The 56739-nt window shown below is 63.2% G+C and carries 54 protein-coding genes (2 of these 54 cut by a window edge); 34 read left to right on the top strand and 20 right to left on the bottom strand.

The annotated features are described in order from the left end of the window. From DMO26_RS17175 to DMO26_RS17155, 5 genes are all read left to right on the top strand, one after another. A protein-coding gene (locus DMO26_RS17175; protein ID WP_117193433.1) for a BKACE family enzyme crosses the window boundary here: on the top strand, positions 1–683 show its 3' portion. The gene continues 220 nt to the left of window position 1, outside the view; 683 of the gene's 903 nt are visible here — the last part of the coding sequence; its start codon lies beyond the left edge, outside the window; it ends in the stop codon at positions 681–683. A gap of 5 nt (positions 684–688) precedes the next feature. Then, positions 689–2179 (top strand): carnitine 3-dehydrogenase, encoded by a 1491-nt coding sequence (locus DMO26_RS17170; RefSeq protein ID WP_117193432.1) that lies wholly within the window; start codon positions 689–691, stop codon positions 2177–2179. Positions 2180–2206: 27 nt separating this feature from the next. Next, positions 2207–3367 (top strand): acyl-CoA dehydrogenase family protein, encoded by a 1161-nt coding sequence (locus tag DMO26_RS17165; protein WP_117193360.1) that lies wholly within the window; start codon positions 2207–2209, stop codon positions 3365–3367. A 211-nt stretch (positions 3368–3578) separates the two neighbouring features. After that, a complete protein-coding gene (locus DMO26_RS17160) occupies positions 3579–5645 on the top strand; it encodes an acetate--CoA ligase family protein (RefSeq protein ID WP_117193359.1) in 2067 nt (688 codons plus the stop codon). Next, positions 5642–6427: a carnitinyl-CoA dehydratase gene (locus tag DMO26_RS17155; protein WP_117193358.1), complete on the top strand. Its 786-nt coding sequence runs from the start codon at positions 5642–5644 to the stop codon at positions 6425–6427. Before DMO26_RS17160 ends, DMO26_RS17155 begins: the two co-directional genes overlap by 4 nt. Before the next feature lie 3 nt (positions 6428–6430). Here DMO26_RS17155 and DMO26_RS17150 read toward each other — a convergent pair whose 3' ends face one another. Beyond that, a complete protein-coding gene (locus DMO26_RS17150; protein WP_117193357.1) occupies positions 6431–6667 on the bottom strand; it encodes a hypothetical protein in 237 nt (78 codons plus the stop codon). A 179-nt stretch (positions 6668–6846) separates the two neighbouring features. On the opposite strand from DMO26_RS17150, the gene DMO26_RS17145 reads away from it, so the two are divergent. Then, positions 6847–7251, top strand: coding sequence for a GNAT family N-acetyltransferase (locus tag DMO26_RS17145; RefSeq protein WP_117193431.1), 405 nt, complete (start codon positions 6847–6849; stop codon positions 7249–7251). Here DMO26_RS17145 and DMO26_RS17140 read toward each other — a convergent pair. From DMO26_RS17140 to DMO26_RS17125, 4 genes are all read right to left on the bottom strand, one after another. Next, on the bottom strand, positions 7248–7649 hold the full coding sequence (locus DMO26_RS17140; protein WP_117193356.1) for a GFA family protein: 402 nt from the start codon (positions 7647–7649) through the stop codon (positions 7248–7250). The genes DMO26_RS17145 and DMO26_RS17140 overlap by 4 nt on opposite strands. Before the next feature lie 7 nt (positions 7650–7656). Then, positions 7657–8886, bottom strand: coding sequence for an aromatic ring-hydroxylating oxygenase subunit alpha (locus DMO26_RS17135; protein WP_117193355.1), 1230 nt, complete (start codon positions 8884–8886; stop codon positions 7657–7659). A 217-nt stretch (positions 8887–9103) separates the two neighbouring features. After that, positions 9104–11569, bottom strand: coding sequence for a GcvT family protein (locus tag DMO26_RS17130; protein WP_117193354.1), 2466 nt, complete (start codon positions 11567–11569; stop codon positions 9104–9106). Continuing rightward, entirely contained in the window at positions 11566–14016 is a 2451-nt protein-coding gene (locus DMO26_RS17125) for a GcvT family protein (protein WP_117193353.1), read from the bottom strand. Before DMO26_RS17125 ends, DMO26_RS17130 begins: the two co-directional genes overlap by 4 nt. A 248-nt stretch (positions 14017–14264) precedes the next feature. On the opposite strand from DMO26_RS17125, the gene DMO26_RS17120 reads away from it, so the two are divergent. The 7 genes from DMO26_RS17120 to DMO26_RS17090 all read left to right on the top strand — a co-directional run bounded on the left by DMO26_RS17120 (position 14265) and on the right by DMO26_RS17090 (position 19409). Continuing rightward, positions 14265–15125 carry a LysR family transcriptional regulator gene (locus tag DMO26_RS17120; protein ID WP_117193352.1) on the top strand — a complete coding sequence of 287 codons (861 nt, stop codon included), beginning with the start codon at positions 14265–14267 and terminating at the stop codon, positions 15123–15125. Positions 15126–15313: 188 nt separating this feature from the next. Beyond that, a complete protein-coding gene (locus DMO26_RS17115; RefSeq protein ID WP_226951333.1) occupies positions 15314–15544 on the top strand; it encodes a hypothetical protein in 231 nt (76 codons plus the stop codon). A 105-nt stretch (positions 15545–15649) separates the two neighbouring features. Next, positions 15650–16432, top strand: coding sequence for a DUF1194 domain-containing protein (locus DMO26_RS17110; protein ID WP_117193351.1), 783 nt, complete (start codon positions 15650–15652; stop codon positions 16430–16432). Between the two features lie 180 nt (positions 16433–16612). Beyond that, on the top strand, positions 16613–17560 hold the full coding sequence (locus tag DMO26_RS17105; protein ID WP_117193350.1) for a sensor histidine kinase: 948 nt from the start codon (positions 16613–16615) through the stop codon (positions 17558–17560). 42 nt (positions 17561–17602) lie between these two features. Further along, complete coding sequence (locus tag DMO26_RS17100) at positions 17603–17983, top strand: response regulator (protein ID WP_117193349.1); 381 nt, start codon at positions 17603–17605, stop codon at positions 17981–17983. A gap of 90 nt (positions 17984–18073) precedes the next feature. Continuing rightward, positions 18074–18988, top strand: coding sequence for a TIGR02587 family membrane protein (locus tag DMO26_RS17095; RefSeq protein ID WP_404947059.1), 915 nt, complete (start codon positions 18074–18076; stop codon positions 18986–18988). A gap of 10 nt (positions 18989–18998) precedes the next feature. Then, positions 18999–19409 carry a TIGR02588 family protein gene (locus DMO26_RS17090; RefSeq protein ID WP_117193348.1) on the top strand — a complete coding sequence of 137 codons (411 nt, stop codon included), beginning with the start codon at positions 18999–19001 and terminating at the stop codon, positions 19407–19409. Positions 19410–19418: 9 nt separating this feature from the next. Here the strand turns inward: DMO26_RS17090 and DMO26_RS17085 are convergent, their stop codons facing one another. The 3 genes from DMO26_RS17085 to pobA all read right to left on the bottom strand — a co-directional run bounded on the left by DMO26_RS17085 (position 19419) and on the right by pobA (position 22091). Continuing rightward, a complete protein-coding gene (locus DMO26_RS17085; RefSeq protein WP_117193347.1) occupies positions 19419–19985 on the bottom strand; it encodes a putative glycolipid-binding domain-containing protein in 567 nt (188 codons plus the stop codon). A 2-nt stretch (positions 19986–19987) separates the two neighbouring features. Beyond that, positions 19988–20731 carry a phosphatase PAP2 family protein gene (locus DMO26_RS17080; RefSeq protein WP_117193346.1) on the bottom strand — a complete coding sequence of 248 codons (744 nt, stop codon included), beginning with the start codon at positions 20729–20731 and terminating at the stop codon, positions 19988–19990. A 190-nt stretch (positions 20732–20921) separates the two neighbouring features. Continuing rightward, positions 20922–22091, bottom strand: coding sequence for a 4-hydroxybenzoate 3-monooxygenase (pobA, locus tag DMO26_RS17075; RefSeq protein ID WP_117193345.1), 1170 nt, complete (start codon positions 22089–22091; stop codon positions 20922–20924). Between the two features lie 112 nt (positions 22092–22203). Here pobA and DMO26_RS17070 point away from each other — a divergent pair, with 112 nt between their 5' ends. The 4 genes from DMO26_RS17070 to DMO26_RS17055 all read left to right on the top strand — a co-directional run bounded on the left by DMO26_RS17070 (position 22204) and on the right by DMO26_RS17055 (position 25353). Beyond that, positions 22204–23097, top strand: coding sequence for a helix-turn-helix domain-containing protein (locus tag DMO26_RS17070; protein ID WP_117193344.1), 894 nt, complete (start codon positions 22204–22206; stop codon positions 23095–23097). A gap of 146 nt (positions 23098–23243) precedes the next feature. After that, on the top strand, positions 23244–23777 hold the full coding sequence (locus tag DMO26_RS17065; protein WP_117193343.1) for a DUF992 domain-containing protein: 534 nt from the start codon (positions 23244–23246) through the stop codon (positions 23775–23777). A gap of 121 nt (positions 23778–23898) precedes the next feature. Next, positions 23899–24123 (top strand): hypothetical protein, encoded by a 225-nt coding sequence (locus DMO26_RS17060; protein ID WP_117193342.1) that lies wholly within the window; start codon positions 23899–23901, stop codon positions 24121–24123. 324 nt (positions 24124–24447) lie between these two features. Then, on the top strand, positions 24448–25353 hold the full coding sequence (locus DMO26_RS17055) for a S1C family serine protease (protein ID WP_117193341.1): 906 nt from the start codon (positions 24448–24450) through the stop codon (positions 25351–25353). Between the two features lie 62 nt (positions 25354–25415). Here DMO26_RS17055 and DMO26_RS17050 read toward each other — a convergent pair whose 3' ends face one another. Then, entirely contained in the window at positions 25416–26672 is a 1257-nt protein-coding gene (locus DMO26_RS17050) for a glycerate kinase type-2 family protein (protein ID WP_117193340.1), read from the bottom strand. 154 nt (positions 26673–26826) lie between these two features. Between DMO26_RS17050 and DMO26_RS17045 the strand changes: the two genes are divergently transcribed. Together DMO26_RS17045 and DMO26_RS17040 are read left to right on the top strand one after the other, a co-directional pair. After that, positions 26827–27159 (top strand): hypothetical protein, encoded by a 333-nt coding sequence (locus DMO26_RS17045; RefSeq protein ID WP_117193339.1) that lies wholly within the window; start codon positions 26827–26829, stop codon positions 27157–27159. Positions 27160–27244: 85 nt separating this feature from the next. Next, positions 27245–27652 (top strand): hypothetical protein, encoded by a 408-nt coding sequence (locus DMO26_RS17040; protein WP_226951323.1) that lies wholly within the window; start codon positions 27245–27247, stop codon positions 27650–27652. 42 nt (positions 27653–27694) lie between these two features. Here DMO26_RS17040 and pcaQ read toward each other — a convergent pair whose 3' ends face one another. After that, a complete protein-coding gene (gene pcaQ, locus DMO26_RS17035) occupies positions 27695–28621 on the bottom strand; it encodes a pca operon transcription factor PcaQ (RefSeq protein ID WP_117193427.1) in 927 nt (308 codons plus the stop codon). 94 nt (positions 28622–28715) lie between these two features. Between pcaQ and pcaD the strand changes: the two genes are divergently transcribed. The 7 genes from pcaD (at position 28716) to DMO26_RS17000 (ending at position 35314) form a co-directional block, all read left to right on the top strand. Beyond that, positions 28716–29507 carry a 3-oxoadipate enol-lactonase gene (gene pcaD / locus DMO26_RS17030; protein ID WP_117193338.1) on the top strand — a complete coding sequence of 264 codons (792 nt, stop codon included), beginning with the start codon at positions 28716–28718 and terminating at the stop codon, positions 29505–29507. A gap of 10 nt (positions 29508–29517) precedes the next feature. Beyond that, positions 29518–29958, top strand: coding sequence for a 4-carboxymuconolactone decarboxylase (gene pcaC / locus DMO26_RS17025; RefSeq protein ID WP_226951322.1), 441 nt, complete (start codon positions 29518–29520; stop codon positions 29956–29958). After that, complete coding sequence (gene pcaH / locus DMO26_RS17020; RefSeq protein WP_117193337.1) at positions 29955–30695, top strand: protocatechuate 3,4-dioxygenase subunit beta; 741 nt, start codon at positions 29955–29957, stop codon at positions 30693–30695. Before pcaC ends, pcaH begins: the two co-directional genes overlap by 4 nt. 3 nt (positions 30696–30698) lie before the next feature. Then, complete coding sequence (pcaG, locus tag DMO26_RS17015) at positions 30699–31316, top strand: protocatechuate 3,4-dioxygenase subunit alpha (RefSeq protein WP_117193336.1); 618 nt, start codon at positions 30699–30701, stop codon at positions 31314–31316. Between the two features lie 89 nt (positions 31317–31405). Beyond that, positions 31406–32476: a 3-carboxy-cis,cis-muconate cycloisomerase gene (locus DMO26_RS17010; protein ID WP_117193335.1), complete on the top strand. Its 1071-nt coding sequence runs from the start codon at positions 31406–31408 to the stop codon at positions 32474–32476. 209 nt (positions 32477–32685) lie between these two features. Next, the gene (locus DMO26_RS17005; protein ID WP_117193334.1) at positions 32686–33318 is read left to right on the top strand and encodes a LysE family translocator; all 633 of its coding nucleotides are present in this window, start codon (positions 32686–32688) and stop codon (positions 33316–33318) included. A 187-nt stretch (positions 33319–33505) separates the two neighbouring features. Beyond that, positions 33506–35314, top strand: coding sequence for a methyl-accepting chemotaxis protein (locus DMO26_RS17000; protein ID WP_117193333.1), 1809 nt, complete (start codon positions 33506–33508; stop codon positions 35312–35314). 6 nt (positions 35315–35320) lie between these two features. Here DMO26_RS17000 and DMO26_RS16995 read toward each other — a convergent pair whose 3' ends face one another. Together DMO26_RS16995 and DMO26_RS16990 are read right to left on the bottom strand one after the other, a co-directional pair. Next, positions 35321–36139, bottom strand: a complete 819-nt coding sequence (locus tag DMO26_RS16995) for an alpha/beta fold hydrolase (protein WP_117193332.1) — start codon at positions 36137–36139, stop codon at positions 35321–35323. Between the two features lie 96 nt (positions 36140–36235). After that, the gene (locus tag DMO26_RS16990; RefSeq protein ID WP_117193331.1) at positions 36236–37171 is read right to left on the bottom strand and encodes a LysR family transcriptional regulator; all 936 of its coding nucleotides are present in this window, start codon (positions 37169–37171) and stop codon (positions 36236–36238) included. Between the two features lie 259 nt (positions 37172–37430). Here DMO26_RS16990 and DMO26_RS16985 point away from each other — a divergent pair, with 259 nt between their 5' ends. Then, complete coding sequence (locus DMO26_RS16985) at positions 37431–39515, top strand: tripartite tricarboxylate transporter permease (protein WP_117193330.1); 2085 nt, start codon at positions 37431–37433, stop codon at positions 39513–39515. 205 nt (positions 39516–39720) lie between these two features. Here the strand turns inward: DMO26_RS16985 and DMO26_RS16980 are convergent, their stop codons facing one another. Continuing rightward, a complete protein-coding gene (locus DMO26_RS16980; RefSeq protein ID WP_117193329.1) occupies positions 39721–40482 on the bottom strand; it encodes an SDR family NAD(P)-dependent oxidoreductase in 762 nt (253 codons plus the stop codon). A 157-nt stretch (positions 40483–40639) separates the two neighbouring features. Between DMO26_RS16980 and DMO26_RS16975 the strand changes: the two genes are divergently transcribed. Continuing rightward, the gene (locus DMO26_RS16975; protein WP_117193328.1) at positions 40640–41251 is read left to right on the top strand and encodes a TetR/AcrR family transcriptional regulator; all 612 of its coding nucleotides are present in this window, start codon (positions 40640–40642) and stop codon (positions 41249–41251) included. Between the two features lie 54 nt (positions 41252–41305). Here DMO26_RS16975 and DMO26_RS16970 read toward each other — a convergent pair whose 3' ends face one another. Beyond that, entirely contained in the window at positions 41306–43075 is a 1770-nt protein-coding gene (locus tag DMO26_RS16970; RefSeq protein ID WP_117193327.1) for a thiamine pyrophosphate-binding protein, read from the bottom strand. A gap of 93 nt (positions 43076–43168) precedes the next feature. Continuing rightward, positions 43169–44212, bottom strand: a complete 1044-nt coding sequence (locus DMO26_RS16965; RefSeq protein ID WP_226951321.1) for a Bug family tripartite tricarboxylate transporter substrate binding protein — start codon at positions 44210–44212, stop codon at positions 43169–43171. Between the two features lie 229 nt (positions 44213–44441). On the opposite strand from DMO26_RS16965, the gene DMO26_RS16960 reads away from it, so the two are divergent. Beyond that, positions 44442–44942 (top strand): TIGR02444 family protein, encoded by a 501-nt coding sequence (locus DMO26_RS16960; protein ID WP_117193326.1) that lies wholly within the window; start codon positions 44442–44444, stop codon positions 44940–44942. An 8-nt stretch (positions 44943–44950) separates the two neighbouring features. Here DMO26_RS16960 and DMO26_RS16955 read toward each other — a convergent pair whose 3' ends face one another. The 4 genes from DMO26_RS16955 to DMO26_RS16940 all read right to left on the bottom strand — a co-directional run bounded on the left by DMO26_RS16955 (position 44951) and on the right by DMO26_RS16940 (position 50436). Further along, positions 44951–45535, bottom strand: a complete 585-nt coding sequence (locus DMO26_RS16955; protein ID WP_117193325.1) for a UbiX family flavin prenyltransferase — start codon at positions 45533–45535, stop codon at positions 44951–44953. Positions 45536–45555: 20 nt separating this feature from the next. Then, a complete protein-coding gene (locus DMO26_RS16950; RefSeq protein ID WP_117193324.1) occupies positions 45556–46254 on the bottom strand; it encodes a GntR family transcriptional regulator in 699 nt (232 codons plus the stop codon). Between the two features lie 116 nt (positions 46255–46370). Continuing rightward, positions 46371–48683: a xanthine dehydrogenase family protein molybdopterin-binding subunit gene (locus DMO26_RS16945; RefSeq protein WP_226951320.1), complete on the bottom strand. Its 2313-nt coding sequence runs from the start codon at positions 48681–48683 to the stop codon at positions 46371–46373. A gap of 103 nt (positions 48684–48786) precedes the next feature. Beyond that, positions 48787–50436, bottom strand: coding sequence for a UbiD family decarboxylase (locus DMO26_RS16940; protein WP_117193323.1), 1650 nt, complete (start codon positions 50434–50436; stop codon positions 48787–48789). A gap of 253 nt (positions 50437–50689) precedes the next feature. Between DMO26_RS16940 and DMO26_RS16935 the strand changes: the two genes are divergently transcribed. The 4 genes from DMO26_RS16935 (at position 50690) to DMO26_RS16920 (ending at position 55547) form a co-directional block, all read left to right on the top strand. After that, a complete protein-coding gene (locus tag DMO26_RS16935) occupies positions 50690–53122 on the top strand; it encodes a xanthine dehydrogenase family protein molybdopterin-binding subunit (RefSeq protein ID WP_117193322.1) in 2433 nt (810 codons plus the stop codon). Positions 53123–53132: 10 nt separating this feature from the next. Then, positions 53133–54083 (top strand): ABC transporter substrate-binding protein, encoded by a 951-nt coding sequence (locus DMO26_RS16930; protein ID WP_226951319.1) that lies wholly within the window; start codon positions 53133–53135, stop codon positions 54081–54083. 138 nt (positions 54084–54221) lie between these two features. Continuing rightward, a complete protein-coding gene (locus tag DMO26_RS16925; protein ID WP_117193321.1) occupies positions 54222–54713 on the top strand; it encodes a (2Fe-2S)-binding protein in 492 nt (163 codons plus the stop codon). Positions 54714–54731: 18 nt separating this feature from the next. Continuing rightward, positions 54732–55547 (top strand): FAD binding domain-containing protein, encoded by an 816-nt coding sequence (locus tag DMO26_RS16920; protein WP_117193320.1) that lies wholly within the window; start codon positions 54732–54734, stop codon positions 55545–55547. 128 nt (positions 55548–55675) lie between these two features. Here DMO26_RS16920 and DMO26_RS16915 read toward each other — a convergent pair whose 3' ends face one another. Continuing rightward, positions 55676–55891, bottom strand: coding sequence for a hypothetical protein (locus DMO26_RS16915; protein ID WP_162894939.1), 216 nt, complete (start codon positions 55889–55891; stop codon positions 55676–55678). A gap of 122 nt (positions 55892–56013) precedes the next feature. Between DMO26_RS16915 and modA the strand changes: the two genes are divergently transcribed. Next, a protein-coding gene (gene modA / locus DMO26_RS16910) for a molybdate ABC transporter substrate-binding protein (RefSeq protein WP_404947058.1) crosses the window boundary here: on the top strand, positions 56014–56739 show its 5' portion. 69 nt of this gene lie beyond the right edge of the window; only the first 726 of its 795 coding nucleotides appear in the window; it begins with the start codon at positions 56014–56016; the stop codon falls past the right edge of the window.

Raw genomic sequence — 56739 nt, 5'->3', positions numbered from 1 at the left:
ACCGCATCCGTTCGGCGGATATCGACGTGGTGCTGAACCTCACCGCCGGCATGGGCGGCGACCTCGTGTTCGGCAATGTCGAGGCGCCTTTCCCGGTCAATCCGAATGGTACTGACATGGCCGGCGCCACCGAGCGTGTCGCGCATGTCGCCGAATGCCTGCCGGAGATATGCACGCTCGATTGCGGCACGATGAACTTCTCCCTCGGCGACTACGTGATGACCAACACGCCCTCCATGCTGCGCGAGATGGCGCGGCAGATGACCGCGCTTGGCGTACGCCCCGAGATCGAGGCTTTCGATACCGGCCACCTCTGGTTCGCCAAGCAACTCGTGGAAGAGGGGCTGATCGAGGATCCCGTCTTGATCCAGCTCTGCATGGGCATTCCCTGGGGCGCGCCCGACGACCTCAACACCTTCATGGCCATGGTCAATAACGTGCCGAAACATTGGACGTTCTCCGCCTTCTCGATCGGCCGCAACGCGCTCGCCTATCCGGCCGCAGCGGTGCTTGCCGGCGGCAATGTCCGCATCGGGCTGGAGGACAATCTCTATGCCGGCAAGGGGCAGTTGGCGACCAACGCCCAGCTCGTGGAGAAGGCGGTCGGCGTGATCGAGGGCATGGGCGCCAAGATCGTCGGCCCGGCTGCTGTGCGTGAAAAACTCAAGCTGACGAAGCGGTGATCGCCATGAGCAAAATAGAAAAAGCAGCCTGCATCGGCGGCGGCGTCATCGGCGGCGCCTGGGCGGCGCGCTTCCTGCTCGCCGGCATCGACGTCAACATGTTCGATCCGCATCCCGAGGCGGAGCGGATCGTCGGCGAAGTGCTGGCGAATGCGGAGCGCGCCTATGGCATACTCACCATGGCGCCGCTGCCGCCCAGGGGGAAGCTCACCTTCTGCAGGACCGTCGAAGAGGCGGTCCAAGGCGCCGACTGGATCCAGGAAAGCGTGCCGGAGCGGCTGGAACTGAAGCGCAATGTCATCACCCAGATAGACGCCGCTGCCGATCCGAAAGCACTGATCGGCTCCTCCACTTCCGGCCTGATGCCGACCGACCTCCAGCGCGACATGAAATATCCGGAGCGCATGTTCGTCGCCCATCCCTACAACCCCGTCTATCTCCTGCCGCTCGCCGAACTGGTCGGCGGCCAAAAGACGTCCGCCGGAACGCTGAAGACCGCACAGGAAAAACTCGCGCCGATCGGCATGAAGGGCGTCATCATCAAGAAGGAGATCGAAGCTTTCGTCGGCGACCGCCTGTTGGAAGCCGTCTGGCGCGAGGGCCTGTGGCTGATCCATGACGATATCTGCGACACGGAAACGCTGGATGACGTGATCCGCTATTCCTTCGGCATGCGCTGGGCGCAGATGGGCATGTTCGAGACCTATCGCATTGCCGGCGGCGAGGCGGGCATGCGCCACTTCCTGGCACAGTTCGGCCCATGCCTCTCGTGGCCCTGGACGAAGTTGACGGACGTGGTCGATCTCGACGACGCGCTCGTCGAGAAGATCGCCGGCCAGTCCGACGCGCAATCCGGCGCCCACGGCATCCGCGAGCTGGAACGCATCCGCGACGAAAACCTCGTCGGCATCATGCAGGCCCTGAAGGCGGGCGATGCGGGCAAGGGCTGGGGCGCGGGCAAGATCCTGGCCGAATTCGAAAGGCATCTCTGGAAGAACGCGCCGAAACAAGCCGCCAAGCCGGGCAGGGAGCCGCTCGGCCTCCTGCAGGTCAAGGTCCACCCGTCCTGGATCGATTACAACGGCCACATGACCGAGTACCGTTATGCGCAATGCTTCGCGGATGCCAGCGACGCACTCCTGCGCCTGATCGGCGTCGATATGGATTATGTCGCGGCCGGCAACAGCTATTACACGGTCGAGACCCATACGCGGCTGCTCGACGAAGCCAGGCTCGGCGATCTCCTCACGGTCACCGCACAGATATTGCCTTCGTCCGATGGCAAGAAGCTGCAGAGCTTCATGTCGCTGACGCGAGCTGCTGACGGGGTATTGCTCGCGACCTGCGAGCATCTGATGCTGCATGTGGCCTCGGCCGAGAGCACAGCGGTGGCGCCGGGGGTGGAGGTGATGGGCAGGCTGCAGCCGCTGATCGACGCGCATGCGGACTTGCCGACACCGGAAGGGGCAGGGCGGTCAGTGGGACAGAAGCGCTGATCTGAAGCCGGGGACGGGAGGGAAGTCATGAATTTCGGATTGACCGACGAGCAGGAGATGATCGTCAAAACCGTCCGCGATTTCGTCGAGACGGAAATCTATCCGTACGAAAACGAGGTGGAACGCACCGGCATCGTGCCGCCCGAACTCGGCCAGGAAATCGCTCGCAAATGCCGGGAGATCGGTTTCTTCGGCTGCAATTTTCCGGAGGGAGTCGGCGGCGCCGGCCTCGACCACACGTCCTTCACGCTGGTGGAGCGCGAACTTGGCCGAGGCTCCATGGCGCTCACCGTCTTCTTCGGCCGCCCCTCCGGCATCCTGATGGCCTGCGATGACGAGCAGCGCGAAAAGTACCTTTTTCCGGCAGTAAAGGGCGAAAAGTTCGATGCGCTCGCCATGACCGAACCGGATGCGGGCTCCGACGTGCGCGGCATGAAGTGTTTTGCCCGCAAGCAAGGCGACGACTGGGTCGTCAACGGCACCAAGCATTTCATCTCCCACGCCAATATCGCCGATTTCGTCATCGTCTTCATCGCCACGGGCGAAGAAGAAACGCCGCGCGGACCGAAAAAACTGATCACCTGCTTCCTCGTCGACCGTGGCACGCCCGGTTTCGAAATCCGCGAGGGTTACAATTCCGTCTCGCATCGCGGCTACAAGAACTGCATCCTGACCTTTGACGAATGCCGCCTCCCGTCGACACAGATCCTCGGCGACGTGCACAAGGGGTTCGACATCGCCAACGACTGGCTGTACGCGACGCGGCTCACCGTCGCCGCCACCTCGGTCGGCCGGGCGCGGCGGGCTTTCGACTATGCGCTGAACTACGCCGCCGAGCGAAAACAGTTCGGCAAGCCGATCGGCGCCAACCAGGGCGTTTCCTTCAAGCTTGCCGACATGATCACCGAGATCGACGCCGCCGACCTGCTGACGCTGTCGGCCGCCTGGCGGCTCGACCAAGGCCTGCCTTCGAACCGCGAGATCGCTTCGGCCAAGGTTTTCGCGACCGAAATGCTGGCGCGAGTCACGGATGAGGCGATCCAGATTTTCGGCGGCATGGGGCTGATGGACGACCTGCCGCTGGCGCGGTTCTGGCGCGACGCCCGGGTGGAGCGCATCTGGGACGGCACGTCGGAAATCCAGCGGCACATCATCAGCCGCGAGCTTCTGCGGCCGCTAGGGGCGTGAGGATGCACAAACGCCTGTCATCGGCCGGAATTACCCCCCTCTGCCCTGCCGGGCATCTCCCCCACAAGGGGGGAGATCGGCAAGAAGCGCTTGCTACGTCCCTCGTTAGCCGGTTTCTCAACCTGATACGTAAGACGAGAGCGGGACGACGCTCCATCCAATCTCCCCCCTTGTGGGGGAGATGCCCGGCAGGGCAGAGGGGGGTATCGGCATGACGAATACTCCTCGTTCCCTCGACCGCCTCACCCGCCCGAAAACCATCGCCGTGTTCGGCGGCAAGGAGGCTCGTCGCGTCATCGAGCAATGCGACAAGATGGGTTTTGCAGGCGAAATCTGGCCCGTCCACCCGAAGAACGACGAAATTCTCGGCCGGAAATGCTACCGCTCCGTGGCCGACCTGCCCGCCGCACCGGATGCCTCCTTCGTCGGCGTCAACCGGCAGCTGACGATCGAGATCATCCGCGAGCTTGCCGCCCGCGGGGCAGGCGGGGCGGTATGCTACGCCTCCGGTTTCCGTGAAGCGGCAAGCGAGCTTGCGGATGGCGACGCGCTGCAGGCGGCGTTGGTCGAGGCCGCCGGCGACATGCCGATCCTCGGACCGAATTGCTACGGCTTCATCAACATGCTGGATGGCGCGCTGATGTGGCCAGACCAGCACGGCATGCTGCGGGTGGACCGGGGCGTGGCGGTGCTGACACAATCCTCCAACATAGCCTGCAATATTTCCATGCAGAGCCGCGGCCTGCCGCTCGCTTATCTGATGACTGCCGGCAACCAGGCCCAGACGGGGCTTGCAGAACTCGCGTGCACCGTCATCCAGGATTCCCGCGTCACGGCGATCGGCCTGCATGTGGAAGGCTTCGACAGTCTCGAAACGCTGGAGCGGCTGGCCGGTCTTTCCCGCCGCCTGAAAAAGCCGGTCGCCATGCTGAAGGTCGGCAAATCGGAAGCAGCACAGCTCGCGACCATCTCGCATACCGCCTCGCTGGCCGGCAACGATCGCGTCTCCTCCGCGCTGCTGGAGCGTCTCGGCATCGGCCGCGTCGAGACCCTGCCGGAACTCCTGGAAACCCTGAAACTGCTGCATCTTTACGGCCCGCTGCAAAACGCCGACATCTCCTCCATGAGCTGCTCCGGCGGCGAAGCTTCGCTGATGGCCGATGCCGGCGTGAAGCGGAGGATTTCGTATCCGCCGCTCAGGGAAGAGCAGTTGAAGCCGCTGCGCGAAACGCTCGGCCCGATGGTGACGCTCGCCAATCCGCTCGACTACCACACCTTCGTCTGGGGCAACGGCGACAAACAGACGGCCGCCTTCACCGCCATGATGCAGGGCGGTTACGCGCTGAACCTCGTCGTGCTCGATTTCCCCCGCCTCGACCGCTGCGACGCGACCGACTGGTTGACAACTGTCAACTCGGTCGTCGCGGCCCGCAAGGCGACCGGCGCCAATGCAGGCATCGTTTCCAGCATGGCGGAAAACCTGCCGGAACAGGTGGCCGAGCAGTTGATGCGCGATGGCGTCGTGCCTTTTTACGGCATCGAGGAAGCGCTCGCCGCCACCGAGACCGCGGCCTTCATCGGCGCGGCCTGGAAAGCTCCTGCGCCCGAGCCGCTTCTCAGGACGGCGCCCGGTTCAGCGGAGGCCGTGACGCTCAACGAGGACGAGGCAAAGCGCGAGCTTTCCGCCTTCGGCTTGGCCGTGCCGCCGGGTCTGGTGGAGATCGACCCCGAGGATACCGGACCGGCGGCGGAAAAACTCGGCTTTCCGGTGGCGCTGAAGGGCCGCGGCATCGCCCACAAGACGGAAGCGGGCGCCGTGAAACTCAATCTGCGGACTGCCGGGGAAGTCGTTGCCGCCGCGCAGGCAATGGCCGGCACCGCAAACGGTTATCTGGTCGAGAAGATGGCCGGCCGGCCGGTGGCGGAGATCATCATCGGCGCGATGCGCGATCCCGTCGCGGGCCTGGTGATGACTGTCGGCGCCGGCGGCATCCTGGTCGAGCTTCTGGACGATTCCGCGCTGATCACCCTGCCGGCCTCGCCGGAGACGATCTCGGCCGCGATATCTGGTCTGAAGGTGAAGAAGCTGCTCGACGGCTATCGCGGCGCACCGAGGGGCGATATCGCAGCGCTGGAACAGGCTGTCGCGGCGGTCGCCGCCTATCTCGTTGCAAACGCGGATGAAATCGAGGAGCTGGATATCAACCCGGTCCTGGTGCTGCCGGAAGGCGAGGGTGCCGTGGCGGTCGATGCCCTGGTGAAAAGGAGGATATCGTGACCGATCAACCCATCAAGACCCGCCGTGAGGGCGGCATTCTCGAAGTCACCATCGACAGGCCTAAGGCCAACGCGATCGATCTCGTCACCTCGCGCATCATGGGCGAAATCTTTCGCGATTTTCGCGACGACGAGGTGCTGCGCGTCGCCATCATCACCGGTGCCGGCGAAAAATTCTTCTGCCCGGGCTGGGATCTGAAAGCAGCGGCGGCCGGCGACGCCGTGGACGGCGATTACGGCGTCGGCGGGTTCGGCGGCATGCAGGAATTGCGTGACCTGAACAAGCCGATCATTTCGGCCGTCAACGGCATCTGCTGCGGCGGCGGGCTGGAGATCGCGCTTTCAACCGACCTCATCCTGGCGGCCGAACATGCAACCTTCGCCCTGCCGGAAATCCGCTCAGGAACGGTGGCGGATGCCGCCTCGATCAAGCTGCCGAAACGCATTCCCTATCACATCGCCATGGATATGCTGCTCACCGGTCGCTGGCTCGACGTGCAGGAGGCGCATCGCTGGGGTTTCGTCAACGAAATCCTGCCGGCGGACAGGCTGATGGCACGCGCCTGGGAGCTGGCGCGGCTGCTCGAAAGCGGCCCGCCGCTCGTCTATGCGGCGATCAAGGAAGTGGTGCGGGAGGCGGAAGGTGAAAAGTTCCAGACGACCATGAACCGCATCACCCGCCGGCAACTCAAGACGATCGACGTGCTTTATTCCAGCGAAGACCAGCTCGAAGGCGCACGTGCCTTCGCGGAAAAGCGGGATCCGGTCTGGAAGGGGAAATAGCTGTCACGCCGCGATATCGGCGATCTCGCCTGATTGCCACAGAACCTTGGGATCGGACATGTCGCCGCTTTCCATGTCCACCTGAACGGAATAGGCGGCCACTCCGGCGAACCGCTCGGCCATTGCTCTTGCAATCTTTTCGGCTGATGCGGCGTTGGATGCGGCCCGCATCTCTCCCGGGGCAATCGTGCCCCGCACCTTCTTGAATGGCAGGACGATGAATTTTTCGGATTTGGACATGGAATCCCCCTTAATGTTCCCATTTTGTTCATACGGCAGGGGAAGTCAACGGTGACGCGCAATTCCTCGCACAATTTCCTTCAACTGGATATCGAGCGGCTTCAGCCGGGAGACGACAATTGGACATCCGCTTTTTCACAGCCGCCGATGCCACGGAACTCGCTTCACTCTTTGAGGAGATGCAGGCCTACTACGGCGTCTTCTGCCCATCGCACGATGCGATCGTGGCCGGTCTCCTCGGCCGCCCGCCGGAAACACAAATCCTCGTCGTCGCGACCGATCGCATCGTCGCCTTTGCGGCCTTTGCCGCCATCTATCCGGGCCCAGGCCTGAAACCTGGCTTCTTCCTGAAAGAACTGTATGTCTCGAATTCCGAGCGCGGCCGGGATATCGGCACGATGCTGATGTGCCGGCTTGCTGCGCTGGCGGTCGAGCGCGGCTTCGGCCGGATCGACTGGACGGCGGCGCGCGCCAACGAACGGCTGCTGCGTTTCTATGACGGTCTCGGGGGCGACCGGAAGGAAGACCGCATCTTCTACCGGCTCGAAGGCGAAAGGCTGAAGGCGCTGGCGACCAGGGCCTAAGCGCTCTTGTGCCCCTCGTATTGCGGCAGATCGTCGGTGATCTCGTACCACGGCGCCTTCGAGCCGACGAAGATGTGGTGGGTCGGCCGGATGGCCGGTGCATCCACCAGCGTGCCCATCGCCACATGCACCCAGGCGGCCTCGCGTACCAGCGAATAAAGAAGCGAACCGCAGGCACGGCAATGGGCATCGTGATTGTCCGGGCCGCCATAGATCAGCAGGTTATCGGCGCCTTTGGTCAGCGCAAGTTTTTCGCGCGGGATGCCGGCAAAGGGCTTGAAGGCCGAGCCGGTGGTGCGGCGGCAATTCGAACAATGGCAGATGGCGGCGTAGACGAAGGCATCCTCGACGGCATATTCCACCGCGCCGCAAAAGCACTTACCCGACAATCTCTTCATCTGCCCCTCATGCCCGGCTGATCTCGTCCAGATACCAGCCGATATAGCGCAATTCGTTCTGTTCCATAGGGGCGATCGGACCGGGCACGAAGAAACGCGAGACCACGCCGCGGGCAGTATGTTCGATGATCGCCTTGTCCTCGTCGGTCGTTACCTTCCAGAGCCAGGTGAGCTTTTCGAGATCGTAGTCGCGGCCTTCCTCCGCCCCGGCATCGACCAGCCAGATCAGCTCCATCTCGCAGGTGTCGACCGTCTTCGGGATGAAGCGGTAGATCATGCCGTGGTCGGCATAACAGACGAGGAAGCTCGTGCCGCCGAGGTGGATGGAGGTGACGCCGCCGTCGAAATCGGAGAAGCGGCCCATCAGCGGGGCGAGCGGCTGGCCGTCCTTGCTGCCGGTCTTCACCCCGTCATAAAGTGCGTAACGAAAGGCATGGATCGCCTCGCGGCCTTCCCGCGAGGTCTGCCAGTGATTGCCGGAGCCGACCTCGATGCCTAAAGCGCAGGTGCGCTCCTCCATCCTGGCGTTCAGTTCCTCGATCATGTGCAGCGGCTGTTCCAGCGCATGGGTCTCGGAATATTCCGGATGTGCCGGGCCGCAGTGATAACACTCGACATAGTTTTCGATCGCGAGCTTCCAGTTGGCGTCGAGCGGGTAATTCTGACGGTGCGCGACCTTGGCGGAGGCCCAGCCATATTGTCCGCAGGTGGCGTGCAATAGGTTCTCCACTTCGGAGAAGTCGAGCGGATTGTCCGCAAAGGAAATGAAGACGAGGCCTTCGACGACGCGGACGTGGAGCTTCTTCAGCCCGTGGTCTTCACGCTTGAAATCCTTCGGCATCAGCCGTGCCGCCTTCAGCCGGCCGTCGTTGGCAAACGTCCAGGCGTGGTAAGGACAGACGAAAGCCCTGGCATTGCCCTTCTCCTGCGTGCAGACCTCGGCGCCGCGATGGCGGCAGACGTTCAGCATCGCGTGGATCGAGCCGTCGCCGGCGCGGGTAAGGATCACCTGTTCGGCGCCGAGCTTGAAGAGTTCGAAATCGTTGAGATTGGAGATGACGCTTTCATGCGCCAGGCAGTGCCAGTGGCGGAAGAAGACGCGGGCCATATCCCGTTCGAAAATGTCGGGGTCGTGGTAGAACGGGCGAGCGAGGCCATGGCCGGGGCGGTGTTCGGCGATGAGTTGGTCGATGCGATCGCCGGTGGCAGGGTTGGTTTTCGGATCGGATGCCAGCATGATTTGGTCTCCTTTTGGTCGGGGTTTCGGCCGTCTATTCAAGATGCCCCTCATCCGCCCTGCCGGGCACCTTCTCCCCGCACGCGGGGCGAAGGAGACGCGCGGCGCTCTTTTCGCCTCAACTTGGACGTTGAGCATGGCAGGTTCCCTCTCCCCGCATGCGGGGAGAGGGTTAGGGTGAGGGGCAGTCTCGCTCGGCAAAGCCGATGAAGGCAGTTTACATCCGCACCCGCTCGGCCTTCGGGTCGTACATGGGGGAAAGCGATGCCTCCGCCTTCACCCGTCGGCCGGCGATTTCAATCTCATAGGTCGATGCCAGCACATCCGCCGCGCTCTCGCCCTGGCACGGCACATAGCCCAGCCCGATCGCGCCGCCGAGGAAATGGCCGTAATTGCCGGACGTGATCGTTCCGACGATCTTTCCGTCGCGGACCACGGCCTCGTTGTGGAAGATGAGCGGTTCGGGATCAGTCAACCTGAACTGCACCAGCCGGCGGTCGAGGCCGGTCTCCTGTTTCCGCAGCACCGCATCGCGGCCGAGGAAATCACCCTTATCGATCTTGACGGCGAAACCGAGGCCGGCTTCGAGCACGTGGTCCTCATCGGTGATGTCGTGGCCGAAATGGCGAAAGGCTTTTTCGATGCGGCAAGAATCCAGCGTATGGATGCCGCAGAGTTTGATGCCAATATCCGCGCCCGCCTGTTCCAGCACCTCGAAGACATGCGCCGTCTGCTCGATCGACACATAAAGCTCCCAGCCGAGTTCGCCGACATAGGTGACGCGATGGGCGCGGGCCAGCCCCATGCCGATCTCGATCTCGCGGGCCGTGCCGAAGGGATGCGCCGTATTGGAAAAGTCGTTTGGGCTGATCTTCTGGAGCAATTCGCGCGATTTCGGACCCATCAGGCAGAGCACGCTTTCGGCGGCGGTGACATCGGTGATGACGACGAACTCGTCGCGGAGGTTCTTTCGCAGCCAGGCCAGGTCGCGTTGCAGCGTGGCGCCGGGCACGACGAGCAGGAAGGCGGTTTCGGAAAGCCGTGTGACCGTGAGGTCGCTTTCGATGCCGCCCTTTTGGTTCAGCATCTGGGTATAGACGATGCGGCCGGCCGGCACGTCGATCTGGTTGGCGCAGAGGCGGTTGAGGAAAGCCGCCGCATCGCGACCCTCGACGCGGATTTTCCCGAACGAGGTCATGTCGAACAGGCCGGCGCCGGTGCGCACCGCCATGTGTTCGTCGCGCTGGTTTTCGAACCAGTTCTGCCGCTGCCAGCTGTAGCGGTATTCGCGTTCCTGATCCGATCTCGCAAACCAGTTGGCGCGTTCCCAGCCGGCCACTTCGCCGAACACGGCGCCGCGTGCCTTCAGATGCTCGTGGATCGGCGAGCGGCGCACCCCGCGCGCCGTCGCCATCTGGCGATAGGGAAAATGGTCGGCGTAAAGCAGGCCGAGCGTCTCGGTGACGCGCTCCTTGAGATAAAGCCGGTTCTTCTGGAAGGGCTGGGCGCGGCGGATATCCACTTCCCAGAGGTCGAAGGGCGGCTCGCCGTCGTTCATCCACTGCGCCAGCGCCATGCCGGCGCCGCCGGAGGAGACGATGCCGATCGAATTGTAACCGGCCGCCACCCAGTAGCCCTTCAGCTCCGGCGCCTCGCCGAGATAATAGCGATCATCCGGAGTGAAGCTCTCCGGGCCGTTGAAGAACGTGTGGATGCCGGCGGTCTCCAGCATCGGCATGCGGTTGATCGCCATTTCCAGGATCGGCTGAAAGTGGTCGAAATCCTCCGGCAACTGGTCGAAGCAGAAATCCTCGCGGATTTTCTCACCGGCCGGCGGCCAGGGCTTTGCCACCGGCTCGAAGGCGCCGACCAGCATCTTGCCGGCATCCTCCTTGTAATAGGCGCATTCGTCCGGCACGCGCAGCACCGGGAGCTGGGTCAGGCCGGAGATCGGTTCGGTGACGATATAAAAGTGCTCGCAGGCATGCAGCGGCACGGTGACACCGGATTGGGCGGCGAGATCGCGCCCCCACATGCCGGCGCAGTTGACGACGTTTTCGGTCTCGATGACATATCGCTCGCCGTTCTGCTCACAGGCGACGCCCGTGACGCGGCCATCCTTGGTGACGACTTCAGTGACCTTGACGCCCTCGATGATCGTCGCGCCGTTCTGACGGGCGCCCTTGGCGAGCGCCATGGCGATATTGGCCGGGTCGCACTGGCCGTCGAGCGGCAGGTGGACGGCGGCCTTGATGTCGCCGATGTTGAGATGCGGGTAGAGCGCCTTCGCCTCCTCCGGCGAAATCTCCCGCACGTCGATGTTGAAGGCACGGGCGAGCGAGGCCTGGCGGTAGATTTCCTCTTTCCGCTCTTCCGTCAGCGCCACGGTCATCGAGCCGTTCTGCTTCATGCCGGTGGCGATGCCGGTCTCGGTTTCGAGCTGCACGTAGAGATCGCGGGAATATTTGGCGAGCCGGGTCATGTTCTGGCTGCCGCGCAACTGGCCGATCAGGCCGGCCGCATGCCAGGTCGTGCCGGAGGTGAGCTGCTTGCGTTCCAGCAGCACCACGTCCGTCCAGCCGAGCTTGGCGAGGTGGTAGGCGACGGAACAGCCGGAAACGCCGCCGCCGATGATGACCGCGCTTGCTTTAGCGGGAATGGCTTTCAAAAGGACCGCCTTCATGCGCGGATCCTCTCGTTCGCCGGGTCCCAGAGGGCCTGTTCGGCCTGTACGACCGCCTTGAAACGGTCGCCGAAAATCTCGATCTCGAGTTCGGTGCCGGGCTCGGCGAGATCGGCGCGCAGCATGCCGAGCGCCAGCGATTTGCCCACGCGATAACCCCAGTTGCCGGACGTCGTCTCGCCGACCACTTGGCCGCCATGCCATAGGGTGGACATGTAGGGCGCATCGCAGTCGGCGGCCTCCACGGTCAGCGTGACGAAGCGCTTTTTGACGCCCTGCTGTTTTTCCGCCGCGAGCGCCGCCTTGCCCTTGAAGTCCGGCTTCGACCAGTCGACGAAACGTTCGAGCCCGCCCTGCAATACGGTGTAGTCGGTCGAAAGGTCACCCTTCCAGGCACGGTAACCTTTTTCGATCCTGAGGCAGTCGAGAGCCTCCATGCCGAAAGGCTTCAAGCCGTGTTTCTGCCCCGCCGCCCAGACGGCGTCGAAAACCGGCGCGGTATTCTCCACCTTCGTGTGGATTTCCCAGCCGAGTTCGCCCGCGAAGGAAACGCGCAGCAGGTGGCAGGAGTGGCCGGCGATCCTGGTCGGCTGGTGGGTGAGCCAGCCCGCCGAAAGGTCGGCGTCGCAGAGTTCGGCAAGAATATCGCGGCTCTTCGGGCCGGAGAGGATCTGGCAGGAAAACTGCTCCGTGACGTCCTCGATGGCGAAGCCCGCATCGGCCGGCAGGTGCTTTTTCAGCCAGTCGAGATCGTGCCATTGGGCGGCAGCGGCGGTGATGAGGAAGAAGGAATCCGCCTCGATTGCCACGACCGACATTTCCGTGACGATACGGCCCATGTCGTCGGCGAAATAGGCAAGCCCGATTCGGCCAGGTTTCGGCACCTTGCCGGTGATCAGTGAGCAGAGCCATTCCGAGGCGCCCGGTCCCTTGACCCGATAACGGGAAAACCCCGGCAGGTCGAGAATGCCGGCGGCATCGCGGACGGCGAGACACTCTTCCTCGATGCGCGGGCTCCAAGGTCCCTTGCGGTTCCAGGTCTGGGTCGCTTCCTCGGACGTGTCGTCGCCGGGTTTCGCGTACCACATGGCACGTTCCCAGCCGTTATACGGCTTGAACTGGGCGCCGAGTGCGGCGATCCGGTCATGGATCGGCGAGAGCTTCTTCCCACGTCCGGCCGGCCAGTAATGCTTGGGGAAGTGCATCGCATATTCATGGCCATAGATTTCCATGCCCTTGGCGACGCAGTAATCCGGATCGGAGGCGAAGGCCGTATAGCGGCGCGGGTCGCAGCTCCACATGTCCCATTCCGTCTCGCCTTCCGTCACCCATTCGGCCAGGACCTTGCCGGCGCCGCCGGCCTGGCAGATGCCGAAGGTGAAGACGCAGGCCTCGAAGGCGTTCGGCACGCCGGGCATCGGACCGATCAGCGGATTGCCGTCCGGCGCATAGGGGATCGGCCCGTTGATGATGCGCGACAGACCGGCTGTGCCGAGGATCGGCACGCGGGAAACGGCGTCGTTCAGATACCATTCCAGCCGGTCGAGATCGTCGGGGAAAAGCTGGAAGGAAAAATCTTCCGGCATCGGATCGTCCGCCGACGTCCAGTGGGCGCGGCAGTTGCGCTCATAGGGACCAAGATTCATGCCGTATTTCTCCTGCCGGAGATAATAGGACGAGTCGACGTCGCGCAGCAGCGGCAGCTTGTGACCGGCCTCCTTCGACCAGGCGGCAAGCTCCGGGATTTCGTCGAACAGGATATATTGGTGGCTCATCACCATCATCGGCACGTCGCGGCCGAAGAGTTTTCCCACTTCGCGCGCATAATAACCGGCGGCGTTGACCACGTATTCGCAAGCGATCTCGCCCTTCGGCGTGGTCAATATCCACTCGCCCTTCTCCCGGCGCGCAGCCGTGACGGGACAGAAGCGCATGACCTTGGCGCCCATGTCGCGGGCGCCTTTCGCCAGCGCCTGGGTCAGCTGCGCCGGGTCGATGTCGCCGTCATAGGGGTCGTAGAGCGCCCCGGTCAGTTCATGGGTTTCGAGAAAGGGATATTTTGCCCGTATCTCGCTGGGGGAAAGGATGTCGAGATCCATGCCCTGGTAACGGCCCATGCCGACGACGCGCTTAAATTCCCTCAGCCGCTCGTTGCTGTGTCCAAGCCGGATCGAGCCGGTGACGTGGTAGTTCATCGGGTAGTCGACGCGCCGCCCGAGCTCGCGATAGAGCGAGGCGGAATACCGCTGCATGTTCATGATCGACCAGGAAGAGGAAAAGGTCGGCACATTGCCCGCGGCATGCCAGGTGGAACCGGCGGTCAGCTCGTTCTTCTCCAAGAGAACACAGTCCGTCCAACCGGCCCTGGCGAGATGGTAGAGCGACGATGCGCCTACCGCTCCCCCGCCGATGATCACCACGCGCGCCCGTTCCGGCAATTCCGACATCGTCTCTCCCCTGATTTTGAAGAGAGTTTTCCAGCGGAATTGATCGGCATCAAGCGGATGGAAAGGGGTTTATTGATCGAAGATTTCGATTAGATTGGAGAGGACTTGTCCCTCGCCCCAACCCTCTCCGTGCTTGCGGGTGCCCCGCGCGGCGTCGCTCGGAGGATGGACGGCGCGGCATATGCCTTTCTCCCCGTCCGGGCGGGAAGCTGCCGGCGGGCGGATGAGGGCATGCACTAAGGAGCCTAATGCAGATCGACCTCATCGAAACATTCCTCGACTTGATGGAGACGCGCAGTTTCAACCGCACCGCCGAACGGCTGAACGTCACGCAGTCGACCGTGTCGCACCGGGTGAAGGCGCTGGAGACGGAATTCAACCGCAAGCTTTTCGTACGCGGCAAGGGCGGCACCGTGCCGACTGCGGCCGGGCTTCGCCTGCTCGACCATGCCAAGGCGCTGCAGAGCCAGTGGCACGAGGCGGCAAGGGCGGTGGAAGCGGCTGGCGCCTATGAGCGGGCGATGCGGATCGGCATGCAGCACGATGTCGCCGAAATGATCGCCGGGCGTTTCCTGAAAGCCGTACGAACCGAACTGCCCGCCACCTCGATCTACCTCGAGGCCGATTACTCGGCACAGATGAACCGCGATCTCGGCGCGGGCGATCTGGACCTTGCGGTCCTCTATACGCCCCACCACCTGGCCGACCTGTATTACGAGCGCGTGGGAGAGGTTTCCTACGTGCTGGTCACCACCAATGCTACGTCCGTCTCAGAGGTCCGGCCGGAAAACTACATCCATGCCAATTATTCGCCGGCCTTCGACAGGGCCCACCGGCTGGCGCTGCCGCAATTTTCGTCCGCGCCGGTGGCGACCGGCCGCAACCTGATCCTGGCCGACCTGTTGAAGATGCTTGGCGGGGCCGCCTATGTCACCCGCGCGACGGCCGCCGAGCTCGCCGTCAGCGGCATCGCGAAACCCGTGCACGACGCGCCGGACATCGCCCAGTCGGTCTATGCGGCGACCAACGTCCGTTCCCGCCACGCCCACCAGCACCGGCGGCTGATCGCCATCCTCTCCCAGCTGGTTTCGGAGGCCGGAGAAAGCTGACATCTATTCGGCTTGGCTCCAGTAATAATCACCCGCGAGAATTGATAGGACTTGAATTTACAGCGAAATTCGCACTTTCTACTTCAGAAATACAGAAGAAAAGGATTCACGAAATTCTGATGCCGGGTTAATTTCTGAGATGCGAGATGATTCGCATCCAACTCAAGCTAATGACTAGCGAGGCTGCTTTGAGCGAACAAAGTTACGCCGGTGAAGACCATTATTCGGTCGAGCACTGGGCCATGAACCGCGCCCACCAGATCGTCGTCCATCAGGGCATGAGCCTGGTGGAAGCGGCTCAGTGCCTCGATCACAAGCGCACCAACGCCAATACCTATGCGCTGCGCAAGGCAATCGTGGATTGCCTCGTGGAGGCGTTCAGCCATGGGTCGAAGGTGCCGATGGTGGCTGCGGAATAAAATCCCATCACCGAAAGTTGAAAGCAGGAGCACCGAGGAGAGTCGCCCTCCATCCAAGCTGTGTTACAGTTTTATTACTTCGATAACGCAGTGATTGGATTGCCGATGCTTGCAACACTCGCGATGCTCATGAGCCTCTCCGCCGCCCCCATGCCCATGGTGGCGCAGAAAGGGGGAGGCGAGGTCGATGTGGAGCTTGTTCTTGCCGTCGATACGTCCCGCTCCATGGATTACGAAGAGGTCCGCATCCAGCGCGAGGGTTATGTCGAGGCGCTGAAGCACAGGGAATTCATCGATGCGGTGAAGTCTGGGCTGACGGGCAGGATCGCCATCAGCTATTTCGAATGGGCGGGCGACGTGGTGCCGGATTCGATCATCGACTGGACGGTGGTCGAAACGGAACAGGATGCGCGGGCCTTCGCGGCCAAGCTGGAGGCGCGGCCGGTCAATACCCAGCGCCGCACCTCGATTTCGGCGGCGATCACCCAGGGTGCGACAATGATCGTCGCCAATTCCTTTCACGGTACGCGGCAGGTGATCGACGTTTCCGGCGACGGGCCGAACAATTCCGGCAATCCGGTGGCGCCGGCCCGTGACAAGGCGGTGGAGGCGGGCATCATCATCAATGGCCTGGCGATCATGCTGCGCCCTTCCGGCGCGCCGGGCGGGCTCGACAAATATTATGCCGACTGCGTAACCGGCGGTCCCGGCTCGTTCGTGCTTCCGGTCCACAAGATCGAGGACTTCTCCGTTGCCGTGCGGCGCAAGCTGGTCATGGAGATCAGCGGCCTCATGCCGCCGCCCACGGTACGGAGGATCGCCGCCAATCATCCGTCCAGCGACTGCCTCGTCGGCGAGAAGCAGTGGCAGGATCTTTTCGATCGCTGATCCTTCCCATCCCCTCGTCCGCATGCCTGCGAAGTCGTGGCGGTTTGCCGGCAACCTTCTGCCCATCGCGATCCGGCGGCCCGGGCCTACCGCTTTCGTCGAACGCGAGGCCAGCGGCAGTGGCGTCCATCTTGACCGTTTCCGGGTGAAGTCTACATAGTCCTCAAAAGGGAACGAACCTTGCCGAAGGATCTTTTCGAGGAGCTCGCGGACAATGCCCCGGTGATGATCTGGCGCGCCGGCCTCGACAAGGCGTGCGATTTTTTCAACAGGCCATGGCTCGAATTCACCGGCCGCACCGAGGAGGAGGAATTGGGCAGCGGCTGGGCCGAAGGCGTGCATCCGGACGACTACGACCGCTGTCTGCAGATCTACATATCATCGTTCGACGCCCGCTTGGAATTCTCCATGGAATATCGCCTGCGCCGGCATGACGGCGTCTATCGATGGATCCTCGACAACGGCAAGCCCTTTTATCGAAACGGCGCATTCGCAGGCTATTTCGGATCCTGCATCGATATCCACGACCGCAAGACGCTGGAGGAAACCCAGACGCTGCTGGTGGCCGAACTCAATCACCGCGTGAAGAACATGCTTGCGACGATCCAGGCGCTGGCACGGCAGAGCCTTTCCGGCGGCGGATCGGCAAAGGAGGCGGAACGTCGGCTTTCAGCCCGGCTGATGGCGCTTTCGAAAGTTCATGAATTGCTGGCAGGCGAAGGCTGGCAGGGCGCCGGATTTTCCGAACTCGTGCGGGAAGTCACCAGCTTTTCGGTGCCTCGCTCCGAGCGCATCGAGATCGGCGGACCGGACATAAGGTTGAAGCCGGCCCGCGCCCAGACGCTGGCGCTGGTGCTCAAGGAACTTTCCTTGAATGCGCTCGAATTCGGCGCCTGGTCGAATGCGGCCGGCAAAGTCTCGATCCATTGGCAGATCGCCGAGAAGGAGGGCCAGCGGTTTCTCGATCTGGAATGGCGCGAGAGCGGCGGCCCGCCGGTGGAGGAGCCGGCACGGCGCGGCTTCGGCAGCCGCCTCATCTTGAACCTGCTGCCGCACGAGGCGGCAGGCAGTTCGGAACTTCGCTTCGCCCCCGGAGGCGTAACGGCATGGATATCCTTGCCGGTTTGAACAGGGACCGGTTGGGCATGGATTACATTGGGAGGTTCGATCATGGGTCTTAACGTTCTTGTCGTCGAGGACGAAATGCTGGTGGCCCTGCTGACAGAGGATATCCTCCGCGAACTCGGCCACGGCGTGGCGGGAATTGCGCCACGCGTATCCTCCGCCATGTCGATCATCGACACGGGCGGCATCGACATCGCCCTGCTCGATATCAATCTCGGCGCGGAGAAGTCGTTTCCGGTGGCCGACACGCTGGAGGAGAAGGGTATCCCCTTCATCTTCATCACCGGATACGGGCCGGCGGGGCTTGAAGGGCGTTATCCCGGCCGCACGGTGCTCAACAAACCTTTCACGCCCGACGAACTGCATGCGGCGCTTCAGGGAAACTGCTTTCCGAGCGGCTGCGACGCGCCTGTCCTACACATGTGAGCCGGCACATGTGAGCCGGGGCGGGAACATTTCCGGGACTTCCGAGTTTCTGTCCGCTTCGTCGCAAAATTTGTGCAAGGGAGGGCGGTATTGAAGGGCGTGACGGCGGCACAACCGGACAGGAACATCCGCGACCCCCGTCCCTTTCTCATCGGCCTCGGCCGCGGCGCTGCGGGCGCGATGCTTTTCGGCATTCCGATGTTGATGACCATGGAGCTCTGGCAACTCGGCTTCTATGTCGATCGCGGCCGCCTTTTCCTGCTTCTCGTGGTCAATATTCCGCTTCTCGTCGTGCTCGCCCACCGCATCGGTTTCGAGCACACCTCGACCTGGGCCGAGGCCTGCCGGGATGCCGTAATCGCCTATGGCCTCGGTATCCTGATGAGCGCAGCGGTCCTCCTCATGCTGGGGGATCTCAAGACGCATATGCCGCTCTCGGAAATTCTCGGCAAGATCGCCATGCAGGCGGTGCCGGCGAGCATAGGTGCATTGCTCGGCCGCTCCCAGCTCACCGGCCAGGCGGACGGCGGGAAGGACGACGACCTTGGCGGGAGCCTGCACGGCGGGGATAGCGGCGGCAAAGAAGGCGACGCCGTGCCGAACACGCTTTCCACCAGCTACAGCCGCGAACTCTTCCTGATGGGGGTCGGCGCGCTCTTCCTCAGTCTCAACGTCGCGCCCACCGAGGAGATCATCCTCATCTCCTTCAAGATGACGCCATGGCATGCGCTGGCCTGCATCGCGATGTCGATCGCCATCATGCACGGCTTCGTTTATGCGGTCGCCTTCAAGGGCACCCATGAGATACCGGAGGGTACGCCGTGGTGGCACGCCTTCTTCCGCTTTACGCTGCCGGGCTACATGGTGGCTATGGCGATCAGCCTCTATGTATTGTGGACCTTCGGGCGGCTCGACGACATCGCGCCGACGCAGGTGATCATGTCGGCCATCGTGCTTTCCTTCCCGGGCGCAATCGGCGCCGCCGCCGCCCGCCTTATCCTGTAGTGAGCAAGCCATGACCAACATCATCAGCCGGCCGCATACCGAGACGGAGGAACCCCACTGGATCGAATGGGTGACGGGCGTCGTGTCGTCCGTCCTCGTCATCGCTATCGTTGCCTGGGTCGCCTACGAGGCGATAACGGAGGAGAAGACGCCGCCGGATCTCGGCATCTCCATGACGAAACGCAGCCCGGTGGAGGGCGGCTACCGCATCGAGTTCGATATCGCCAACAAGGCGACGACGACCGCCGCCGCGGTGACCGTGCGCGGCGAGATCCTCGAAGGCGGCGCCGTGGTGGAAGACGCCGACGTGACCTTCGACTATGTGCCGGCGCAATCGAAATCCTCCGGAGCGATCCTCTTTTCGCAGGATCCCGGCAATCGGCAGGTGAGGATCCGCGCAGTGGGCTACACGGACCCGTAAGGGAAAAGTTCACGCCGGCGGCGAGACCCGTTCGAACAGGTGCTCATAGGAGAGCACCAATCCCTCCTCATCGACCGCCAGGTCGGCTTCGAAACCGGCCGAAAGGCCGAGATCGACATACCGCACCCTGCCGGGTCCCTGCCGGTCGTAACGCTGGCTCGACCGCGCCACGGTGAGCGCCGGGCCGTCGATGAATGCGGTCGTGAGAGCGAGGCTTTCGCCCGGATTTTCCGGTGTCCTGCGGATCGGGAAGGTGTTGCAGAAGGGCGTGACCGAGAGGTCCGGCTCCTCGGCGCCGTCGAGATCCGGGCGGGGCAGGTCGTTGACCCGCCAGCCGCTGCCGACGCGCTCCAGATGCAGCATGCCGTGCCCTCCGGCATTCCAGCGCTCGACGGTGACCGACTGGGCCCGCCAGTCGGGCGTGAGCCGCCAGCGATGATCCAGCCGGAAGCCGCCTTCCTCTAAGCAGAGCACGGTCGAGTTCGCCTTGACGCCATCCGGTTCGACCGACAGTTCCAGCCGTTCGAAACCTTCGACATCGGTACGGCGCCAGAAAAGGATGGATGATGCGGTCATGGTCAGTCCTCCTCCCGAAACCCGGATCGGACCGGCGGGCTATCCGGAATGACCGGGATGTAGCGCCGCGCGATCATCCAGCAAGCCAGCGCCCAGGTGGCGCCGGCACACCAGCCGCCCAGCACGTCGGTCGGGTAGTGGACGCCCAGATAGATCCGGCTGAGACCGACGATGAAGGTCAGGAAGATCGCCGCGCCGATCAGGAATATCCGCGTCGACCGGTAGGGCTGGGCACCCGACAGGAGCGCGCCGAGGGTCAGGTAGGTCACCGCCGAGAGCATCGCGTGGCCACTCGGAAAGCTCAGGTCATGCACCTCCACGAGATGCGGCACGATATCCGGCCGTGGCCGTGCCACGCCGAGCTTCAGCAGCGAACTCACGAGCCAGCCGCCGGCGATCGACAGGAACATGAAGGCGGCAATCGCGCGCTGGCGCGACAGGAGCAGAAAGGTCGTCCCCATCACCGTCATCAGCCCGAGCACCGTAATGCCGCCGAGCGCAGTGATATCTCCGACCGCATGCTCCAGCCAGTAGGGGCCGAGCGGCGTCTTGAGGTCCGCCGTATCGCGCAGCGCCAAGAGAATCCTCTCGTCGAAGGCATGCGTATCGCCTTCGATCACCTCGCCGGTCAGCTGGAAGAAAAGGAAAAGCCCGCCTGCAAGCGCGGCGAACATCATCAAGCCGATCGGCTCGAACGTCATGACCCTCTGGACGACACGTTGCGCGACGCGGATATGGAAAGCCATCCGGGCTCCTGGCTCCTGGCAAACTTCTGCTGGAGGCTAATTTAAGACCGATCCGACGGTGCTCAAGGGGCGGTCGATGGAAGGCGGCCGGAGGATTCTGCCCCGATCGCCCACAAAGACCGTCCGACTGCGACCACGGCATGAAGGATCGCCCCGAACGGCAGCCCGCCCATCCGGGCGAAACCCTGCCTCAATAAGGCAGCCCCACATAATTTTCGGCAAGCGCGGTCGACGCGGCCTTCGAACCGACCAGATAGTCGAGTTCGGCCTCCTGTATCTTCTGGCCGAATTCACCGGTATCGGGAAACCGGTGCATCATCGTCGTCATCGACCAGGAGAAGCGCACCGCACGCCAGACGCGTTTCAGTGCCCGCGCGGAATAGGCGTCCACGCCGGCGGCGGACCCTCCGCCGTAGAATTGCTGCAGGCCGTCGAAGAGGTAGTGCACGTCGCTCGCCGCGAGATTGAGGCCCTTGGCGCCGGTCGGCGGCACGATATGCGCCGCATCGCCGACAAGGAACAGCTTGCCGAAACGCATCGGTTCGGCGACGAAGGAGCGGAGTGGCGCGATCGACTTTTCGAAAGACGGACCGGTGACCATGCGTTCGGCATGTTCGGCCGGCAGGCGACGGCGCAGCTCGTCGTAGAAACGGTCGTCCGACCAGTCCTCTATCTTCTCATCAAGGGCGCATTGGATGTAATAGCGGCTGCGGGTTTGCGACCGCATGGAGCATAGCGCGAACCCCCGAGGGTGGTTGGCATAGATCAGTTCATGACTGACCGGCGGCACGTCGGCGAGGATACCGAGCCAGCCGAAGGGATAGACGCGTTCGAAAGTCTTCAGCGCGCGCTCCGGCGCCGATTTGCGGCTGACGCCGTGATAGCCGTCGCAACCGGCGATAAAATCACAGTCGATCCGATGGGTTATGCCATCCTTTTCATAGGTGACATAAGGGGAGGCGCCGTCGAAATCATGCGGGACGACATGGGCCGCCTCGTAGATCGTCAGGCCGCCGCTCGCCTCGCGCTTGTCCATCAGGTCGTGTGTCAGCTCCGTCTGGCCGTAGACGGTGACGCGCTTGCCCGTCAGTCCGAAGAGATCGATACGATGGTCGCGGCCGTCGAAAGCGAGCGAGAACCCGTCATGCGGAAGGCCTTCCCTGTGCATGCGCTCGCCCGCGCCGGCGCGGTCCAGCATGCCGACCATGCCCTCTTCCAGAACGCCGGCGCGCACGCGGGCCAAAATATAGTCTTTTCCGACGCGATCCAGGATGACGTTGTCGATGCCGGCATCGGTCAGAAGCTGGCCGAGCAGCAGGCCGGACGGGCCGGAGCCGATGATGGCGACCTTGGTACGCATGAAATCCTCCCGAATTCATCTCTCCCGATAAGCGCATAATCAGGCTGCCGGACAATGGACATTCCGCGCAATCTATAGGACAAAACGGACATTCGGCTACGGAGCTTCCTGGATGCGTTCACCAGTCCCGACTTACGATCTCTATGGAGAAATTCGCGCAAAACGCCCGGATTTCTGGCTTCATTGCGAAACGATCGCGTCACGCAGCAGCACGCACCAATGGGAGATCGGCGTGCATCGTCATGAGAGCTTCCAGCAGTTCCTGTACATTCGGACCGGCTCGGGCGATGCGATCCTCGGCCCTGCCACAATAGCGCTGACGCCGCCCTGCGTCGTCGCCATTCCGCCGGGCGTCAGCCACGGCTTTCGTTTTTCCCGCGATATCGACGGACTGGTCATCACGCTGGTGGCGGAACGGCTGCGGCTCACTGCGGGGCTTGCCAAACGGCCGGAGGACTGGCTCTCGAAGCCGCGGATGATCCCGCTTCCGGGTGGGGATGACGACGCGCAGTATCTCGACGAGACTTTTTCGCGCCTGTTCGATGAGTTCGAGGCGCAGCGCCCGGGACGCAACGATCTTATCGAGGCCTATCTCACGGCAGCGATCCTCATCCTCGGAAGAGTGGTCGGAGGCGGGCAGGAGGAGTTCGGTGACCTCAACCTCGCGCGCGTCGAAGCGCTGAAGGACCTGATCGGCCGGCACTTCCGTGATCAGCTTCCGGCCGAGGCCTATGCGAAGCAGCTCAACCTATCCCCCACTCATCTGAACCGCATCGTCCGCCAGGTGACCGGCATGAGCATCCACGACCTGATCATGGCGCGTGTGATCGACGAGGCACGGCGCGCGCTGGTCTTCACCACGCACAGCGTACAGTCGATCGCCGGTCACCTGGGATTTTCCGATGCCGCATATTTTTCACGCTGCTTCCTGCGCCGCACCGGCCAGACGCCACGGCAATATCGGACAGCCGAGCGGCAAAACCTCCGTCGGGGGACGGACGGCTGACGGCGGCTCACATTTGCAACACCCGGAGACAATTCGTGTGCGTGCGCTGCGGGATCATTCTTCCGCCACATGCGTTTCCCATCGCTGCTTGGCCGGCTCGGGTTGAGTCTCCACGAACGGGCGGCGGAAGAATAAGGAGTACAGGGATGAAGAAGATTGTTGCTGTGGCGCTTGCCGCCCTGCCGGTGGTGACGAGTGCCGGCGCGGCCTTTTCGGCCGACATGATTACCCGCCGCGATCGCGTGCCGGTCTATGAGGAGCCGGACCAGCGCGGCGGCGTGCGGATCGGTTATCTCGATTGCTCGATCGGCGGCGGCGTGGGCTATGTGCTCGGTTCCGCCAAGGAAGCCGATTGCGTCTTTACGACCGCGATCGGCAGCGAGCCGCTCGACCGCTATACCGGTGTCGTGCGCAAGATGGGCGTCGATCTCGGCTTTACCACACGCTCGCGGCTGATCTGGGCCGTCTTCGCACCGACGGCCGGTTACCACCACGGTTCGCTTGGTGGTCTTTATCAGGGCGCCACCGCGGAAGCCACGGTCGGTGCCGGCATCGGCGCCAACGTTCTCGTCGGCGGCACCGCGGGCTCGATCCACCTGCAGACGGTCAGCGTCACCGGCCAGCTCGGCCTCAACGTCGCTGCCACCGGCACGTCGGTCACCCTGACGCCGGCAAGCTGAGCCTTTAAGTTCGCGCCTCTTCCCGTCGAGACGGGGAGGGGCCGTACCTGAACCTGACATGAGTAGGTTTTTCGGGTTGTATTCAGGGGCCTGAATCTATTTTCCCGACGCGATGACCGATATGAACAGACCATCCCCTGCCGCGATTGCGATCGTCGACGTGGATTGGAGCTTGGCACCCGCAAATGCCCGGTGGTGGGCCGTCGACGAAGACGGCCGGGCGCACTGGTACTGCACGCCCGATATCGCACATATGAGTTCGTTCTGGTTTTCCGATCAAATCCCGGCGCCAACCTTCGGCTTTGCCGGCGATTGGCGCACCAGCCTCATCGAACGGCTGAAATAGAAGCGCCCCACCGGGAACCACGAGAGCCCTGGACCCCATGGCTGCTGCACCATCATTGCCGATAAGTCTACGCCATGACCAGCGGGCCGACCATGCATGCCAGCATGATCGCGGCGGGAGATAGGGGCCGGCGGAAACGACAGTCCGGGGTGCCGCGAAGCGACATATACAAGTTATCAAACCGGATGAACGGCTTGCAAGCGGCGACGAGCATTCGCGCCCTTGCGTCCGGCCTTTCACATTCATACCTTAAAAGGGCGGTATAGCTGTCTTTGCAGACCCTTCGGGACGTGGAGTCCATATCGCTTCATCAGGATTTGCATCATGGATATCGAGAAAATTTTGCGGTCGGTCGTCGGCCTGCGCGCTTCAATTCCGGACAACGCCTTCACCGCCAACACGCTCGGCACCCGGCGGGAGGGATCGGGGGTCGTGATCCGGGAAAACGGGCTGGTTCTGACGATCGGCTATCTCATCACCGAAGCGGATGAAGTGTGGCTCACCCGCCATGACGGGCGCGTCGTCCCGGCCCATCCGATGGCCTACGACCAGGAAAGCGGTTTCGGCCTCGTCCAGGCGCTGGCGCCGCTGGAACTGCCGGCGCTGGAAATCGGCGATTCCGACGGGGCCCATCTCGGCGAACCGATCGTCTTTGCCGATGGCGAGGGCGAGTATGTCCGCGGCAACATCGTCGCAAAGCAGGAATTCGCCGGTTACTGGGAATATCTGCTGGACGAAGCGCTGTTCATCGCGCCGGCCCATCCCTCCTGGGGTGGCGCCGCCCTGGTCGACGCCGAAGGCAAGCTGCTCGGCGTCGGATCGCTCCGGCTGCAGATGAGCAAGGGCGGCGAGATCGCCGACATCAACATGGTCGTGCCGGTCAATCTCCTGAAGCCGATCCTCGATGACCTGCTCAATCGCGGCGAATTCAACCGCCCGCCGCGCCCCTGGCTCGGCGCCATGTCGGCGGAAAGCAATGGCGAAGTCGTGGTCATGAGCGTCACCGAAAACGGTCCGGCGGCACGCGCCGGCCTGAAGCGCGGCGACGTCATCTCGGAAATCCGCGACGGCGAGGTGGACGGACTTGCGGACTTTTACCGCAAGATCTGGAAAAGCGGCCCGCCGGGTTCGGAAATCCCGATGCGCATCCTACGGGACGGACGCGAGGCCTGGCTGAGAGTAAAGTCTGCGGATCGGAATGATTTTCTGAGGAAGCCGCAGCTGCAGTAATTGCAAGCGGCATACTCGCTTTCTCCCTCGCAAGGGAGAGAAAGTGAGTATGCCGCGCTGCCTCACCTTATTATGATCGCACGGAAATCATTGACGTTCGTCCCCGTCGGACCGGTCTCGAAGATATCCCCGATCGCCGAGAACGCCGAAAAGCTGTCGTTCCCATCGAGCAGCTTGCGCCCATCCAATCCCGCCGCCCGCAGGCGTCGTGCCGTCGTGCCGTCGGCAAAGGCGCCGGCATTCGTCTCGGAACCGTCGATGCCGTCCGTATCGGCGGCAAGCGCGGTGATGCTGTGACCATCGATCGCCAGAGCAAGCGCCAGGGCGAACTCGCCGTTGCGCCCCCCCTTGCCGCCCTTGGCCCTTAGTGTCACCGTCGTTTCTCCGCCGGAGAGCAGCACGGCCGGTTTGGCGAAAGGCCGATCGCGCGACGCCACCTCCCGGGCAAGCGCCGCATGCACCAGCGCCACATCGCGGGCTTCTCCCTCAATCGAGTCCGACAGGATGTAAGGCGTCACGCCTTGGGCACGAGCGACCTCGGCCGCAGCCTCCAGCGATACGCCCGCCGACGCAATGACGAAATGCGCATGCCGGGCGAAGACCGGATCGTCCGGCTTCGGCGCATCGGCAGCCGTCGAATTGAGATGCGCGATCATCGTGGCAGGCAGCTGCAGCCTGTATTGCTCGACAATGGTGAGCGCATCCTGGCGCGTCGTCGCGTCCGGAATCGTCGGCCCCGAAGCGACGAAGGCGGGATTGTCGCCCGGAATATCGGAGACGATCAGGCTCACGACCCGAGCCCTGGTGGCTGCGGCAAGCCTTCCACCCTTGAGGGTCGACAGGTGCTTGCGGACGACGTTCATCGCAGAGATCGGCGCACCGGAGGCAAGCAGCATTTCGTTGAGCGCGATCTCGTCTTCCAGCGTCAAGCCTTCCGGTGGGGCCGGCAGCAGCGCGGAACCGCCGCCACAGACGAGCGCGACGACGAGATCGTCCTCGGAAAGATCGGATATCGCCTCGAACAGTCTCCCGGCGCCGGCGAGACCCGCCGCATCCGGCACGGGATGGGCGGCCTCCAGGATTTCGACCGATTTCGTCTCGCAGCCATAACCGTAACGGGTCACCACGACGCCGGTGAGCGGCCCCGGCCAGACGCTCTCAAGCGCCGCCGCCATCTGGGCGGCACCCTTGCCGGCGCCGATCACGACGGTTCGGCCATTCTTCGGAGGGGAGGGGAGGTGTTTCCGGATCCCGGTCAGCGGATCGGCGGCTCTCACGGCCGCGGCAAACAGCGCCTCCAGCAAGTCCCGATCCGTCATCGTCTTCCTCCTCTTCTTCCCGGTTGCGGACTTTCCATCACGCCAGTTGACAGCCGTCAACCCGCGTTGATCGGGCCGTGCCCGCAAGCCCGGAACAAAGCGAACGACTGTCGGTTGTCCCTGTCAGTTGCCGCCAGAACGAAGGAGCGAGAACATGACCGAACATCTCAAAGAAGCTGGGTATCCGGGCCAGATCGAGATCGGCGGAGACCGGTCGCCGGTGACCTACAAACTGAAGGCCCGCAAGGAAAACGATGGCGCCTACCATGTGGCCGTCAGCCTGACGGCGCCGCGCGACTGGCTGCTGAAACAGGGGTTCCGCAACGAGGCCACGCTGGTGCGCCAGAGCGGCGAGCAGATGCCGGTGCATTTCGAGGAGACGCTCAATGTCGCCGACAACATCTCGGTAACGCTGCATGCCGACGATGCGGTGATCGCCTCCATGGATGAGTTGCGGAAGAAGTTTCCCGAACTGCGCGCCAGCTGACGCGGCCGTTTGCCGTTCTCCCCATACTCTATAATAGAGGTCCCGGCCGATGGATGGCCGGGCTTTTGGTTTCTGGTGGCGGATCGTGGAAATAACGACGGAACATGGCGCGCGTACTTGCGGTTCCTGCACGCTCTGCTGCCGGCTTCCCGAGATCGAGACGCTTGCCAAGCCCCCGGATGTCTTATGCCGGCACTGCACGGGCGAGAGTTGCGCCATCTATGCCGACCGCCCGCAGCTCTGCCGCGATTTCCTCTGTCTGTGGATGACGGACGGCAGCCTTGCGGATCACTGGCAACCGCTGAGGTCGCATATGCTCGTCTACGAACAGGGGCCGCAGCTGACGGTGCTGGCCGATCCTGACCATCCGGGCGCGTGGCGGAAGGAGCCCTTCGCGTCCGACTTGCTTCGCTGGACCGAAGAGGCCGAACGAAACGGCCGCTATGTCGTCCTGTTCTGCGGTGATGACGTGACGAAGATCGGCGCGGCCTGATCAGGCACCGAAATCCTGCAGCCTATGGTGAGACGTGGCGGACTACCGCGCCGGCATGATCTCCGTCGCCGCCTGCCGAATAGTCTGCATGAGGATGGAAAGCGGTGTCGAAGGCGTCGCGTCCGCGCCGATCGTCAGGCCGACCGGCCCGCGCGTCTCCGACGTATCGATCGGCAGCGTCGCCAGGATGCCGTCTTCGATATCCGCCGCGACGACGCCCGCCGAGATGATCCAGATCGCATCGCTCGATCGCACGAAGGCGCGGCCGAAGGCATCGGAAACCGTCTCCACCTGGGTGGGCAGGCCGGCGACGCCGTTCGCGATCAGAAATTGTTCCACCGAGGGGCGGATGATCGAGCCCCGCGTCGGCATCAGTACGGGATAGTCGGGAAAGCCGTCGAAGATCGAGCGGCCGGCTTCGAGCAGGGGATGGCCGGCGCGCACGGCGAAAACCACCTGTTCCGAATAAAGGTGCTCGAAGGACAGGCCGGTCATCTTTTCGGGCGAGGCGAGACGGCCGACGACGAGATCCAGATCTCCGACGCGAAGCTGTTCCATCAAAACGGCATTGTCGCCGGTCACGATCTTCACCCGGCCGCCGGCCTTCTCCGCCAGGAACAGCGTCATGGCGCGTGGCATGATCCGGGTCGAGACGGTAGGCAGCGCGCCGACCCGCACCGGCGGCGCGGAATCGAAGAGTTCCTGCGAGACGGAATCGATCCCCTGCCTGAGCGCCGTCAGCGAGGCGCCGGCATGCCGCAGGAAGACCTCGCCATAGCGGGTGATGCGGATGCCACGGCCTTCGCGCTCGAAGACGGCGACACCCAGCGCCTCCTCCAGTTCGCGGATCGTCTTGGTGACGGCAGGCTGGCTGACATTGAGAATCTCGGCTGCCTTGACGACGCTTTTCTGGCGCGCCACCTCGACAAATGTATGCAGGTGCCGAAACTTGACTCGGGAGTTGATCAAGATCAAATAACCCTGCGGTTAGGGGATTATGCTGAAAATATCATTTTACCTAACCGGAAACTAGTGCAATCTATCAAAGCGAGAGGAGGCGCGGATGCAGTTTGTACACATCAACGGTATTGTGATCCATTATGACATCCAGCGCGCGGCTGACGACAGGCCCGTCATCGTGTTCATCAATTCGCTGGGCACCGACAGCCGCATCTGGCATCACGAATTGCCGAAGCTTTCGGACGACTACACGATCCTCACCTATGACAAGCGCGGCCACGGGCTTTCCGGCCTCGGCAATCCGCCCTATTCGATCGGCGACCATGTCGCCGATCTCGCAGGCCTGCTCGATCATCTGCAGCTTTCCAACGTCGTGATCTGCGGCCTGTCGGTCGGCGGGCTGATCGCCCAGGGGCTGTATGCGTCGCGGCCGGACCTGGTGAAGGCGCTCGTCCTTTCCAATACCGCCCACAAGATCGGCACGGCCGAGATGTGGGCGACGCGCATCAGGGCGGTCGAGGAAAAGGGCATCGGCAGCATTCTCGACGCGATCATGGAACGCTGGTTCACCCGGTCGTTCCGCAAGCCGGAAAACCCCGCCTATCAGGCCTATTGCAACATGCTCGTGCGTCAGCCGACCTTCGGCTACAGCGGCACCTGCGCGGCGATCCGCGACGCCGACTTTACCGAAGAGGCCGGGAAAATCAGCGTGCCGGTGCTCTGTATCGTCGGACGCGACGACGGATCGACGCCGCCGGAGGTCGTCAAGTCGCTCGCCGATCTGATCCCGAGTTCCCGCTACGAGATCATCGAGGGCGCAGCGCACATTCCCTGCGTCGAGGCACCCGCCGCCCATGCCGCGCTGATCCGCGGCTTCATCGAACAACTGGATTGAGGACAGGCATTTGAGCACCGACAGGGCCGAAAACTCCGCGCCATCGGAACGGTTTGCAGAAGGCATGAAGACGCGCCGCTCCGTACTCGGCGATGCCCATGTGGACCGTGCGGAGGCGAACAAGACCCCCTTCGACCAGCCTTTCCAGGAAATGATCACCGAAGGCGCCTGGGGCACGGTCTGGTCGCGACCCAACTGGACCAAGCGCGAGCGCTCGATGGTGACGATCGCGCTGCTGGCCGCACTCGGCCATCACGACGAAGTCGCCATGCACATCCGCGCAACCGCCAACACAGGCGCGACGCAGGATGATATCCGCGAAGCCCTGATGCATGTGGCGATCTATGCCGGTGTTCCGGCCGCCAACCATGCCTTCAAGATCGCCAAAGCTACCTGTGCAGAAATGGACGCGGGCCCAGAAACCCAAAAGCCTGCGGGAGAGCAAAAATGAAAAACATACCGCCTGAAACAAGCCCCTTCTTCCCTCGTGACAGGGAATGGCATCCGCCGGCATTCACGCCGGGTTACAAGACCTCCGTGCTGCGTTCGCCGCAACGTGCGCTGATCTCGCTTGAAGGCACCAAGAGCGAAATCACCGGCCCGGTCTTCGGCCACAACATCCTTGGCGAATTCGACAACGACCTGATCGTCAACTACGCCAAGCCCGGCGAAATGGCGATCGGCGAACGCATCCTCGTCTACGGCCGTGTGCTGGACGAGCGCGGCGTCGGTATTCCGGGCGCGCTGGTTGAGTTCTGGCAGGCCAATGCCGGCGGGCGCTACCGCCATAAGAAGGAAACCTATCTCGCACCGCTCGATCCGAATTTCGGCGGCTGCGGCCGCACGATCACCGACGAGAACGGCGGCTACTTCTTCAAGACCATCAAGCCCGGCCCTTATCCGTGGCCGAACGGCGTCAACGACTGGCGCCCAGCACACATCCACTTCTCGGTCTTCGGCCACGGTTTTGCCCAGCGCCTGATCACCCAGATGTATTTCGAGGGCGATCCGATGATCTGGATTTGTCCCATCGTGAAGACCATTCCGGACGAGAACGCCATCAAGGGGCTGATCGCCGCCCTCGACATGCAGAACACAATTCCGCACGACATGCGTGCCTACAAATTCGACATCATCCTGCGCGGTCGTCGCTCGACCTTCTTCGAGAACCGCAAGGAGGGGAACTGATCCATGGTCCAGCCGCTCACCTATTTCAAGGAATCCGCCTCCCAGACCGCGGGTCCCTACGTGCATATCGGCTGCACGCCGAACTTTTCCGGCATCACCGGCGTCTACGAAACCGACCTCGGCTCCGGCTCGATGGTCAACGACAAGACCCGCGGCGAGCGCATCACCATCCGCGGTTTCGTCTACGACGGCGCGATGACGCCGCTCAAGGACGCTTTGATCGAGATCTGGCAGGCGGATGCCGACGGCTTCTACAACAGCCCATCGGAAACCCGCGGCAAGGCCGATCCGAACTTCCTCGGCTGGGCCCGCCAGCCCGGCGACATGGCGACCGGCGAATTCGTCTTCGAGACGATCAAGCCCGGCCGCGTGCCCTTCCGCGACGGCCGCCTGATGGCGCCGCACGTGACTTTCTGGATCGTTGCCCGCGGCATCAACCTCGGCCTCAACACCCGCATGTACTTCTCCGACGAGGAGGCTGCGAATGCTGAGGACCCGATCCTGTCGCGCATCGAGCACCGGGTTCGCGTTCCGACCCTGATCGGCAAGCGTGAAGGCAATACCGTCACGTTCAACATCTATCTTCAGGGCGAAAACGAGACGATATTCTTCGATATCTGATATCTGAGAAACGGCGTTCGAAAAATGAGGACGGGTAGTTCGTCCGTCCTCATTCCTGTGACGAGCACAGGGAGGAGGGGACAACCTGCATGAGCGTTTCGGCTTTCGAGCATCCGTTCCTGTCCGGTCTCGTCGGTGACGAGGAGACCGGCAGACTGTTTTCGGTCAAGGCCGAGATCGATGCCATGCTCGCCTTCGAGACGGGCCTCGCCAAGGCGGAGGCCGGCTGCGGCATCATACCCCCCGACGCTGCGGAGCGGATTTCCGCAGCCTTGCGGACATTCGTGCCGGACATGCCCGGATTGCGCAAGAGCGCCGGGCGGGACGGCGTCGTCGTCGCCGAACTCGTCAGGCAGCTTCGCGAGGCCGTCGGCGCCCAGCCGGGCGGAGCCGAGGCGGCCAAGCACGTGCATTTCGGCGCGACCAGTCAAGACGTGATCGATACGGCCCTGGTGATCCGCCTGAAACATGCATGCACCCTGTTCATCGAGCGGCTTTCGGCCCTCGAAAAGGCTTTCGAAGAGATCGACCGGCAGTTCGGCCGCCGCGCCCTGATGGGTCACACCCGCATGCAGGCGGCGATCCAGATCTCCGTCTCCGACCGCATCCGCGCCTGGAAGGAGCCGCTGACCCGGCACCGGCAGCGGCTGGATGTCTTCTCCGAAACCGGCTTTGCCGTGCAGTTCGGCGGCGCGGCCGGGACGCTCGAGAAACTGGGGGAAAAGGCGGCCGCGGTGCGCAAGGCGCTTGCCTGGGAGCTTTTCCTCACCGATGCGCCGCAATGGCAGAGCCAGCGCGACCGGCTTGCCGAGTTCGCAAACATCCTCTCGCTGATCTCCGGTTCGCTCGGCAAACTGGGCCAGGACGTGGCGCTGCTCGCCGAAATGGGTGGCGAGATGGAACTTGCCGGCGGCGGCGGTTCGTCCGCCATGGCCCACAAGCAGAATCCGGTGGCGGCCGAAGTGTTGGTGTCGCTCGCCCGCTTCAACGCAGTGCAGCTTTCCGGCATGCAGCATTCCATGGTGCACGAACAGGAACGTTCCGGCGCGGCCTGGACGCTCGAATGGCTGATCATGCCATCCATGGTGATGGCAACGGGCGCGGCACTGCGCCTTGCCGGCGAACTCGCCGGGAACGTGCGGTCGCTCGGCAAGGGTTGAAGCCTGCGGTGTCCACGCCGCATCCCGCTCCCATCGGACTTCACCCGCAACGCCGTGAGCCTGCCAACCATCGGCATCATGCCTCCAGCCATGACCGACGTCATTGCGATCTCGGCCGATGCCGCGGAAATTCGCGATTGCAGGCGCTTGAAATATCGGGCCGGCTGGCGGATGAATGATCGGCCGCACCTTCAGGGAATCACGCCGCCATGCCCGATCTCGCCAGCCTTGCCGCCTTTGCCCTCATCGCGCTCGGCATGGTGCTGACGCCCGGCCCCAACATGATCTACCTGATCTCGCGGTCGATCTCGCAGGGGCCGACGGCCGGGCTGATTTCGCTGGGTGGCGTGGCGCTCGGTTTCGTCTTCTACATGCTCTGCGCCGCCTTCGGCATCACCGCGCTGGTCATGGCGGTGCCCTATGCCTACGACGCGCTGCGGTTCGCCGGTGCGCTCTACCTGCTCTATCTCGCCTGGCAAGCGGTGAAGCCGGGCGGACGTTCGCCCTTCCATGTGGTCCGACTTCCCAAGGACGGCCCGCGAAAGCTGTTCATCATGGGACTGATGACCAATCTCTTGAATCCCAAGGTGGCGGTGCTCTATTTGTCCCTCCTGCCGCAGTTCATACGGCCCGAGCACGGCAGCATACTGATGCAATCGGTGCTGCTCGGCTCCACCCAGATCGCCATCAGCCTCACCGTCAATGCGATGATCGCCGTCATGGCCGGATCGATCGCGAGCTTCCTCGGCAAGCGACCCAGCTGGCTTGCCATACAGCGCTGGATGATGGGCACGGTACTTGCCGGGCTCGCGGTCCGCATGGCGACCGAAGCCCGCCGCTGATCAAAAATCCGGCGCCGGCTTGCTTTCTAGTAGATTCCCCGTTCAATCATGGGGCGAGGGGTGGTTTATTTTCCGCCAGTTTGGCGCGCTCGTTAAACATATTCTCAGCATTTTCCGCGATCGTTAACCACGACGGCCCACGCCAGATCGGCCGGCGCTCATCGATCTTGGAAAGCGGGATTATCAAATGAACATTAAATTCAAGCTCGTTGCCAGTGTGCTGGGCCTCGCGCTCGCGCTTGCCGCAACCACCACTGTTGCGGTCATCGGGATGGAAACCCTTGCGGCCCGGACGCGCAGCATTGTCGAGGATCGGGTCGAGCCGCTGGCACAGATCAAGACGGTCTCCGACATGTATGCCGTCACCATCGTCGATACGGCGCACAAGACGCGCAGCGGCGCATTGACCTGGGAGCAGGGCGCGGAGACCGTGCGCAAGGCCCTCGACACTGCCAACCGGGAATGGGCCGATTACCAGTCGACCTCTCTGACCAACGAGGAAAAGGCGCTCGTCCAGAAATATCTGGCGGCGCTGTCCGATACGACGAAGTCGGTCCAGGAGCTTCTGGCCATCATGGCCAAGCGCGACCAGGGGGCGCTCGACACCTACGTCACCAAAAGGCTTTATCCGTCGATCGATCCGCTCGCCCAGCCCCTCAACGATCTGGTCAAGCTGCAGCTCAACGTCGCCCAAGAGAACTTCCAGGAGGGCCTCGAAGAGAAGGCGACGCTCGGGGTCTGGATGGCCGTTATCGGCATCCTCTCGTTCATCGTGCTCGGTTTTTCGATCTACGTCGTGCTGTCCGGCGTCAGCGGCCCGCTGCAACGCCTGCAGGCCAGCATGCGGCGCCTGGCGGATGGCGAGCTTTCGCTAAGCATTTTCGGCATGGAACGCAAGGACGAGATCGGCGGCATGGCAGCGGCGGTGGAAGTCTTCCGCCAGGCGGCCATGGACAACAAGCGCCTGCAGGACGAGGCCGACGACAACCGCGCCCGCGCGGAAGCAGAGCGCCGCGCCGCGCAGGAACAGGCGGAAACCGATGCCAGGGCGCGGCTGCAGACCGCTACCTCCGGCCTTGCAGACGGCTTGCGGCGCCTTTCCTCGGGCGACCTCTCCTTCCAGATCAACGAGAGCTTCTCACCGGACTTCGAGGTATTGCGCCACGACTTCAATACGTCGGTGCGCCAGCTCGCCAACACGTTGACCTCGATTGCCGGCAGTGCCGAATCGATCGACGGCGGCACGCAGGAAATCAGCAAATCCGCCAATGACCTGTCGCGCCGGTCGGAACAGCAGGCCGCCTCGCTCGAGGAAACCGCCGCCGCCCTCGACCAGATCACCGCGAATGTCAGCTCGGCTTCGAAGAAGGTGGACGAGACGCGCAAGATCGCATCCGAAGCCAACGCCTCGGCCGCACGCTCCGGCGCGGTCGTTGCCAACGCCGTCGAGGCAATGCGGCGGATCGAGGAAAGCTCCAACCAGATCTCCAACATCATCGGCGTCATCGATGAGATCGCCTTCCAGACGAACCTGCTCGCGCTGAATGCCGGCGTGGAGGCTGCCCGCGCCGGCGAGGCCGGCAAGGGTTTCGCGGTCGTGGCGCAGGAGGTGCGGGAACTGGCACAGCGTTCCGCCAACGCCGCAAAGGAGATCAAGACGCTGATCCAGAACTCGACCGTCGAGGTGGAACACGGCGTGAAATACGTCCGGGAAACCGGCGAGTCGCTGAAATCGATCGAAGGTTACATCGTCACGATCAACGGCCATGTGGACGATATCGCCCGTTCGGCGCGCGAACAGTCGACAGGGCTCTCCGAGATCAACTCCGCCGTCAACCAGATGGACCAGGTGACGCAGCAGAACGCCGCCATGGTGGAAGAAACGACCGCCGCCAGCAACGGCCTTGCCGAGGAAGCGGCGAAACTGCGCCAGATGGTCGGGCAGTTCCATCTCAAGGGCGAGACGGTCCGGCGGCCCCGCCAGGCCGCGGCGTAAGGCCGTTCAGGCCGCCTTGGCGGCCTCGACCAGTTCCTTCAGGTGCCCGGCAATCGTCCCGGGCACTTCGAGCGGCGTGAAGTGACGCACGCCTTCCATGATGAAGAGCGAGGCGCCGGGAATGTTTTCCGCCATGTAGCGGGCCATGTCCGGCGGTGTCGCATAATCCTCGGTGCCGACGGCAACGCGGCAGGGAAAATCGAATTTCGACAGCGCGGCGCGGATATCGGCATTGCCGAGCATGGCGCAGGTCGCCGCATAGGCGGGCAGTTCGTTCTTCAGGAACACGCCGATTGCCTTTTCCACCACATCCGGATTGGCCTCGCGGAAACCGTCGCTGAACCAGCGGGTCTTCTGGAAACCGGCCAGCGCACCCATGCCTTCGGCAAGCGCCTTGCCGGCGCGCTCCGCCCAGGCCTTCGGCGCATCCTCGCCATACCAGGCGGTCGTGTCGAAGAGGCCGAGCGCATCGACGCGCCGCGGATATCCGGCGGCGAAGGCGAGCGCCACGCAACCGCCCATCGAGGCGCCGGCGACGACGGAGGACGGCCAGCCGACATGATCCATCAGGTCGGCGACGTCGGCGGCGAAAAGTTCGACGCTGTAGGGGCCAGCCGGTTTGCCGGAAGCGCCGTGGCCGCGGCAATCGTAGATCAGCGCATCGGCAAAGCCTTCCAGCGCGGCGACCGTCGGTTCCCAAAACGTCTTGTCCATGGCGAGCGAATGGATGAGCACGACACGGCCTTCGCCGCTTCCCTTTACCAGCCGATAGGAAATCCGGATGCCGTCACGCATGACGGCAATGCTGTTCAACTGTTCGCTCACTCGGATTCTCCTTGGCTGATTGACGTCATATTGTATGACGATCATATATGGAAATCGAGAGCGGGAGCAACAGCCGATATCGTGGACGTCGCAGGCTTATCCTTCAGGAGGTCCCTCCGTTCCCGTCTCTTCGGCGAGTTGGCGGGCCGTGATGGCCAGCTGGCGGCGCAGCCATCTGTGGGCAGGGAGGTCGGTGTGCACGTCGCTCCAGACGGCGGTCGCCGAAACCTGCATGTTCGGCACGGGCACCGGCGAGAAATAGAACCGGGACGGATCGAAGATCCGCGACATCTTCTCGAAGACCAGCACGATCAGGTCGGACCGCGAGACGATCGCAGGCGCGGCGAGGAACTGATGAACCGTAGTGGCCACGCGTCGCTTGAGGCCTGCCCGCGCTAGGAAACGATCCGCGCGGCTGACCTCGCTGATGCCGGGCTTCACGGAAAGCTGGTCGGCGGACAGGAACTCCTCCAGCGTGATCGGCCGGCCGGCAAGCGGATGGTCTCGCCGCATCATGCAGAGATACTGATCCTCGAAAAGCGTCATATGCTTGAAGCGCCGCGGTAGATCCGGGATGACGCCGACCGCAAGATCGATCTCGCTGCTGTCGAGCAGCGGCGGCAGTTCCTCGTTAGGTCTCGAATGGATTTTCAGGGTGACCCGCGGTGCCGCGCGGGCGATGTGCTCGATCAGCAGGGGCAGGAGGACGACCGAAGCGTGGTCGGAAAAAGCCAGGCTGAAGGTCCAGTCCGGATCGCCCGGCTCGAAGGCGCTCGGCTCGAGCACGTCCTCGATCTGGCGCATGGCCGACTGGATCGGGCCTGCGATCTCCCGCGCCCGGGGCGTGGGGCGCATGCCATCGGCCGTGCGCAGAAAAAGCCGGTCGTTGAGCAGCAGCCGCAGGCGGTTGAGCGCGTTGGAAAGCGCCGGCTGCGACATGCCAAGCCGTTCGGCGGCGCGGCTGACGCTGCCTTCCACCATCATGGCATCGAAGACCACCAGGAGCTTGAGATCGATATTCGCTAAATTCATTGTGGTGATAATACTCTTCGCTTTTTGAATTTGCCAACCGGCAATGTGACAGTCAATGATTGTCGTACAAAAATACAATACTACACAATCGTCCGCGAGAAAAATCGCAGATGGAGGTGCATGTGTATTTGGGTGGCCCTCGATGCGCGGCACTCGTTGCAGGCACCGCTTCCGGTGCTGTCGGTCCCGCAAGAGGGAAAGGCGCTTGAGGCGCCTATGGACGAATGAGCCTCGCAGATCGCGAGGTGGTGGAGGATACATGATTCTGGAACAGGCCATGGCAGCGTTGACGGTCATTTTCGACCCCATGCGCTTCCTGATCATCATGCTGGGTTGCATACTCGGCCTTTTCATCGGGGTCATTCCCGGCATCGGCGGTCTGGCCGGCATGGCGCTGCTTCTGCCGTTCACCTACACGATGGATGCCTATACGGCGCTCGCCTTCCTGATCGGCATGTGGGCTGTAACGCCGACGGCCGACACCATTCCCTCGATCCTGATCGGCGTGCCGGGAGCGGCAGGCTCGGCGGCGACCGTGATGGACGGTTATCCGATGGCCCGGCGTGGCGAGGCCGGCAGGGCGCTCGGCGCCTCCTATACCGCCTCCCTGATCGGTGGCATTTTCGGCGCGCTTCTCCTTGCCATCTCGATCCCGATCCTGCGTCCTTTCATGATGGCCTTCGGCACGCCGGAGCTTCTGGCGCTCTGCATTCTCGGCCTGACGCTGGTGGCGGCCGTCAGCCAGGGCAATATGATGAAAGGGCTGGTCGCCGCCTGTTTCGGCGTCGTCATCGCCTCCGTGGGCGACGAGGCGCAGACCGGTGAACTGCGCTGGACCTTCGATTCCATCTATCTCTGGGAAGGCGTGCCGCTCGAAGCTCTGGTTCTCGGCCTCTTCGCCGTACCGGAGCTGATCGAACTCGGCGCCGCCCGCCAGGCGGTCGCGCTGCACAGGAGCGAAAGCATCGTGCGCGACCAGTTCCGCGGCGTGATGGATGCGATCCGGAACATCCGCCTCGTGTTCCAGAGTTCCTGGCTCGGCGCGATCCTCGGCTCGGTCCCCGGCCTCGGCGGCCCGGCGATCGATTGGATCGCCTACGGTTCGGCGGCGAAATCCGTCAAGGGCGGCACCGAGACCTTCGGCACCGGCGACGTGCGCGGCGTCATCGCCTGCGAGGCCGCTAACAATTCCCGCGAGGGCGGCGCGCTCATCCCGACGCTCGCCTTCGGCATTCCGGCGAGCGCCACTATGGCGATCCTGCTCGGCGCCTTCATGATGCACGGCATCCAGCCAGGCCCGAAACTGCTCACCGAACAGCTCGACATTACCTATACGATCGTCTGGAGCCTGATGATCGCCAACATCATCGGCGTGCTCACCTGCTTCGCCTTCGTGTCGCAGCTCGCCAAGCTCGCGCTGGTGCCGGCGGGCATCCTGGTACCGACGGTGCTCGCCATCGTTTTCATCGGCGCCTATTCGGCCACCCGCGACATCGGCGATATCATCGTTCTTCTGATCTTCTCGGTGATCGGCTGGGGTATGAAGCGCTTCGGCTGGGCGCGCGCGCCCGTCCTGCTCGGCCTTGTGCTCGGCGGCCTGGTCGAACAGTACCTGTTCATCTCCACCAGCCGCTACGGTTCCGCATGGCTGCAGCGTCCGGGCGTCATCCTCATCCTGATGATCCCGGTCCTCTATTTCGCCTACAGCGCGGTAAGGTTCTTCCTGAAGCGTCGTGGTGCGGAACCGGTTCCGGCGGCCGTGGGCGCCGCGGTCAGCCAACCCGCCGCTCCGAAACAGGTCGAGCCGGCAGGCCCGATCTCGCTCGTCGACCGCATCATGCTGCCGGGCGTCTGGCTTCTCGCCGCGCTGCTTTTCATCACTGCGCTTGCAACCTCCACCGAATGGGCGCTCGCCGCAAGGCTGATGCCGCAGACCGTCTCGGCCGTCGGCCTCATCGTGGTGATCTGCTCGGGCATCGGCGTCTATATGAAGAAGCGCGCCGGCGAGACGATCGTCAAGCCGCGAAAGGCGCATGAGGCCGATCCGCTGGAAGCGATGCCCGACCGCGAACTCTACGCGCGCATAGGCATCATGTTTGCCTGGGTGTTCGGGGTCTTCTTCGGCACGCTGCTCATCGGCCTGCTTCCGACGCTGTTCGTCTATATGGTCGCCTACATGCGCTTCGAGGGCAGGCAGCCGTGGTTGCGCACGCTGATCATCGCGGTCGTCATCTGGATCGCGATGTTCATCCTGTTCGACACGCTGCTGGTCATGCCCTGGCCGCAATCCTATCTCGGCGACGCCTTCCCGACATTGCGGACGATGGTCTCGGACATTATCTGAAGCTCAGCCTCCCAAGGCGAAAAGGCCGGAGCGGCGACGCTCCGGCTTTTCTTGAACTGTGTCAGGCCGCGCCGAATACAGCCGCCGCTCCAGGCCGAAACGGGCGTAGACGACCGAAGAGCGATCCTGAACTTGGTTGCAGCTTGGAACTACACGCTGATGATCCGAGCCGGATTTGCGTGCCGGAGTTTTTAGTCTTCGGCGCTTAGATTCCCAGACCACCGGCTATATTTACGGTTTCGCCGTTGATGTAACCCGCATGCGGTCCGGCGAGAAAGCAGATGGTTTCCGCCACTTCTTCGAGGGTAGCGATACGGCGGATCGGATGCATGTCCAGAATGGCGTCGCGGTTCGGAAGCTCGCCGGCAACGTCCGATGCCATATCCGTGGGCATGATGCCCGGCTGGACAACGTTCACGGTGATGTTGCGCGGGCCAAGATCGCGCGCGATGCCTTTGGCATATCCAGCGAGCGCCCACTTCGTTCCGGCATAATCGGCAACACCCGGGAAAGGTACGTAGGAGCCGAGGAGAGAGCCGATGAAGATGATCCGGCCACCGTCGGTGAGTTTGGACGCCGCCGCGCGCGTGTTGGCGATCGTGCCCAGAACATTGACCTGCCACTGACGGTTGTATTTGTCCCCATCGAGCTCCGGATCGTCCACGGTCTGGCCCTGGATCGCGATGCCGGCATTGTTGACGAGGATATCGAGCCTGCCGAACTCGGCAATCACCCTGTCGATCAGCGGCTTGGCGGAAGCAAGGTCGGCCTGATCGCTCTTTACCGCGATTGCGCGAGCACCCTTTGCCCTGATTTTCTCCACGACAGCTTCCGCCTTGCCGGCCGAGACCGCGTAGCTGATGGCAACGTCTGCTCCGTGATCGGCAAGCGCCTCCGCGGTCGCGGCGCCAAGGCCGCGCGAACCGCCGGTCACGAGAGCGACCTTTCCTTTCAATATGTTCGACATGAGAATCCAATCCTTTTGTGATTGGCGCGGCACCTCATCTCATCCGGCAGCGGCACCATTTCCGTAACGAATGTTACAATAACGTTCGTTACGGAATTTGACATTGACGGTCAAGTGTTTTAATAACGTTCGTTATGAAATTGGCCGAGTTGAGCTGATGGGACGCCATCGCGAATTTGACGTGGAGAAAGCGCTCGACGCCGTAATGTGCGTCTTCTGGCGCAAAGGTTACGAAGGCGCGTCCTACGCTGACCTGACCGAGGCGGCCGGCGTCGAGAGACCCGCTCTCTATTCCGCATTCGGCAACAAGGAGGCGCTCTTCCGCAAGGCCCTGGTACGCTATTACGAGCGATACCTGGACTACATCCCCGCGGCGCTGACCCTTCCGACGGCGCGGGAGGCCGCGGCGCACATTCTCGATAATGCAATCGACCTTAACACCCGCTATCCCGACCATAGGGGATGTCTGGTCATCAACGGTGTTTTGGCGGGATCGGATGAGGCGGAGCCTATTCGGCAAATCTTGATCGATGCTCGCGCCGATGCTGAGGTACAGCTTCGCGAACGCTTCGAACGGGCGAAGGCCGAGGGCGACCTGCCGGAGACGACCAAACCTGATGCCCTTGCGGCATTCCTCATGGCCGTCCTTCACGGCATGGCGGTGCAGGCCAAGGCCGGCTTCAGCCGTGAGACACTGGAGGCCGTCGCCGAGCAGGCGCTGTCCACGTGGCCTGCGGGCGGGAGCACGCTATCCCGAGAGTCATCCTGACCCAAAGCCCCGCTCCTTCAAGCGAGACCAGGACAATCGAAATTCCTTCGGAACTCAAGCCAGCTCGACCATCGGGTCGCGGCAATATTCCGGCGGCACGCGAACGTCGATCACCCACGGCTTGCCGGCCTTGACCTTCTCGATGCCGCGGTTCAATGCGCCGGCGAGGTCGGCGATATCGGTGACCGGGCCTTCGCCGTCGATCCCCTGCGCCTTCGCCAGCATCAGCAGGTCAGGAACCGGGTCCTGCAGGCGCTGGCCAACCCAGGCGTTTTCCGGCGGACGACCGCGCTGGATGGCGACCGCCGCCTGATGGTGCTCGTCGTTGAAATATGAATTGTTGTTGGAGATCACGTAGAGCAGGGGAATGCCCTGCGATGCGGCGCTCCAGAGCGCAGTATTGCCCATGGTGAAATCGCCGTCGCCGACGATCGCGATCGGCACGCGCGGGGATTTCATGTCGCGCAGCGCAAGTGCGGCGCCGATGCCGATGCTCGGGCCGGAACCGACGCCGCCGCCGCCGTTATGGCCGAGATAATCGTGCGGATGCTCAAGCTCGTTGGCATTGACCGGCCAGCCGAGCGGGCGCGAGGTGAGGCAGACGTCCATGTCGCGCGTCACCCGGTTGAACACCTTGGCGAGGTCCATGAGGCTGATTTCGCCGGACGTCTTCGAAGGTTCCGCGTCGATACGGCGGCGTTCGTAGGTCTTCGCAGCCGGCAGGCGCGGCGTGAGCGCTTCGAGGAGGCGCGACACGGCCGTTTCCGGCACGGTCGGGATGTTCACGTCCACGGCCGGCAGGCCCTGATAGTCCATGTTCCAGCCGCGATGGATGTTGAAATCGTTCGAGACGCTGATGATCGGCGCGCTCGGGCTTCCGGCCGGGAAGGCCTGGTTGATCGTGCCGGCCGGATCGAGCCAGTCGAGCGACAGGATCGCATCGGCTTCGGTCAGGTGCTTCAGGAGATTCTTCGAGAGCTTCCAGCCGGTCTCGCCGATGAACAGCGGATGGGTGGTTGGGAAGCTGGTGGCGAGCTTCACGTGGGTGAGCACCTTGGCGCCGAGCAGTTCGGCGAGCCTGACGCGCTCGGCCCAGCCTTCCTCGCTGCGCGATGTTCGGCCACAAAGGATGACGGGGCGCTTGGCTGTCGTCAGGATTTCGACGGCCTCTTCGAGATCGCGGCGCGGCGGCTCGGGATCGGCCGGCGCCTTGAAGCGGGAAATATCGTGCAGTGCCGGGACTTTTTCGAGCTCCATCTCCTGCACGGTGACATCGAGGTTCACATAGGTCGGGCCGGAGGGGCGGGCGGTCGAAAGCATCGTGGCACGGCGGATCGATTCCACTGCGGCTTCCGGCGAGGCGGGTTCGTCGTCCCATTTGGTGAAATCGCGTACCAGGCCGCCTTGGTCGATCGTGCAATGGATCCACTCGATCCAAGGGCGGCGTTTGGTCGCGTCGAGCGGACCGGTTGCGCCGATCACGACGACCGGCACGCGGTCGCACCAGGCATCGAAAATGCCCATGGTCGCATGCATCAGGCCGACATTGGAATGAACGGCGGCGGCAAGCGGCCTGTCGGTTATCTTCGCCCACCCTTGAGCGATACCGATCGCGTGTTCCTCGTGCATGCACAGGATAATCTTCGGCTTTTCGTTGCCGAGGTAGTTGACCAGGCTGTCGTGCAGATGACGATAGCTCGCGCCGGGATTGAGGCAGATATAGGGAAAACCCTGCTCCCGGATCGCCGCGGCGATCAGGTCGCTGCCGTATTTCGGCGCACCGGTTTCAACCGGGACGAAACGCTTCGTGCCCTGGTGGTCCATGATCGGACTCCTCGAATTTGGGAGGGGGAAAACAAAACGCCCGAAGGCAAAAGAAAAACCGCGCGACACGGGGGCATCGCGCGGTCCGGTCGATCAGTTGTTGAAGCCGTCGTTGATCGCCTTCTGAAGCGTCACGACCACGTCCGGAGGCGTCGAGATGATCTTCTTGACGATCTCGTCGACTTCCTTGCCGGTCATCGGCGCGATCGGGATTGCGCGGGCCTTGGCGTCGGCGAGAAATGCCTGGTCCTTCATCAGGTTGTCGAAGGCGGCGGAAAGCACTGCGACCCGGTCGGCCGGGGTTTCCGGCGGTGTCATCAGGGCGCGGCCGATATCGCCGCCGGCACCGAAGAACTCGATCGCCTGCTTCTTGGCCGGATCCTTGGTGAGCTCGACGGCGGTCGGCGTGTTCGGCAGGTCGGCGAGGCGCTTTTCGGCGAACTGCACCACTGGAACGACGTCGCCGGCAGCAAGCTGCTGGGCGTAATTGACCGACCAGTTGGCCCAGACGGTGGTGGTGAGGTCGGCTTCGCCGCGGAACACGGCGAGCGCACTGGCGGTCGCGCTGTCATAACCGCAGACCATGTTGAACTTCGAACCGATCAGCGACTTCAGGACGGCGCCGGTTTGGGCGCTGGAAGTGGTGCGGCCGGAGCAACTGACGTTGGCTTCGGTTTTCAGCGAATCCTCGATCGACTTCACAGGCGAATCCTTGCGGGCCATCATGACCGAGGTCACGTCGGCGGCACGGCCGATGAAGCGCATCTTGGAAACGTCCCAGCGGCTCTTCTTCGGATCGAGGACCTGATCCTGCGCCAGCGATTCCGGCAGAAGAGCGACGATCGTGCCGTCCTTGGCGGCCTTGGTATAGAAATGGGCCGCCGCGAGCGAGCCGCCGCCACCCGGCATGCCTTGCACGATCACCGTCGGGTTGCCCGGTATCTGCTTGCCGAAATGCTGGGCGATCAACTGGGCGTAAAGGTCATAGGAGCCGCCCGGCGGGTGGCCGATCAGGATCGTGAGGGTCTTGCCCTTGTAGAAATCGGCAGCGCTCTGGGCCTGGGCCGAGACCGCACCGAAGATGGAGGCACAGGCCGTGGCCGCAACGACGGTCCACATACGGATGGATTTAAGCATCAGGACTCCCTCCCTTGGGCCGGCCCTCCCGGCAACGGTCCCACATTGGTCACATACTATGATGGTACTACTGTATGACAAAGAATTTGCCGGCGCAACAGGAAAGCTTTCCGCCGCTCGCATTCTTGACAGATGCGATGGCTCCGAGCCGCCGCTGCCCGGGGCGTGTTCCACTTGCCTTGCCGATGGCCCGGCTGCTAAGCCCCGGCTTATTTCCGGAGAGACGGACATGACGACCGAAGACGGGCTTTGGAATTTCGCATTGAAGCTCTACGGCGCTCCGGGCGTCGCCGATGCCTGTCTGGTCCTGCAGGACGAAAACGGCGTCGATGTGCCGGTGCTGCTGTTTTCCGCCTGGCTGGCAAAAAATTCCGTTTCGCTTTCGACAGCTGAAATCGCCCGGCTCGATGACCTGGTCAAGGATTGGCGGAACGAAGTCGTGAGGCCGCTCCGCGCCGTGCGCCGCCGGCTGAAGAGCGGCCCCCGACCTGCGCCGACAAAGGAGACGGAAACGCTGCGCAATGGCGTGAAGGGCGCTGAACTCGGCGCGGAAAAGATCGAACTGGCGGTGCTGGAAGCCGAGGGCCAAGCGCTGATCGCGCTTGGCGCCGGGTTCGGTGATGCCGGCGGAAACCTTGCGCGGGCGCTGCGGCATTTCCATGGGAGCGAACCGGATGCGAAAGCTTTCCAGGCGCTTGCGGTGGTCGAAAAGGCTTTCTCCGCGTTCTGAGCCGGCGCCTAATGCTGGCCCGGCGCGTCCGGACCTTCTTTCCAGCGCTTCACCATCGGCAGGTGGATGTCGAAGAGATCGAGCGCCCGGCCGACCGTCTGGGTCACCATGTCGTCGAGCGTCTTCGGCTTCGAATAGAAGGCGGGCACCGGCGGCATGACGATCGCACCGTTGCGGGTCGCCTGATCCATCAAGGCGATATGGCCGGCATGCAGCGGCGTCTCGCGGAAGAGCAGCACGACGCGGCGGCGCTCCTTGAGGCAGACGTCGGCGGCACGCACGATCAACTCGTCATTGTAGCAGTTGGCGATGCCGCTCAGCGTCTTCACCGAACAGGGCGCGACCAGCATGCCCATGGTGCGAAACGAGCCTGAAGAGATCGCTGCGCCGATATCCTTGTAGTTATAGAGCACGTCGGCAAGGCCGCGGATCTGGTCGGCATCCATGTCGATCTCGTCGACCGCCGTTCTGAAGGCCGAGGGCGAGATCACCGCATGGGTCTCGATGTCCTCCACCTCTCTCAGGAGCTGAAGCGCGCGAACGCCGTAGACGACGCCGGACGCTCCGGTGATGGCGATGATGATGCGGCGCATGGCGTTTTCCCGGACGTGACCTATCGCGACGCCCTAACGTCACTTTCCGGCGGGCGCAATGCGGAGACCGCCGAATTGGCCACATGTTTTTCCGCAGCCGCCTTGGCGGCCGCCTTGTCGCGTTTGACGATGGCGGCGACGATCGCCTCGATTTCCGTGATGCTCTGGCTCTGGCGATCCTTGCGCACGACCGAACGGCGACGCAGCGGAGAGGTCAGCAGCGTCAGCTTCTTCAGGAGGTCGAAAGCGATCGGGTTGCGGGCGCCGGTGCAGATGCGGTCGTAGAAATCCCGCTTGGTGGCGACGATCTCCTCGGCATTGCCGCCGAGATAGGCCTTCTTCAGGACTTCGCTCTGCGCCTTCAGCGCCTCGACCTCGTCATCCGGCGCGTTCTCGACGAACTGCTCGACGATCAGAGGCTCGAGCACGCCGCGGATGCGGTAGATGTTTTCCGCATCGGCACGGGTGACGGTGGCGACCGTGAGGCCGCGATTGTTGAGATCGGTCAGGATGCCTTCCGCCTGCAGCTGGCGCAGCGCCTCGCGCAGCGACGTGCGGCTGACATTCAGCTTCTCGCAGAGATCCTTCTCCACAAGGCGCGTCCCCGGCTCCAGTGCCCCTGTCTCGATCGCCCTCCGCAAGGAGTTCATGATCTTGTTCCGCAGGGGCGCTGGCTCGTGAACGAGCGGGTTGAGAGGCTCTGCAAGCGGATTGGCCATATGTCTCCTCGAAGGCGGCAGCGTTCAAACGAATGTGATCAGATGCTTGTCATACAAATAAACAGGCGCTCCGTCACCTCTCCTTGAATCGATATATTCCGATAAACATCTCGAACTCAGGGAGCAGGATTTTCCTTACGTTGCATTTCAAGACAGCGCCAGACCCGTTCGGGTGAGGCGGGCATATCGATGTGCCCGATGCCGAAAGGACGCAAGGCATCCGAGACCGCGCTGATGACCGAAGACAGCGCACCGACCGTGCCGGCCTCGCCCGCACCTTTCACGCCAAGCGGATTCTTTTTGGTCGGGACGGCGAAACCTTCGATCGCTACGTCCGGCATGTCGTGGGCGCGCGGCATGGCGTAATCCATGAAGGTCGCGGACAGAAGCTGGCCGGAAGCGGCGTCATAAACGGCGTTTTCCATCAGCGCCTGGCCGAGCCCCTGCGCCACGCCGCCGGTGATCTGGCCCTTGACGAGCAGCGGATTGACCATGCGGCCGACATCGTCGACGACGGAATAGGCGACGAGTTCCACCTGCCCGGTTTCCGGATCGATCTCCACTTCGCAGATGTGACAGCCGTTCGGGAAGGTCGCGCCGTCGTTGCCGACGAAATTTTCGGCCGAAACGGGCGCCTGTTCGCCGGCGACGACGTCCGCGAAGGAGACGGTACGGTCGGTACCCGCAATCCGATATTCGCCGCTCTCGAACACGATATCCGCCTTGTCCGCCTCCAGCCGCTCGGCGGCGCGGTCCTTCAGCTTTTCGACGATCGTGTCGGCGGCGGTCCAGATCGCCCCGCCGGCGGCGGCCAAGGTGCGGGAACCGAACGTGCCGGTACCCTGCGGCACTTCGCGGGTATCGCCGGTGACGATCTCCATGCCCTGCGTGTCGAGCCCAAGCTTGTCGGCGATGATCTGGCGGAAAACCGTGCCGTGGCCCTGGCCGCTGTCCATCGATCCCACATGGATGCGCACCTTGCCCGCCGGCGAGATTTCCATGCGGGCGAATTCCGGGTTGGGCTTGGCGGCCGGGCCGCCGGCGATCTCGATCGGGTTGGCGATGCCGATGCCGCGCAGCTTGCCGCGTGTTTTGGCCTCGGCGCGGCGGGTCTCGAAACCGGCCCAGTCGGCCAGTTCCAGCGCCTTGTCGAGCACGCCGGGGAAATCGCCGGAATCATAGGTGAAGATGAAACCACTCGACCAGGGCATCTCTTCCTTCGACACGAGGTTGCGACGGCGAAGCTCGGCACGATCGATGCTGGTTTCGTAAGCCGCAAGATCGATCATCCGCTCGATGATATAAGTAGCTTCCGGCCGCCCGGCGCCGCGATAGGGGGCCGTCTGCTGAGTATTGGTGAAGACGCCGTCCACCCTGGCGTAGATATGCGGCGTGCGATAGACGCCCGCGATGCCGCCGAGATTGGCGACCGGCGGGTGCACCGTCGCCGGCCCCAGATAAGCGCCGAGATTGGCGCGGACATGCACGTCGAGCGCCAGAAATCTTCCGTCCGCATCGAGCGCCAGCACCGCATCCGCCCACATGTCGCGGGCATGCGCATCCGACTGGAAGGATTCCAGCCGGTCCGACGTCCAGCGCAGAATGCGGCCCGTCTGTTTCGCGGCGAAGAGAAGCGCCGGATATTCCGGATAACCGGCGTTCTTCATGCCGAAGGAGCCGCCGCAATCCGACGCCACCACATGCACCTTCTCCGCCGAAACACCGAGGACCAGTGCGACGTCGCCGGAAATGCGGTGCGGCGCCTGGGTGCCGAGTTCCAACCTATAGAGGTCGCCTGCCGGATCGTAGGAGGCGATCGCACCGCGGGTTTCGATCGGTGCTGCGACGACGCGGGAAATTCTCAACCGCTGGCGAACGACTGTGTGAGCTTCGGCGATAGTCGCCTCGACGACCGGTTTGTCGCCTTTTTCGAAGGTGAAGCAGCGGTTGTCAGGAAACTCGTCCCAGACGAGCGGCGCATCAGGCGAGACGGCTTCGAGGGGATCGATCACGACCGGCCGTTCCTCGATCTCGACCATAATCGCTTCGGCCACCGCGAGCGCCGCTTCCCTGGTTTCCGCCACGACGACGGCGATCGGGTCGCCGACATAACGCACGGCATCGACCGCCAGCGGATAGAAGACCGGCACGCGCATCTTGCCGCCATCCGGGCCTGGATGGGCGCCGCGCGGCTGGATGGGCTGCAGGCCGGCAGTCTTGAGGTCTGTGCCGGTGACGATGGCGACGACATCGGGCATGGCGGCGGCTGCGCTCGTATCGATCGAGACGATCTTTCCCGATGCCGTCTGGGAGCGGACGAAAACGGCAGCCACCTCGCCCTTGCCGGCAAGGTCGTTCATGTAACGGCCGCGGCCGGTGATCAGCGCGTTATCCTCGAAACGCAATTGCGACTGGCCGATCTTCAGCATCGTTCCTTCCCAAGGTATGCAAAGGTTTTGAATAAGGTATGGATGAAGTTGAAAATGTCAGCGGCGCGGACGGCCTCCAAACCATCCGCGCCGCACTATTTCATCAGCCCCTCTTCTCACCCTTGGGATTTTCGACGTCGCGAGCGGGCGTTTCGGGCTTCATGCCGCCCTTGCGGCGGGCAAGCGTGTTCTCGCCGGTCTGGCGCCAGTCGCCGGCCACGGCGGCGTCGGCGAACTGGGTCCACAGATCGCTCCAGTCGCCCAGCGAATAACCGTGCCATGGCGGCTGGGGGTTAAGGCGGGGAAGCTGCAGGTCTTCCCAGATCTGCCGCGCCCTCACCATGTAGGGTTCGGCGGGAAGCGCCAGCGGCGGCATCGACGCCTTCAGCGTCGCATCGATCAGCATCGTGCCTTCGGCGCTCTTCGAACCGGATTTCGGCCCATGGCCGCCGGAGCGATAAGGCGTGATATGTACGTCGTCGATCATGTTGGCCCGGTAGGCGAGCGACCAGAAGACGGCATCCGCATTGCGGCTGTCGATATCGTCGGACACCGCGATGACGATCTTGCCGCACTGCGCCTGCAGCGTCGCGGCACCCTGGAGGCCACGCCAGATTTCCGATTGCGGCGCCGAACGGTCGAATTCCAGGAAGATCACCTTGCGGATGTTGGTGAGCGGCTCGTGCATCACGACCCGCTTGATGCCCTTGACGTTCAGCACCTTCTTCAGGTGGTTGAGGAAAAGCGGCTCATAGGCGACGCGCTTCAAGACGCTCGATTCGCTCGGCGTGACCTGGGAGACGATCGACACGAGCACCGGCTTCTTCTTACGGGTGATGGCGGTGACCGTCATCGACATGTTGAAATCTTCCAGCGCCACATGGCCGTGGCTTTCGCCGAACGGGCCTTCCGGCTCCAGAAGCACCGGGTCGATCATGCCTTCGATGACGATTTCCGCGTCCGCCGGCACTTCGAGATCGATCGTCTTGCACTTGACGATACGGATCGCCTCGCCGATCAGGCCGCCGGCAACGCCGAGTTCGTCCTGGTCGATCGGCAGTTTCTGCGGGCCGGTGAAGATCACCGCGGGCGCACAGCCGATGACGATGGCGCAGGGCATGGGCTTGCCCATCTTCTGGTATTTCAGCCAGTGCTGGTAGCCGCCGGCGCCCGAAAGCCGGCTCGCCATGCGCACGCCGAGCCGGTCTTCGGCCTTGAGCGCCGCACGATAGGTGCCGAGGTTGCGGATACCATTTTCCGGATTGCGGGTGACGCAGAGTGTGGCGGTGAAATAGGGGGCGCTGTCGAAGCCCGGCGTCGAGATCGGCACCGGCAGCGAGCCGAGACCCTTACCCTGTTGCTTCAGCTCCTCGCCGGTGATGACGACTTCCTGACACGGCGCTTCGGTGACCGTGATCGGATCGATCGGCCGCTCCATGGCATTGACCCAGACATCGCCGATCTCGTCCTCGGACACGCCGAGGCCCGCCGCGTAAATCGCCGGCGAGGCGGCCAGCACGCCGACGGCGACCGGAATGTCGTAGCTCTCGCCCTTGGCGCCCTTCACGTCGGTGAACAGGAAGCCGCGGCGCTGCTCGTCCGGCAGGCCGCCCTGGAACTGCCAGCGGGCCAGCGGATGCAGCTCGCTATCCTTATCGATCGGCACCTGGATCTTGGTGAGGAGGCCGAGGGCTTCCAGCCGCTGCAGGTGCTCCTGCAGGTCGAGCGGCGCCTTGCGCGCGAAAGTCGTCATTTAAGTTTCACTCCCAAACCGCTCCGGCCGCCGCCCGAAGAGGGCAGGTCAGCCGGCGTCTTTTCTAACTGAAGGCATCGAGCCGGAAGAGGCAACCGCCCCTCACGGATGGGCGATCTTTTCGATTGCATTATATCGCCATATTGTCATACATTAATACGAAGAGCAACAACATCTCTCGGCACTCGCCAAGAGTTCCGGGGTCAGGCGGCGACCGGGAGAAACCGCCGTAATTTCAAGTAGAAGAGGTGTCATGAACAGCCCGCTCAAGACCGCTGCGCCGGAGGAGATCATCCATCCCCTGAAGCGCCTGAAGTCCGACTCGCCAGAGCTTTCGCCGGAAATGAAGCTGGTTCAGGAGGCTCTGTTCAAGCATGTGGGCAAGCCCATTCCGCGCAAGGAAGACGGCCGTCTGATCACCGGCAAGGGCCGCTTCTCCGACGACTTCTCGCTGCCCGGCCAGACCTATGCGGCGATCGTGCGCTCTCCCTATCCGCATGCGCGCATCAACGGCATCGACAAGACGCAAGCGCTGGCGAGCGAAGGCGTGCTTCTTGTACTGACCGGCGAGGACATCCTTGCCGACGACATCAAGCCGGTGCCGCACAATCCGGTTCCGTCCACTAATTTCGACATGAAATTGCGTGCCAGGGACGGCAGCCATGCCTTCACCGGCCCGCATTACCTGCTTCCCTCCGACAAGGCCCGGCATGTGGGCGAGGCGGTGGCGATCGTCGTCGCCGAGACTGCGGCACAGGCGGCGGACGGCGCCGAAAAAGTGATGGTCGACTGGGAAGAGCTTCCCTGGGTGACCGACACCGCCAAGGCCGCCGAACCGGGCGCCCCGACCATCTGGGACGAGGTTCCGGACAATGTCTTCATCGACACGACCTTCGGGGATGTCGAAGGCACGAACAAGGCCTTCGAGGCGGCCGATCATGTGGTGAAGGGCGAGTTCCATATCCACCGCGTCACCGGCGTCACCATGGAACCGCGCTCCTCGCTGGGTTCCTACGATCCGGAAACGAAGCGCTATACGCTTTATGCCGGCAGCGGCGGAGCGGTGCGCCAGAAGAACGAGCTTTCCAAGGTGCTCGGCATCGAGCCGAAGGATTTGCGCGTGCTTTCCTTCGACGTCGGCGGCAATTTCGGCACCCGCAACCGTGTCTATGTGGAATTCGGCCTGGTTCTCTGGGCATCGCGCAAGATCGGCCGGCCGGTTAAGTTCACCGCCACCCGCTCCGAATCCTTCCTCACCGACTATCAAGGTCGCGACCTTGTGGTGAAGGCCGAGCTTGCGCTCAGCAAGGACGGCAAATTCCTGGCGCTGCGGTCCGACAATCTCTCGAATGTCGGCGGCCGCGCCGTGTCGCTCTCGCCGCTCAGCAAGGGCTCGGGCCTAATCACCGGCTCCTACGACATTCCCTTCGCGACGCTGCGCGCCCGTGCCGTCTTCTCCAACACCATGTGCACCCAGGCCTATCGCAGTTCCGGACGTCCGGAAGTGACCTATGTGATCGAGCGCATGTGCGAGCTTGCCGCCGACCAGCTCGGTTTCGACAAGCTGGAACTGCGCCGCCTGAACCTCGTTCCCCCGTCCTCCATGCCTTATACGAATGCGGTCGGCTCGGTTTATGACAGCGGCGAATACGAAAAGAACATGGACCGCGCGCTTGAACTCTCCGATTGGGCGACATTCGACGCCCGCAGGAAGGAAGCCGCAACGCGCGGCAAACTGCTCGGCCGCGGTTTCGCCAACTATGTCGAGTCCTCGATCGGCACGCCGAAGGAGCGCGCCGAGATCGAGATCAAGGACGACGGCAATATCGAGGTGATCATCGGTACCCAGCCGAGCGGCCAGGGCCATGAGACGAGTTTCGCCCAGGTCGTCGCAGACATGATCCAGGTGCCGGTCGAGAAGGTGTGGATCGTGCTCGGTGATACCGACATCGTCAGCGTCGGCGGCGGTTCGCATTCCGGCCGTTCGATGCGCCACGCGGGCACGGTGATGGCCATGGCCTCCGCCGATCTTTTGGCCGAAGGCCGCAAGCGCGCCGCAGAAATCTTCGGCTCGACGCCCGACCGGATCGATTTCGAGGGCGGTGTCTTCAAGCTAAGAAATTCCAACCAGACCATCGACATTTTCGAACTCGGCCGCCGCACACGGGCAGGCCACGGACCTCTGCGCGTCGTCAAGGACAACGAGATGCACACGCCGGTCTTCCCGAACGGTGCGGCCGTCTGCGAAGTGGAAATCGACCGCGACACCGGCCATGTGCAGATCGTCCGCTACACGACGATCGATGATGTCGGCCGCTGCATCAACCCGCTGATCGTCCACGGCCAGACCCATGGCGGCATCGCCCAAGGCGTCGGCCAGGCCATGTGGGAACTCTGTGCCATCGATCCGGTGAGCGGCCAGCCGCTGGCGGGCTCGCTGATGGACTACGGCATGCCGCGCTCCGACACCATGCCGAGCTTCCAATGCGAGATCGCCGAGGTGTTCTCTCCCACCAACCCGCTCGGCATCAAGGCCGGCGGCGAGGGCGGTACGACACCGGCGCTCGCGACGGTCGTCAATGCGGTTGTCGACGCGCTTTCGGAATTCGGCGTCAAGGACATCCAGATGCCGGTCACGCCGGCCAATGTCTGGCGCGCCATGAACAGCGGGCGCAAGGCGTCCTGAGGAGAATTTTATGAGTGATTTGAAAATCGCCGACCTTCAGAAAATCAGGGTCATCGCATTTCCGGGCGCACCCAACCTGCCGACCTTCGCGGCGATCGAACAGGGTTTCTTCGCGCAAGAAGGCCTGAATGTCGAAATTTCGCTGACCCCCAGCTCGGTCGCCCAGGCGGAAAAGACCGCCGCCGGCGAGTTCGACATCGTTTTCACCGCCTTCGACAATGTCGTAGCTTATGGCGAGGGCCAGGGCGCGACGGCCGAAGGCGTCAACCCGGATTACGTCGTGCTGATGGGGGCGACCCAGCTGGAACTGGCGATCGTCACCGCGCCGGAAGTCAAGACTTATGAGGACCTGAAGGGCCGCTCGGTCGCCCTCGACGCGCTGACCACCGGTTTCGCCTTCGTGCTGTTCGAGATGATGGCGAAGAACGGGCTCAGCCGCGCCGACGTCACCTTCGCCGCCGTCGGCGCGACCCCGCAGCGCTGGCAGTCGGTCAAGGCAGGCGAACATGCCGCGACGCTGACGATCGAGCCCTTCACCAGCATCGCCAAGCGCTCCGGCTTCAACGTGCTCGACGTTTCCTCCAACCATTTCGACAGCTACCAGGGCGGTGTGATCGCCGCCCGCCGGTCTTACGCGGCCGAAAACCCGGACACCGTGAAGGCCTTCATCCGCAGCTATCTGAAGGGTCTCGAATGGACGCTCGACCCCGCCAACCGCGAAGCCGCTGCAACGCTGCTGCAGGCCAGGATGCCGGATATCCAGCCGGCGGCCGTGCCCTCGATCATGGCGAGCCTGCTCTCGCCGCGCTCCGGCCTGACGCCGGGTTCGAACATCCTGCCGGAGGGCATGAAGACGGTTCTCGACTTGCGTTCGCGTTACGGCAAGGGCGGCAGGCAGTTGACAGATGTCAACAAGTATCTCGACCTGTCGTTGTTCGAAGCCGTCACCGGCGAGAAATAAGGGCCGACGCCCTCCTGATTGGATGACACGCGAAAAGATGCGTATATCGTAAACTGGCACATCGCGGCCGATGGGATCCGTATCGAATTGTCCCTGGGACCCGGCCTTGAATTTGTGGAATTGAAGAGGAGGGGCCGCATGTCCCGAGTAACCATCACCGTCAACGGCACGCCGCAGACACGCGACGTCGAGGACCGCACGCTGCTCGTGCAGTTCATCCGCGAGCATCTCGGCCTCACCGGCACCCATGTCGGCTGCGACACAACCCAGTGCGGCGCCTGTACGATCCATCTCGACGGCAAGGCCGTGAAGAGCTGTACCGTCCTGGCCGTCGCCGCCGACGGCTCCGACGTCACGACGATCGAAGGTCTTGCCGACGGCTCCATCCTGCATCCCATGCAGCAGGCCTTCCACGAGCATCATGGCCTGCAATGCGGTTATTGCACGCCGGGCATGATCATGGCCTCGGTCGACATGGTGCGCCGCCATGACGGCGTGCTCGACGAGCGCACCGTGCGCCATGAACTGGAAGGCAATATCTGCCGCTGCACCGGCTACCACAACATCGTCAAGGCGGTGCTGGACGCAGCCGAAAAACATCGCGCGGCGCATGCCGTGGCGGCAGAATAAGCGGAAAGGCGACAGACCATGTACACAACGACCTATCACAAGCCGAAGACACTGGCCGAGGCCGTCGAACTCTATGAAGGCTCCGAGGAGCCCTCCTACCTCTCCGGCGGCCATACGCTGATCCCGACGCTGAAGAGCCGGCTCGCCGCACCGCAGCACCTGATCGACGTGCGCGCCATTCCGGAACTCTCCGGCATCGAGGTGACCACCGACAAGGTGATCATCGGTTCGGCCACCAAGCATGCCGTCGTCGCGGCTTCGAAGGAAATCAAGGCCGTCATTCCGGCGCTTGCAGGCCTCGCAGGCTCGATCGGCGACGTGCAGGTGCGCCATATGGGCACGATCGGCGGCTCGACCGCCAATAACGACCCGGCCGCCGATTATCCCTCCGCCGTGCTGTCGCTCGATGCGATCGTCCATACCGACCGCCGCGCAATCCCGGCCGACGAATATTTCCAGGGTCTCTACACCACCGCGCTGGAGCCCGGCGAAATCCTCGTCCGCATCGAATTCAGGATCCCCGAAATCGCCGGTTATGCGAAATTCCGCAACCCGGCCTCGCGTTATGCGATGGCGGCCGCCTTCGTCAGCAAGCATCGCGACGGCCATATCCGCGTGGCGATTACCGGTGCGGGCAATGAAGGCGTGTTTCGCTGGACGGAGGCCGAAGAGCGGCTGACGGAAAATCTCTCGGCGGAAGCGCTGGAAGGTCTCGCCATCGATCCCTCGCGGATGATGGGCGACATGCATGCGCCGGCCGACTACCGCGCCCATCTCGTCGCCGTGATGACCCGCCGCGCCGTGCAGAATCTCGGCGGCACGCATATCCTCTGAGACTCGATACGTTTCCCCTCTCATGCCTGTGCCTATGGGGTGAGAGGATGCGGCTCAGGTGGGATCGTCCGCCTGCCTGCGTGATGCCCGCCCCAGCAGCCGGAGGCGGGCGTCAGAGTTCGGCGTGCTCAGCCGATCAGAGCATTCACGAATGCTACTATGTAGAAGCCTATGACGATCAGGCATGCCAGGGCCAACAGAAAGGCTGGAATACTGTTCATGATGCTCCCTCCATGCCAATTTCCGTCAACGTGCGGCAAGGCGGCGATTTCCTTTTGAACTGCTTTCGGGTGAACCAGGGTTAACGAAAGGTTTCCAGCGGAAGGACCATCCGGAACCTTCATCGTGCCGGTTCGTGTTGCAGCCTCCATTCGATCAAGATATTTCGTTGAATATCACGCTAGCCAAACCTGGCCCTTCGAGATATTCAGAAGGATATTCCGCTAGAGGATTGGAGAGGAAGACCATGATCATCAACCGCCACTCCTGGCTTGGCGCCGCTCTTGCTGCGGCGGCCGCCGCCTTCCTGTCGCTGACCTCACTGGCGGCCCCGGCCGCCGCACAGGAAAAGGTGACCGTTTTTGCCGCCGCCAGCATGAAGAATGCGCTCGACAATGCCAACAAGGCATGGAGCGCCCAGGGTGGTAGGGAAATCACCGTTTCCTATGCCGCGAGTTCGGCACTCGCCAAGCAGATCGAAACCGGCGCTCCGGCCGACATCTTCATCTCGGCCGACCTCGACTGGATGAAATATGTTTCCGACAGGAAGTTAGTCAAGGAAGACACCAGGACCAATTGGCTCGGCAACCGCATCGTGCTCGTCGCCGCCAAGGAGAATGCCAAGCCGGTCGACATCAAGCCCGGCTTCGACCTTGCAGGCCTGTTGAAGGGCGGACGTCTGGCCATGGGCGAGCCGAATGCGGTTCCGGCCGGCAAGTACGGCAAGGCCGCGCTTGAAAAGCTCGGCGTCTGGCCCTCGGTCGAAAAAAGCGTCGCAAGCGCGGAAAGCGTGCGTGCAGCCCTCGCCTTCGTCTCGCGCGGAGAGGCGCCCTACGGCATCGTCTACCAGACGGATGCCGCGGCCGATCCGGGCGTTGCAGTCGTCGGCACCTTCCCGGCCGACACGCACCCGCCGATCATTTATCCGATCGCAATCCTGACGGAATCGAAGGCCAGGGATGCCGCCGCCTAT

Origin of the sequence: Rhizobium terrae (assembly GCF_003425685.1) — a bacterium.
Taxonomy (GTDB): domain Bacteria; phylum Pseudomonadota; class Alphaproteobacteria; order Rhizobiales; family Rhizobiaceae; genus Neorhizobium; species Neorhizobium terrae.
Note: the sequence above shows the minus strand (reverse complement) of the source record. Positions and strands in the feature narration are given on the sequence as shown.

Coding starts and splice junctions, on each gene's coding strand:
- DMO26_RS17170 (WP_117193432.1), top strand. CDS start 689: ATGAGCAAAATAGAAAAAGCAGCCTGCATCGGCGGCGGCGTCATCGGC.
- DMO26_RS17165 (WP_117193360.1), top strand. CDS start 2,207: ATGAATTTCGGATTGACCGACGAGCAGGAGATGATCGTCAAAACCGTC.
- DMO26_RS17160 (WP_117193359.1), top strand. CDS start 3,579: ATGACGAATACTCCTCGTTCCCTCGACCGCCTCACCCGCCCGAAAACC.
- DMO26_RS17150 (WP_117193357.1), bottom strand. CDS start 6,667: ATGTCCAAATCCGAAAAATTCATCGTCCTGCCATTCAAGAAGGTGCGG.
- DMO26_RS17145 (WP_117193431.1), top strand. CDS start 6,847: ATGCAGGCCTACTACGGCGTCTTCTGCCCATCGCACGATGCGATCGTG.
- DMO26_RS17140 (WP_117193356.1), bottom strand. CDS start 7,649: ATGAAGAGATTGTCGGGTAAGTGCTTTTGCGGCGCGGTGGAATATGCC.
- DMO26_RS17135 (WP_117193355.1), bottom strand. CDS start 8,886: ATGCTGGCATCCGATCCGAAAACCAACCCTGCCACCGGCGATCGCATC.
- DMO26_RS17130 (WP_117193354.1), bottom strand. CDS start 11,569: ATGAAGGCGGTCCTTTTGAAAGCCATTCCCGCTAAAGCAAGCGCGGTC.
- DMO26_RS17125 (WP_117193353.1), bottom strand. CDS start 14,016: ATGTCGGAATTGCCGGAACGGGCGCGCGTGGTGATCATCGGCGGGGGA.
- DMO26_RS17120 (WP_117193352.1), top strand. CDS start 14,265: ATGCAGATCGACCTCATCGAAACATTCCTCGACTTGATGGAGACGCGC.
- DMO26_RS17110 (WP_117193351.1), top strand. CDS start 15,650: ATGCTTGCAACACTCGCGATGCTCATGAGCCTCTCCGCCGCCCCCATG.
- DMO26_RS17100 (WP_117193349.1), top strand. CDS start 17,603: ATGGGTCTTAACGTTCTTGTCGTCGAGGACGAAATGCTGGTGGCCCTG.
- DMO26_RS17090 (WP_117193348.1), top strand. CDS start 18,999: ATGACCAACATCATCAGCCGGCCGCATACCGAGACGGAGGAACCCCAC.
- DMO26_RS17085 (WP_117193347.1), bottom strand. CDS start 19,985: ATGACCGCATCATCCATCCTTTTCTGGCGCCGTACCGATGTCGAAGGT.
- DMO26_RS17080 (WP_117193346.1), bottom strand. CDS start 20,731: ATGGCTTTCCATATCCGCGTCGCGCAACGTGTCGTCCAGAGGGTCATG.
- pobA (WP_117193345.1), bottom strand. CDS start 22,091: ATGCGTACCAAGGTCGCCATCATCGGCTCCGGCCCGTCCGGCCTGCTG.
- DMO26_RS17070 (WP_117193344.1), top strand. CDS start 22,204: ATGCGTTCACCAGTCCCGACTTACGATCTCTATGGAGAAATTCGCGCA.
- DMO26_RS17065 (WP_117193343.1), top strand. CDS start 23,244: ATGAAGAAGATTGTTGCTGTGGCGCTTGCCGCCCTGCCGGTGGTGACG.
- DMO26_RS17060 (WP_117193342.1), top strand. CDS start 23,899: ATGAACAGACCATCCCCTGCCGCGATTGCGATCGTCGACGTGGATTGG.
- DMO26_RS17055 (WP_117193341.1), top strand. CDS start 24,448: ATGGATATCGAGAAAATTTTGCGGTCGGTCGTCGGCCTGCGCGCTTCA.
- DMO26_RS17050 (WP_117193340.1), bottom strand. CDS start 26,672: ATGACGGATCGGGACTTGCTGGAGGCGCTGTTTGCCGCGGCCGTGAGA.
- DMO26_RS17045 (WP_117193339.1), top strand. CDS start 26,827: ATGACCGAACATCTCAAAGAAGCTGGGTATCCGGGCCAGATCGAGATC.
- pcaD (WP_117193338.1), top strand. CDS start 28,716: ATGCAGTTTGTACACATCAACGGTATTGTGATCCATTATGACATCCAG.
- pcaH (WP_117193337.1), top strand. CDS start 29,955: ATGAAAAACATACCGCCTGAAACAAGCCCCTTCTTCCCTCGTGACAGG.
- pcaG (WP_117193336.1), top strand. CDS start 30,699: ATGGTCCAGCCGCTCACCTATTTCAAGGAATCCGCCTCCCAGACCGCG.
- DMO26_RS17010 (WP_117193335.1), top strand. CDS start 31,406: ATGAGCGTTTCGGCTTTCGAGCATCCGTTCCTGTCCGGTCTCGTCGGT.
- DMO26_RS17005 (WP_117193334.1), top strand. CDS start 32,686: ATGCCCGATCTCGCCAGCCTTGCCGCCTTTGCCCTCATCGCGCTCGGC.
- DMO26_RS17000 (WP_117193333.1), top strand. CDS start 33,506: ATGAACATTAAATTCAAGCTCGTTGCCAGTGTGCTGGGCCTCGCGCTC.
- DMO26_RS16990 (WP_117193331.1), bottom strand. CDS start 37,171: ATGAATTTAGCGAATATCGATCTCAAGCTCCTGGTGGTCTTCGATGCC.
- DMO26_RS16985 (WP_117193330.1), top strand. CDS start 37,431: ATGATTCTGGAACAGGCCATGGCAGCGTTGACGGTCATTTTCGACCCC.
- DMO26_RS16980 (WP_117193329.1), bottom strand. CDS start 40,482: ATGTCGAACATATTGAAAGGAAAGGTCGCTCTCGTGACCGGCGGTTCG.
- DMO26_RS16975 (WP_117193328.1), top strand. CDS start 40,640: ATGGGACGCCATCGCGAATTTGACGTGGAGAAAGCGCTCGACGCCGTA.
- DMO26_RS16970 (WP_117193327.1), bottom strand. CDS start 43,075: ATGGACCACCAGGGCACGAAGCGTTTCGTCCCGGTTGAAACCGGTGCG.
- DMO26_RS16965 (WP_226951321.1), bottom strand. CDS start 44,212: ATGCTTAAATCCATCCGTATGTGGACCGTCGTTGCGGCCACGGCCTGT.
- DMO26_RS16960 (WP_117193326.1), top strand. CDS start 44,442: ATGACGACCGAAGACGGGCTTTGGAATTTCGCATTGAAGCTCTACGGC.
- DMO26_RS16955 (WP_117193325.1), bottom strand. CDS start 45,535: ATGCGCCGCATCATCATCGCCATCACCGGAGCGTCCGGCGTCGTCTAC.
- DMO26_RS16950 (WP_117193324.1), bottom strand. CDS start 46,254: ATGGCCAATCCGCTTGCAGAGCCTCTCAACCCGCTCGTTCACGAGCCA.
- DMO26_RS16945 (WP_226951320.1), bottom strand. CDS start 48,683: ATGCTGAAGATCGGCCAGTCGCAATTGCGTTTCGAGGATAACGCGCTG.
- DMO26_RS16940 (WP_117193323.1), bottom strand. CDS start 50,436: ATGACGACTTTCGCGCGCAAGGCGCCGCTCGACCTGCAGGAGCACCTG.
- DMO26_RS16935 (WP_117193322.1), top strand. CDS start 50,690: ATGAACAGCCCGCTCAAGACCGCTGCGCCGGAGGAGATCATCCATCCC.
- DMO26_RS16930 (WP_226951319.1), top strand. CDS start 53,133: ATGAGTGATTTGAAAATCGCCGACCTTCAGAAAATCAGGGTCATCGCA.
- DMO26_RS16925 (WP_117193321.1), top strand. CDS start 54,222: ATGTCCCGAGTAACCATCACCGTCAACGGCACGCCGCAGACACGCGAC.
- DMO26_RS16920 (WP_117193320.1), top strand. CDS start 54,732: ATGTACACAACGACCTATCACAAGCCGAAGACACTGGCCGAGGCCGTC.
- DMO26_RS16915 (WP_162894939.1), bottom strand. CDS start 55,891: ATGAAGGTTCCGGATGGTCCTTCCGCTGGAAACCTTTCGTTAACCCTG.